This is a genomic window from Facivitalis istanbulensis, assembly GCF_040560405.1.
Classification (GTDB): domain Bacteria; phylum Pseudomonadota; class Alphaproteobacteria; order Sphingomonadales; family Sphingomonadaceae; genus Sphingomonas; species Sphingomonas istanbulensis.
Genome location: NZ_JAVSCQ010000030.1, coordinates 1 through 47,910, shown reverse-complemented (window position 1 = coordinate 47,910; position 47,910 = coordinate 1). Strand labels below are relative to the sequence as shown.

Sequence of the window (47,910 nt, the reverse complement as noted above, 5' to 3'; positions counted from 1 at the left end):
CGCCGCTCATCACCCAGCAGGCCATCCAGGAAAAGACTGGCCGACGCCGCTACCCGGTCCTGCGTGAAAAGGCTGCGCATCCGCGCCTTCACATCGCGCAGCGATGTCGCCCACAGCTCCAGTGTCGCCTCGATCGATGCGCCCGCCATCCACGGCCTCCTTACCATGGAGACCTATTGATTCAGAATTCCGATCAATATGCAACTGTAATGCTAAGCCATACCCTGGTTGGTTTAAGCCGCCATTCTGGTGAACGCCCTATCCGGGGCATGCCCCGGATAGGGCGTCGCGCTGCCCCGCCCATACACCTCGTCCGGCGTTCGGCCGGCCATCTGTCGCCGCCACCTGTAGATCTGGTTCGGCCGAAGATCAGCACACCGGGCAATCGCCACCACGTTCGCGCCAGGCGCCGAAACCGCCGCGACCAACTCACGCTTCTGCTGGTCGGTCCATACCCGCCGCCGTTCTGGACCCGAAATTACTGTGATCTGGCTCATCGCACCGTCCTTAGTATCGGTGCAAACACCAGTGCTTGCACCGGTGCCATGTCAAAATATCAGCCAATTACCGCAATGCGGCCTTCACCGGAGCCATACGAACTCCCGCGCCTGACGCGGATTGACGCGCGAGGAGGGATGCGGCGGGTCGCTAGCGCGGCGATCAGGTCATCGTCGCAGCCGCTGGTGGCTTCGAAGACAAGGCGGATGTCGTGGTCGAGCGCGTCGAGCCAGGTGGTGATGGCATCCGGTGTATTGGCGATCTGCCCGATCCTGCCTGATGGCAGTTCGCAAATGTCGATGAGAGCACGCGAAAGGTCGCAGCCGATAACGGCCTGTGGCATGGGTAAGGCTCCTGTCCATGTCGTGCGGGATCAGCAGTCCCAAGCAACTGTTCAGGGTTGTGACCAACGCGGAAGGGGCCCTTGCTCCCTATCGGGCTCCAGACCCTCGGGGGGAGGGGCTCCCTTCCGCAACCTCTTCATACCAGCATCACATCAGACAAGGGGGAGGGGCGGTGCGCCCCCATCGCTTACCAGACGTGGACGCGCTTTTCGGGCGTCAGGTACAGGGCCTGGCCCGGCTTCACCTCGAAGGGCGCATACCAGGCGTCGAGGTTGCGCACGGTCAGCACGCGCCACGGCGCGGGCGCGTGGACGTCGCTGGCGATCCGGGCGCGCAACGCCCGTTCGCGCATCTTGGTGCGCCAGCTCTGCGCAAAGGCCAGGAAGAAGCGCTGGTCGCCGGTCAGCCCGTCGATGACCGGCGCGGGCTTGCCGCCCAGCGACGCCTGATAGGCTTCGTAGGACGCGGTCAACCCGGCCACGTCGGCGATGTTCTCGCCCAGTTCCTGCTCACCGTTCAGGTGCAGGCCGGGCAGCGCCTCATAGCCATTATATTGCTGGACCAGCGCCTGTCCGGCCGCCTCGAACCGCTTGAGATCGGCCGGGGTCCACCAGTTGTGCAGCCGCCCGGTGGAATCGAAATCGCTGCCCAGATTGTCGAAGCTGTGGCTGATCTCATGCCCGATCACCGATCCGATCGCGCCGTAATTGGCCGCCGCGTCGAACTTCGGGTCGAAATAGGGGCTCTCCAGGATCGCGGCGGGGAAGTTCAGCGCGTTCTGGAGCGGCAGGTTGACCGCATTCACCGTTTGCGGCGTCATCCACCATTCGCCGCGATCGACCGGCTTGCCCAGCTTGGCCAGGTGATAGCGATACAGGGCCAGCCTGGCGCGCCGGGCATTGCCGACCGGATCGTCGGCGCGCACGGCGAACGCCGGATAATTCCACCAGTGATCGGGATAGCCGACCCCGACCTTCAGCACCGCCAGCTTGGCGCGCGCCTCCTTCTTGGTGGCGGGGGCCATCCAGTCGAGCGCGGCGATGCGGCGGTCGAACGCGGCGACGATGTTGCGCACCATCGCCTGGATCTCGGTCTTGGACGAGGCCGGGAAATAACGCTGGGCATAGATCTTGCCCACCGCCTCGCCCAGCGCGCCGTTGACCGCCGCGATGCCGCGCTTGGCGCGCGGTTGCTGCGCGGGCGTGCCGGTCAGGGTGCGGCCGTAAAAGCCGAACGCGGCGTCGTCGATCGCCTTGGGCAGCGATGCCGTCACCTGGTTGATCGTGTGGAAGGCCAGCCAGTCCTGCCAGCTTTGCAGCGGCTCGCTGGCGACCAGCGCCGACAATCGGGTGATCGCCTCGGGCTGCCACGCGATAAAGTCGCGCTGTCCGGCGGGCAGCCCCGCCGCGTTCCAGAAGGCCTTCCAGTCGACGCCCGGCGCGCGGGTTTCGAAATCGGCGCGGGTCCAGGGATTGTCGCCCTTGTGCGCGTCCTGGCTGGCGATGATGTCGGTCTGCGCGGCGGCGATCTTCATCTCCAGCGCAAAGACGCGCTCGGCGCGTCCTTGCGGATCGGACAGCCCGGCGAGCTGCATCAGCTGGGCCAGATAGGCGCGGTACGCGGTGCGGATTTCGGCCATTTCGGGCTTGGCCGACAAGTAATAATCGCGCTCGGGCAGGCCCAGACCGCCCTGCATCAGATAGGGGATGTTGCGCGTCGGGTGGTTCAGATCCTGGCTGACGAACAGGCCGAACAGGTCGTTGGTGCTGGCGTAATTGTTGTTGTTGAACGGATCGGTGTCGGACCGCATCGCCGCGCCGATCGCGCGCGACAGGTCGCTTTTGGTCCTGATCGCGGCGATGGCGGCGAGATCGGCCTGGATCGGCTTCAGCCCGCGCGCCTTGATCCCGGCGGTGTCGACATAGGCGGCGTAGTAATCGGCGATGCGCTGCTGGTCGCTGCCCGGTGCGCCCTTGGCCGCGGCCGCGCCCTGGATGATCGCGGCGTTACGCGCCTCGGCCCGCAGCGACACGTCGAGGCCGACACCGATCGACGACCGGTCGGCGGGAATCTCGGCGGCCTTGCGCCAGATGCCATTGGCGTAATCGTCGAAATTGTCGCCCGGCTTCACCGCCGGATCGATCAGCGCCTTGTCCACGCCCGAGCGCAGCGGCGGGGTGATCGGTGCGGCGGTCTGGGCGATCGCGGCGGAGGAGGCGAGCAGGGCGAGGGTAAGGGCAAGACGGTTCATGATTGTCCCAGGATCGGCAATATATGCGCGAGGCAGGCTCCCAAGTCGCGCATAAGTCAAGCCTCTGCGGAGGTCGGGCCTCGCCTCGGGACTCTCCGCCGGAGGGTGGTGGAGCGCCGCCGCCCGGCCGTTCGTCCTGCCGCAGGGGACTCGCAATATCCGATATGAATGCTATATGGATCACACGATATAGCGAAACTAGGATAGTCCGATGGTTGCCGCCTCGACACTCGATACATCGGTCCGTGCCGCCGCGCCGCGCCGGGTGCGTGGCCGGAAGCGCGTCTTTTATGCATCGCCGCGCATCGCCGCGACGACCGCCGATGATGGCCATGTCGTGGTCGACTTCTCGATGGGCCAGGACCCGGACAATCTTGCGGCGCTGAAGGAAGCGCTCGCCGCCAGCGGGTCCAGGGCGGCGCCTGCGGCCAGCGGGGGCAGGTTGCCGGCGGCGGTGGTCAAGCTGCTTGCCACGGCGTTCGAGAAAGTCGCCGAACGCTATCTCCAGGACCAGTTCTCCACCGAGTTCGAGAAGCTCGTCGCGGAATATCGGCTGATGCTCCGCGAGAATCTGGCGACGGGGGACGATGCCCAGCTCAAGGCCGCGCTCAACCGCGCGCGGCTCCAGGAGCGGATCCTCGCGGCGACCCCGATGGCGGATCAGGCACAGGCTTGTGAGCTGCTGGGCCTGTCGGGCGCCAACCCGTCGGCCACGATGAAGCGCAAGGAGGACAAGAAGGAATTGCTGCGCTTCACGGTCGATGGCCGTGCGGTCTATCCGCTGTTGCAGTTCGATGTCGAAGGGCGGCGGATCCATCCGGCGCTGGGCAAGATCATCGCCAGAAAGCCGGATCACTGGACCAGCTTCCGGCTGCTCCACTGGCTCATCCGGCCGCATCTCGATTTCGAGCATTCGCCCGGCGCGTCGCTTGGCAATGAACCCGAAGCGGTGATCGCCGCCTTCGCGCGGGAGATCGAGCCCGAGGTCCATGGCTGATGCGGATCAGCCTGAAGATCCCCGACCCGGCCACCATGCGGGTCGGGAAGGAAGACTATCATCGGCTCGCCGCCGGGACCGAACTGCATCGGGTGCATCCCGGCGCGTTCGGCCCGACCGCGTTCAACGACACCGACAAGGGGAATGCGCGCTTCTCGCCGATCCGCGATGCCGGCGGCACGATCATCCCGACCATCTATGCGGCGCAGTCCTTCGCCTGCGCGATCTGCGAGATCATCCTGCGCTGCCCGGACACGCCGCCGCCCACGCGCACGACCATCGCCCCGCCCGACATCGTCCACCCCATGGACTACCGATTCCATGCGCACAGCCAGGTGCGCACGAACCACGACCTCAACCTCGTCAGTATCACGGTCGCGGGGCAGCGTCGGATCGGCGTGCATGCCAACGCCCTGCTCGCGGGTCCGCGGAGCAGCTATCCGGTCACGCGGGGCTGGGCGGAGAGGATCCACGCGGCCTGTCCGTCCGCCCAGGGCCTTTATTATACCTCCTATCAATATGGTCCCGACTATGCGGTCCTGCTGTTCGGCGATCGCGTGCCGGATGACATTCTCGATGGCCTGACCACGCGGTCCATCGCCGATCCCGCCTGTCATGATGAGATCCAGACGCTCGCGGCCGGTCTGTCGATCGATTACGAGGATGTCTGAACCCCGGCGGGGATGAGGCCGGCGGCGTTCGTTGCGATGATCCGGCCCTGTCTGGCATGGCCCTGTCTCGCATGACCCTGTCCCGCATGGGCCGGAGCGATTGCGAACATCCGGACATGAGCTGATAAATCGACTGATTCGTCAAGTGTGAATCTATTGAGCGATTGCGTGAATATGTGTGAGCGCCAAAAGGCGTTGGCAATCGCGGTTGGCGAACCACACAACTCCCGTCGAAACCGGGAGAAATCTGATGAAACCATATCATGGCATATTGCTTGCCGCCGTCTCGCTCGTTCCTTTGACCCCTGTATGGGGCCAGGCCGCGACCCAGGTCGAAGATCGCATGACCACCGTTTCGGCGCCGCTCGCCCTAGCCAAGCTGGGCGCGGCTGTCGGTGGCGGATTTGATGCGCGCGCGCGCGCGACCGGCGGCGCGGCGCTGCAAATGACCCGCGACAATGGCGCGCCGATCGGGTCCAACCGCAATTCGCTCGCGGCCGGGGACACCGGCCCGGTGCTGCTCGAGGATACCACGCTGATCGAGAAGCTGGCGCGCTTCGATCGGGAGCGGGTGCCGGAGCGTGTCGTTCATGCGCGCGGAACCGGCGCCCAGGGCGTCTTCCGGGCCACGGCGGACCTGTCGGACATCACCAAGGCGCCGCTGTTCGGCCAGGCGGGGAAGGAAACGCCCGTATTCGTGCGCTTCTCGACGGTCATTCATCCGTCGGGCTCGCCCGAAGGCGCGCGCGACCCGCATGGTTTCGCGGTGAAGTTCTACACCGACCAGGGCAATTGGGACCTGGTGGGCAACAACCTGCCGATCTTCTTCATTCGCGACGCCATGCAGTTTCCGGACATGGTCCATTCGCTCAAGCCCTCGCCGGTGACGAACAAGCAGGATCCGAACCGCTTCTTCGAATTCTTCTCCGGCACGCCCGAAGCGACCAACATGCTCGTCCATGTCTATTCGAACCTCGGGACGCCGGCATCGTATCGGACCATGGACGGCAATGGCGTGCATGCGTTCAAGCTGGTCAACAAGGACGGGAAGGTCACCTTCGCCAAGTTCCGCTGGATCAGCCGCCAGGGCGTCAAGAGCCTGAACGGCGATCTCGCCGCCAAGGCGCCGGCCAATTTCCTGACCGACGATCTGTACGGCGCGATCTCGGCGGGCGACCATCCGACCTGGGATCTCATGGTGCAGACCATGACGGCGGACGAACTCGGCCATCTGCCGTTCAATCCGTTCGACGACACCAAGGAATGGCTGGACGTGCCTTTCCGCAAGATCGGCGAGATGACGCTCAACCAGGTGCCCGAGAATTTCTTCCGCTGGACCGAACAATCCGCGTTCGCGCCGGCCAATCTGGTGCCCGGCATCGAAGCCTCGCCGGACCGCATGTTGCAGGGGCGCCTCTTCGCCTATTCCGACACCCAGCGTTATCGCGTCGGGGCGAATGTCATGGACCTGCCCGTCAATCGCCCGCGCGTGGCGGTGGTGAACAATTATCAGGACGGTCAGCTCGATGCGGCGACGGGCCAGGTCGAGGTGAATTATTTCCCGTCCGCAGCCCGGGGCAGGAGCGTGGATCCGTCGTTCGCGCCGACGCCCTATAAGATCGATGCCATCGTCCGGACCGCACCGATATCGAAGACCGAGCCGTTCGATCAGGCAGGCCGATTCTATCGTGCCCTGAAACCGGCCGACAAGGCGGATCTGGTCAAGAACCTGGCCGGGGATCTTGGGGAGGTGACGTCGCCGCGGACCAGGACGGTCATGGTGAGCTACTTCCTTCAGGCGGACCGCGATCTTGGCGCGCGGCTTGCCAAGGCGGTGAACGTACCGATCAGCGACGTCGATCGCGCGGTGGCCGAGTATCAGGCCACGGCCGATGCGCGGTATGCGGGCGTGCAGTGATGTTTGCCCTGCTTCTTCCGGTGCTGCTGGCCGCCGCGCCGGCGGAACCCGTAAACCTGCCGCCGCCCGAGCGGCGGCAGGCTTTGCTCTTCGAAGCCGCGAAGATGGGACGGACCGACCTGATCCCGTTTCTGGCGAAAAACGGCGCCGACGTTAACGCCTATGAGGAAAGGGGTTTCACGCCCCTGATCCTGGCGGCGTATAATGGCCAGGCGGCGGCGGTGGAGGCGTTGCTAAATGCGGGTGCGGACCCGTGCAAGCCGGATCGCACGCAGGGCAATACCGCCCAGATGGGCGTGGCCTTCAAGGGGGACGATCGGATCGCGGCCCGCTTGTTGAAAGCAGGTTGCGACATCAATGCTCGCAACAAGGCGGGGCAGACCGCATTGATGATGGCCGCGCTGTTCGGACGTACCGCACAGGTCAAAATGCTGATGCAGCACGGCGCCGATCCCCATCTCGTCGATGCATCCGGTCGGTCGGCGGCGTCGGTCGCCGAAGTGCAGGGCCATTCGGATCTGGCCAGCGACCTGGCCAGATCGCCCGGACACTGATCGCGCGAAACCGGTGCCGTTCACGCGGCACCGGTCCGTGCGCGGCCATGGGTCAGCGCATCGGTCCCCGGCCTTTCCTCACAAAGCGGACAACATGTCCATCAGCAGGGGGCGCAGGCGGCGTAGCTCGGCCCGGTGCGCCGTCGTCAGATCCCTGATCTTCTCCATTCCGGCCGGGCTCAGGCCTATCATCATTTTCCGGCGATCGTCTCCACTCGTGCGACAGATCAGGTCGAGCTTCTCAAGCCGGTCGACCAGCCCGGTCGCGCTGTGCGGCCGCAGGCGCAGATGGTCGGCAAGCGCCCCCACGGACAAGGTCATGCCGGGCGCGCCACGGAGCGCGAGCAGCGCCTGATGCTGTTGCGGCGTGATCCCGGCGGCGCTGGCGGCCTGTTCGCTGAACGACAGGAAGGTGCGCAGCTGGCGCCGGAACTCGGCGAGTGCGCGATAGTCATCATCGGTGATCGGGTCGGCCATCGTTCCTCGGCGCAGCTGTTCGGGCGGCATGGACATGATCGGGTGATGCGTCAGGACCGGGCGACCATGGCGGACGATCGCCCGCCGCGATGCCGATATTGCGACCCGGATCGACAGGCAATGCCCGGACCGCCCCAAGTGGCGCTCGATCCTCGGGCAGGATGATGGATCGTGGGGGTTTCGCGGCCTGCCGTCTGCCCGCCTGTCGTCGAGCCCCGCTTCCCTGCCGCATTGATAAATATCGTAATGCGATATATTCGGCCGCCATGGTCCAGAGTCCCAGATCCCATCCCACGTCCGCCCAGCCGGGCATGATGCCGCGTCAGCCGCGCCTCGCCGATCACACCGCCGATGGACGGATGCTGATCCTGGCCGCGCTGGCGCTTGTGATCGGCAGCGGCGGGGCGGCGGCGGCATGGCTGCTGCTGAAGATGATCGCACTGGCCACCAACATCGCCTGGTACGGTCATGTGTCGTTCGATACCGTATCGATCGTTCCGGCGGCGCATGGGCCGCGCGTATTGCTGGTTCCGGTCGCGGGCAGCCTGATCATCGGCCTGATGGCGCGGTTCGGATCGGACAAGATCCGGGGGCATGGCATCCCGGAGGCGATCGAGGCGATCCTGTTCGGACAGAGCCGGTTGTCGCCCAAGGTCGCGGTGCTGAAGCCGATATCGGCCGCCGTGTCGATCGGGTCGGGCGGGCCCTTTGGCGCGGAGGGGCCGATCATCATGACCGGCGGCGCGATCGGTTCGCTGCTGGCGCAATGCTTCCACCTGACGGCCGCCGAGCGCAAGACGTTGCTGGTCGCCGGCGCGGCGGCGGGGATGACCGCGATCTTCGGCACGCCGGTCGCCGCGATGCTGCTGGCGATCGAGGTGATGCTGTTCGAGTGGAAACCGCGCAGCTTCGTGCCGGTCGCCGTGGCGGCGCTGACCGCCATCGCCTGGCGACCGCTGCTGATCGCGAGCGGGCCGATGTTCACGCTGGGCGCGCCGCTCGCCCTTTCCGGCGAGACCCTGGCCTGCGCGGCATTGCTGGGCGGCGGTATCGGCATCGTCGCGTCGTTTCTGTCGACCGCGCTCTACCGGATCGAGGATGGCTTCCACGCCCTGCCGGTGCACTGGATGTGGTGGCCCGCGCTGGGCGCGGTGATCGTCGGGATCGGCGGCATGATCGATCCGCGCGTGCTGGGCGCAGGATATGACAATATCCAGATGCTGCTCGGCGGATCGATGCTGCTGCGCGCGATCCTCCTGCTGTTGGTGGTCAAGGCGGTGGTATGGCTCGTCGCGCTGGGCTCGGGGACGTCGGGGGGCATCCTGGCGCCGCTGCTGATGCTGGGCGGTGCGCTTGGCGCGGTGGCAGGGCATGGATTGCCGGGCGGCGTCGGCCTGTACGCGCTGGCCGGGATGGCGGCGATGATGAGCGCCTCGATGCGCGCGCCGCTGACCGCGGCGGTGTTCGCGGTGGAACTGACCGGGCGGCTCGAGGCGTTGCCAGTGGTCGCGGCGGCGAGTGTCACCGGCTATGCGGTCGCGGTCCTGGTGCTGCGTCGGTCGATCCTGACCGAGAAGATCGCGCGGCGGGGCCGGCATCTCAGCCAGGAATATGCGGTCGATCCGCTCGCCAGGGTGCGCGCGGGCGAGATCATGGTGCCTTCGCCCGATAGCCTGTCGGCGACGATGCCGGTCGGCAGGGCGGTCGCCTTTCTCGCCGATGCGCCGTACCGGTCCTATCCCGTGATCGATGCACGGTCGCGTCCGATCGGCCTCGTTTCGCGCAGCGACGCCGTGCGATGGCGGAAAGACCGGCCCGATCCCGCTACGCCGCTGGGCGATCTGCTAGCGGACTGTCCGGTGGTCAGCGTGCGGCCCGGCTTGCCCGTCGATCTGGTGGCCGAGCGGATGCTGGCGGACAATCTCCGCCGGATGGCGGTCGTCGATGATGACGGCGTCCTGATCGGCCTGATCGCGCGCCAGGATCTGCTCTTCGCACGCAGCGACTGGCGGCACGAAGAACGGGCGCGGGTGCGATTCTCGCACTGATCGCGGGGGGGCGTCACGCCTTGGTCGTCGCGCGCGGCGCTTGCGCGACCAGATCGCCACGCCGGTCACGGACAGCACGGCCACGCCCACGCCCACGCCCATCAACGCGACGCCGATCCGCCAGGGCAGGCCCCAGACATCCGCCATGTGCAGCGCCGATATCCATTCGGTGAACGTATTCGCGCCGGATTGGCCGCGTGGAAGGACGAGCTTCATCAGGCGGCCGGTGTCGCTGTCGAAGATCGCCAGCGAGCGACCGCCACTGTCGCGCATGTCGGCGGAGGTGGTGAAGATGTAGACATAGGCACCTGCATCGGGCCGGTGCAGTAGTGCGGTCTCGCGCAGCGGGGCGATGGTGAGGCCATGCCGACCGGCTTCGCGCAGCGCCAGAGCCCGGCCCCGTCGCTCGGCTGCGCGGAAATCGAGGCGGGGTGTGTGCCGGGCCGCGGGCGGTGCGACGAGTCCGCTCTGTACGGGGCGATAGCCGAACGCCCGCATCACCGGTGTGTAGATGGTCGAGAGGTTGAAGAACACGCCCGACCAGGCGAAGATCAACAGCATCGGCCAGAGCCACAAGCCGGTGGCGCGGTGAAGGTCGAAGGTGCGTTTATAGTGTCCGGCACGCCAGCGCACCGTCCAGGCGGGGCGCCAGCGCGCCCATGATCGTGCGGCGGCGCGCGGACGACCATCGCGGTTGGCCATCGTCTGGCGCACGGGCAGGGTGAGGTAAAAGCCGACGAAACAGTCCAGTGTCCAGACCAGTGCGGCAATGCCGAACGCCAGCAGCCCCCATGGTCCCAGCGCCAGGGAATAATGGACGCGCAAGAGGAACGGCATGAGGTTGATCAGGCCCTCGGTGATGTCGCCGAGGCGTCGGTGCCCGATCACTGCGCCGGTATAGGGATCGACGAAGAGTTCGTCCCATTGCGTCGACCAGGGTACCAGTCCGCCCGTGGCGCGATCGCGCCGTTCGACCTGGAGGATCACGCTGCGCCCCGGCGTGCCGTGCAATGGCAGATAGTCGATCGTTCCACCGGGATATCGCGCCATCACCCGTTCCCGCAGGTCCTGCGGCGACAGCATCGCCGCGCCCGGGGCCGGCGGTGCGATCCGGTGGACCTGTGGTGCCACCAGCAGGTCGATCCTGTCCCGGAACGCCAGCACGCTGCCCGTCAGCCCAGCGACGCAGAGGAACAGGGCGAGGCCCAGCCCCGCCCAGCGATGAATGCGCACCCAGAATGGGCGCAGGCGGATGCCCATCGGACGCGGCCCGATCAGAACCGCGTCGTCATGTTCACCCGCCAGGTGCGCGGCGCGCCGGGCCACACCTCGAACGCGCTGAAGGCATGGGTGAAGTAGCGTTTGTCGGCCAGGTTCTCGACACTGGCGCCCAGCCTGATGTGCGGCGTGACGGCATAGCCCATCTGCGCGTCGAAGCGCCAATATCCCGGCAGGTCGAAGCTCTCGTCGATATCCGCCGCGCGCCGGCCTGTATAGGTTCCCGAGCCGCCCAGCGAGAAACCCGACAGGACGCCGCGTCGCACTTCATAGTCGCCGCGCAGGACGATGCCATGGCGGGGGATGTTGCGGATGTGCTTGCCCACCAGATCGGGATTGGTGTCCTTGGTGGTTTCGGCGTCGATATAGCTATAACCAGCGTAGAGCATCATTCCCTCCAGCGGGCGGGCGGCGGCCGACAGTTCAAACCCCTTTGAGACCTGTTCGCCGATCGGCAGCAGGAAGCCGGGCGTGACGCGGTCGGCGACGGCGACATCGCCGCGCCTGAGATGGACAGCGCGCCGTTCAGCGACAGGCGCCCATCCAGCAGGTCCGCCTTCGCGCCCAGTTCATACTGGCGCCCCGTTTCGGGCTTCAGCGGGCTGCCGCCGGCCGTGATCCCCTGCACCGGGAGGAAGGATGTGGTGCGGTTGGCGAACAGCGACAATGTGGGTGTCGGCATGTAGAGCAGACCGATCTGCGTGGTCCATGCGGTCTGCTGCTGGCGCTGCAAGGCGGGCGCACGGGCACCGCGCGTGCTGACGACGGTCTGGCGATAGTCGGACCAGCGCGCGCCCGCGACCAGCTTCAGCGCGGCGGTGATGCCGATACGGTCCTGCGCGAAGAGGCCCGCGGTGCGGGTGCGCTCGTCGGTGGTGGTGTTCCGGCTGGGGATCCGTACCGTCGCGGGCGCGCTGCTCCGTTCATAAACCGGCGCATACAGATCGAGATCGGTCGTCAGGCTGGTGCTGCCGGTCGTAGCGCGATCGAACCAGGTATAATCGCCGCCCACCACGACCTCATGCGAGATCGGGCCGGTTTGGAAACCATAATTGAGGTCGGTGTGCGCGGTCCAGTTGTCGCCCGAGCCGACGGAGGCGAGCACCGCCCGCATCAGCGAACGCCGGGTGTCGTCGGACCAGCCCAGCAGGCCGAATACCGTCCCTTCGTCGTGATATTCGTGCATCCAGGATATCGCCGTCCGCCAGCGGATGTTCTCGCTGAAGCGGTGTTCGATGCGGCCGGTGATCTCGCTGTCCTTGCGGATCGAAGGGGCGAAGGTCGGGTCGGTCAGGCTCAGCGCGCGGGCGAAGCGGCCATTGGGATTGGGGCGCACCGTGCCGTCCGCCGGCAGGCCATTGAAGAATCCGCGCAGGCGGTTGTAGCTGTACACGCCCTCGATCGTGACGGTGGTCGCATGGTCGACATCCAACGCCACGACCGGCGCCACGAACAGATGTCGGCGGTGCCAATAGTCGACGAAGCTGTCGGCATCGTCATAGGCGGCCGTCACGCGGAAACGCAGGTCGCCGCCTTTGGTCAGGGGGCCGGTCAGGTCCGCCGTGGCACGCCAGTCGTCATAGCGGCCGAAGCTGAGACCCGCGAACGCCTCAGGGTCACGCTTGGGCTGCTTGGTGACGATGTTGACCACCGCACCCGGTTTCAACTGGCCATAGAGTACCGAGGCGGGGCCCTTGAGCACTTCGACCCGCTCGATCCCGATGGTGTCCCGGCCCTGGCGCATGGTGGAGGAGGCGATGCCGTTGATCGTCTGGTTCGCCTCGAACCCGCGGATCAGATAGGTATCGCCGAACGCGTCGAGGCTCGATCCATCGCGCGACGCACCGGGGATGAAACGCAGGGTATCGCCCACCGTCTCGCTTCCGCTGTTGGCGATCAGGCGGCGGTCGATGATCTCGACTGATTGCGGGATGGTCATCACGCTATCCTTGGCCAGGCGGCCGAAGACCATGATCTCCGCGCTTTGCGGCTCGGGCGGACTGACGGTGTGTGCCGTCGGCAAGACGCTGGCGGACCCTGCTGGGCGCGGCGCAGCGGTGGGAGCCTGTATCAGCACGTAGCCGGCCCGCCCGTCCGACTGTGCGCGCAGCCCGGTGCCGCGTAGCAAATGGTCCAGCGCGGCCCGGGAGGCCAGCGTGCCGCGTACCGCCGTGCTGCGCTTGCCCCGCGTCAGGCGCGCGTCGGCCACCACCATGATGCCCGACGCCCGCGTGAACGCGGCCAGCGCCTGGGCCAGCGGCCGGGCCGGCAGGTCGTAGTCGCGTATGCTGTCGGCGGCGGCCTGCGCCTGTGTCGGCGATGGCAGCGCAGCGGCGGCGGCGGCGCATGCCAGCAGGGCACCGGCCAGGCGCGGAAAACTCTTGGTCATTGCTATCCCCCACAAGGTCTGTTCGACCTACGGACGGATCAACGCCCCGTTCGGGCAGTGCCGTGGCGGATTATTTTTCTAGCGCCTGCGCACGACTGTGCCGTCCGGCCCCGTTTCCACCGTCACCGGCAGCGCGGCGCCGATCCCCGCCAGCGCCTGTGCGCTGTCGGTCAGGGGGAAGGTGCCCGACAGGCTGAGACCCTGCAGGTCCGTGGCATCGTAGCGGATCGGCGCGGCGCGATAGCGATTGAGCTGGTCGAGCACGCGCGAGAGGGGAAGGTCGTCCGCCACCAGCAACCCCTCCGGCCAGCCCTGTTCGGCCCGGGCGTCCATCGCGGGCAGCCGGTGCGCCCCGACGGCATCGAGCCGTGCCGCCTGACCGGGCCCGAGCGTCACGCAGGACGGCCGGGCGAGCGCCGCGCAAGCCCGCACCTGCGAGGTGATCACGGCCACGATCGTCGCGTCCTCGACCACCCGTACGCTGAACTGCGTGCCCAGCGCCTGCGCGGTGCCCTGTGGCGTGCGCACCACGAACGGCAAGGGCGCGCCATGATGGACGGTCGCCATGACCGCCCCGCGCCACAGGCGGACTGTCCGCCGATGGTTGTCGATGTCCAGCGCGCTGTCGCTGTCGAGCGTGAGCCGGTCCTGCGTGGCGAGCGTCGCGGATGCCCGCTGGCCATGCGCGGTCCGCTCTGCTGCCATCTGAGTGCGGATCGCGGGATTGTCCGCCAGAATCCATCCACCGCCGGCAAGACCGGCCGCCAGCAGGATGCCCACCATCGCACGTCGGGGGGCCTTGGCGCGGTACATTGCGCGCAGGGCCGTGCGCGTCACCGCATCGGCGGGTGCCATCCTGCCCCCGATCCGCGCCATCCGTTCGAACGCGATACGATGGGCGGGATCGGTCTCCAGCCATGCATCGAGATCCTGGCGGTCGCTTTCGTCCCACGCCGCGTCGCCCAGTTGCGCATGCCACGCCGCGGCCTGCTCCACCGCCTTGCGGCCGGGCTCCGCCGCGTCAGTCCGGGTTGCCATGGGCCGCGACGTAGCAGTGGAGCAAGGCGCGGGCGATATACTGCTTCACCATGCTGGCCGAAACGCCCAGTTCGGTGGCGATCTGCGCGTAGGTCAGCCCGTCTAGGCGGCTCATCAGGAGCGCGGAACGGACCCTCGGGGGCAATTGCCCGAGCAGTTCGCCCACCGCGCACAATTCCTGCACGGCTTCGGCCACGCGGTCCGGTCCTGGCTGTTGGGCATGGCCTGTCAACAGGGTATAGGCATCGAGGAACGCCCGTTCCGAGGCCTTGCGCCGCGCATCGTCGATCAGCAGCCGGCGGGCCACCGTGGCCAGATAGCGACGGGGATGCGAATGCAGCCGCAACCCCGACTGCTCGGCAAGTCGGCAGAAGGTCTCCTGCGCCAGGTCGCTCGCATTGCCATGGGTTCGCGCCCGCGTTGCAAGCCAGTCCAGCAGCCAGCGTCCATGCGCGCGATACAGCGAATCGAGGGAGGGCTGGGCCAAGCTTGTCACCGTCTGCCGGTAGCTTGTAAGATAATAAGTCGCAATATCCTTGGCGTGCAGCACCTTCGTCGTTACTGGCGCGGGATGCGATTGATTCGCATCATTGTAACGGGGGATACAAATGTCGTCATTCAGGATCGCGTTGATCGCATCGGGGGCGATCGTCGCGACGCCCGCCTTTGCGGAGGAGCCACAGGCCGCCTCGGCTGCGGAGGAGATCATCGTCACCGGTCGCGCGCAGCGGCTCTATCGCGTCGAGCAGACGACGGTGGGCAAGGCCGCCGAAGACCCGATGAACATTCCGCAGGCGGTGCAGGTCATCAATTCGGAGCTGTTCGCCGACCAGGGCGCACGCGACGCGACGGATATCTATCGCAACATCTCGGGCGTCAGCTTCTTCAGCTATGCGGGCGTGACCTTTCGTGGCTTCCGGCAGGACCAGTCCTTCTATGACGGCCAGCGGGGCAATCCGTTCATCGGCTTCTCCGTGCCGCAGCTCTTCAATGTCGACCGGGTCGAAGTGTTGAAAGGCCCGGCCGGGCTGTTCTTCGGGCCGGGATCGCCGGGGGGCATCATCAATTATGTGTCCAAGACGCCGAAGGAGGAAACGGCGCTGCGGGCGGTCATCACCGGCGGCACCTATGACCGTGTCGGCCTGTCGGCGGAGGCGACCGGCCGCGTGGATAAGGACGGCGTCCTGACCTATCGGCTGGGCGGCTTCTACGAATCGATGGACCCCTATCGCCGCAATACCCAGAACAAGACGCGGATCGGCGATGCGGGGCTGTCCATCAGAACGAACGAGGGCGGCAAGCTCACGCTGCAGGCGACGCTCTACGACAGCGCGTTCCAGGGCAACCGCCTGCGCGGCGTGCTGGTGGACAATGCCGGGAATTTCCTCACCACCATCCGCTGGAACGCCAATGAGAAGACCGATTTCCTGAACCTGCGCTCCGAGGCCTATCAGGCACGCTATGCGACCACGATCGGCGAGCGGGTCACGTTCGATGCCGGCATGCGCTATTTCAAGGCGACCGAGACCCAGCAATATCACGAGCCGCGCGGCCTCGATCCCAGCAACCCCGATCTGGTCCGCCGCGAATTCCGCGACCAGATCCGGCCCGTCCATGGCCTGTCGTTCATGGCCAACCTGACCGCGCGGGTCGACATCCTCGGCATGGAGCACAAGTTCCAGGCCGGTGCCGACTGGTATGACGAGAAGAGCCTGCTGCATTCGCGGATCCTGCGCGCCGGCGTGACCTCGCTCAGCCTGAGCAATCCCGTCTATGGCCGGGGCGAAGGAGACGCGGCGCGCGCGGCCCTGCTGCCCTTCACCACCACCGACACCCGCACCAAGCGCAAGGGCGCCTATCTCCAGGACCAGATCAGCCTCACCGATGCGCTGCTCCTGGTCGGCGGCGTGCGGTACGACAAGTTCGACGACGGGGTGACGTCCAGCAGGAACGGGGCCGTCTTGTCGCGCTCCTCCTATGCGGACAGCGACGTGACCCTGCGCGGCGGCGCGATCTTCAAGCCGCGGCATGACGTCTCGCTTTATGCCAGCTGGTCGCAGAGCTTCGAGCCGCAATCGGCGGCCAGCCAGAACATCGATGCCGGCGGCCCCTTCGCGCCGGTCACCGGCAACCAGCTCGAAGGCGGCGCGAAGACGCAATTGTTCGATGGCCGTTTGCAGGCCAATGCGGCCGTCTATCGCATCGTGCGCAGGAATATCCTGCAGGTCGATCCCTCGCTGCAGCCGGTCAATGGCGTCGACCGGCTGACCCCGATCGGCCAGGTCACCAGCAAGGGCTTCGAGCTGGACCTGACGACGGACGTCACGCCCAACTGGGTGCTGTTGGTCAATTACGGCTATAACGACACCCGGATCACCGGCACCGCGCCCGGCCAGGCGATCACCAATGCCGTGGGCGACCGGTTCGCCAATGCGCCCAAGCACAAGGTCGGATTCTGGACCCGGTATCAGGTGCCCGCGATCGGCACCGCCTTCGCGGTGGGCGGGGAGCATGTCTCGCGGCGCATCAGCCTGTCGGGGCAGACGGTGAAGCCCTATACGACCTTCGACGCCTCGATCACCAAGGGGCTCGGGCTCGTCGAGCTGTTGCTGCGGGTCGATAACATCTTCGACACGGTCTATGCCGCGTCGGGCTTCTCGGCGCAGAGCGGGCATTTCCCGGGGTCGCCGCGCACCTTCCTCGCCGAGCTTCGGCTGCGATTCTGATCGTGATGCGGCCCGCCACGGGAAAGACCCCCGGCAAGGGGCGCTCGCTCTGGTGGCGGGTCCATAGCTGGGCCGGGCTGAAGCTGGCGGTGTTCATGACGTTCGTGCTGGCCACCGGAACGCTGGCGGTCTTCGCGCATGAGATCGACTGGCTCGTCACCCCCGCGATGCGGGCCACGCCGCAGGACGGCCCCCGCGCGAGCTGGGGCCGGCTTGCGGCCGCGGCGGCGCAGGCGGAACCGCGGGGGCGGCTGGGGACGCTCTACGCGCCGATCGACCCGTGGTTCACGGCCGAAGCCTGGATCGACATGGGAAAGGGGGCGCCGCGCCGCGTCTATGTCGATCCCTGGACTGGCACGGTCACGGGCACGCATGGCTGGGCGAATGTGCACCGTTTCCTGCGGCAGACGCACCGCCACCTGATGTTGCCGACCAGGATCGGGATACCGATCGTCTCGTCGCTCTCATTTCTGCTGCTGGCCTCGCTGGTGACGGGGATCGTGACGTACAAGAAATGGTGGCGCGGTTTCCTCAAGCGGCCAAGGGGGGGCGATGCGCGCAAGCTGAGCGGCGACCTGCACCGGCTTGGCGGGTTGTGGAGCCTGTGGTTCGTGGCGTTGATCGCCCTGACCGGGCTTTGGTATCTGGTCGAGACGCTGGGCGGCAATGCGCGGGTGCCCCAATTGCCGACGATCGCAGCGCAGGGGCCTGTGCCGACCGGTGCCCGGCTCGACCGGCTGGTCGCCGCCGCCCGGCGGGCGCGCCCGTCGCTCGACATCCGGGAAATCCGGTTCACGGCGGCGAACGGCGTGGTCTTCCTTGGCCAGGATGGGGCCTGGCTGGTCCGCGACCGCGCCAATGCCGTGGCGATCGTCCCGGCCGATGGGACGGTGCTCGGCTCGCTCGACGGCCGCGATCTGGATATGCATCAGCGGATATCCGAAATGGCCGACCCCCTCCATTTCGGCACGTTCGGCGGGCTGACGACGAAGATCATCTGGTTCCTCTTCGGCGTGATCCTGACCGGCATGTCGGTGACGGGCACCATCATATACGCCAAGCGGCTGGAAAAGGCCGAGCGGCAGCAAAGAAGCGCCGCCAGGATCGCCTGGTCCGGCATGGGCGCATGGGCCTATATCGGCATCGCGCTGGTGGTCATGGCCCTCATCCTCACGCCCGGCGCGATCGTGGGCGCGGGATGACGCTGGCGCGGGCGGATGCGGCTAGCCCGGCCGCAGGGCGTGCCACTGGCGATCGACCTGGGTCGACCGTGCGATGACCAGTCTGCTCGCGACGCTGGACGGGCCGAAGGTGCGCACCTCGTACAGCGCCTCGAACGCGCCGCCCTTGCCGACCTTGGTCGCCAGCGCGTCGAACTCGCCGCGCCGCGCGACGATCTGCGCGCCTTCCGACAGGGCGGGATCGTTCATCGCCGCGACGACGAGGATGCGGTTGCCATAGGGGCCGGGAAAGCTTGCGACATAGGCATAGTCGCGGCGCAGCATCCGCTCCTGCGACGGATCGGCCCAATCCGACTGGAAACGCTGGCCGCTGCGCCGATCGATCAGGGCATCGCCATCGGGCGCGAGCTGAAAGCCGGACGTCGCGAAGATCGGCTCATGCAGATCGCGCATGTCGCTCAGCAGGCCGACATAGACGATATTATGCGCCTTGAGCATGTCGGTCGTGAAGCGGGAGGACGTCAGCGGGGTCGGCGGTGTTCCCGCCCGCGTGGCATTGCGAACGATCGGCGCCAGCGTGGTCAGGGCGACGGTCGCGGCGGATGGCAGGTCGAACAGGTTCAGGTCGACATAGCGTGCCCGCTGTCCGGGATCCTTCGCCTTGTAGCTGTCCAGCGCCTCGCTCGACGGAATGGCCGGATCGCGCAACTGGCGAAAGACATGCCCCTGATCGTCCAGCTCGCCAAATGTATATCGGTCGCCGCAGACGAGCAATGTGGGGAAGGGGGCTTGCGCCAGCGGCAGCCAGAAGGGGGAAGGGACGCGATCGCGCTGCCCTTCGGCGGGGGTAAGCGGCGACCAGCGCGATGACAGCAGGGCGATCAGGATCAGGCCGAGCGCGAGGGCGCCGACGATCACCAAGGCCTGTCGTCCCACCGCTGCACGCCGACCCGCGGGCGTTGCCATGGTCGGCATGGCCGGATCGGTCTCCCCCTCCGCCGCGCCGTCCTGCGGGGCCGATGGCGGCGGCAGCAATTGCAGGCGATACTCGCCGCGCGGAAGGACCAGCCGCTCGCCGAGCGCGTTCGCCGGAAGGTCCTCCAGCTTCTTGCGCAGCCGGTGGATACTCATGCGGACGGTTGCATCATGCCCGATCTGCTCGCTGGTCGAGAGATCGAACACTTCCTGGGCGACTTCGATCTCCTTGGGCGTCCGACCGGCCAGCGATCGTTCGACCAGAAAATCGAAGAGCTTGCCGATCTGCGCCGATTTGCCCAGCGTGCCGCTGGTGCGCACCATCTCCGCCGCCGCGCGTAACCGTTCCAGCCGGGCGTCCTGATCCGACATGCCGTTCAGCGTTGCCGACAAGGATCGAAACGTCGTGAGGCAGAAACGATCAAGCAAGCCCTCCCATGATAGCGTTATTCTTATGCCAGCTTTTCCCGCCGACAAAGCGCATGCTTCCCGGTCGTTGCCGGCCATGGCTCTGTCGGTCTGTGGACAGCATCGCGAGGCGCGGGAGGGGCGCGCCCTTGCGACCTCCCGCGCCTCGCATTCACCTGACGGATCACTCCATTCGCGCGATCGTCACCTCAAGTCCGTCCAGCCGGGTCGAGAACGGAATCTGGCAGGACAGGCGCGAATATTGGTCCCGGCCGATCGCTTCGTCCAGCACCGCGTCTTCATCCTCGGCCATCGGGGGCAGGCGCGCCAGCCATTCCGACGCGACATGGACATGACAGGTGGCGCATGAACAACTGCCGCCGCATAGCGCGGGCAGCTCGTCCATCCCGGCCTCGCGGATGATCTCCATCACCGACAGGCCCGCATTGCCGTTGAGGACGCGGCTGGCCCCGCTTGGCGTCCTCACGACCAGACGGCCCGTTTCACCCGTCGCCTTCCTGTCGACGCCGTTGTCCTGCTGTTCGTCGATCATGCTCATCATGCCTGTCCTCTCACTATATCGCTCGCATGGGGTCATGGCGGGGTCACGGCGCCGCTCGCGGGCCCGTGGATGGCCCGGCCAGGGTGAAGTGACGGTCGTCCGCGCCATGTTACCGCGCGTTGCGCCGGTGCATCCGAGCCCAGCATCAACGCGCCGTAACGCAGCCTCTCATTCTTATTTTGTGCAGAAAATGCAACTTATAATGTAATTAGTCAATCATATTTTCGATTATGGAACAATAGCCGGCGCGCCCGCGCTCCGGGCGACCGGGGTTATCGGGTCGTGTACCGTTCGCGCCCGGCGCGTACGGTTTGGTACTTACGCACCGCGTTCGCCGCGCGCATGCCAGTCCGGTCGCACCGCCAACGATGCGGCTCGGGTTGCCGCCGGTCGAAAGGATCGCCGCGCGGCGACGCGATGATTGCGGGATCACCCGCCCAAAAAAAAGAAGCGACAATAGGAGAGGCATATGGCTTCCGGTTTCCTCAAGGCGAAGCGGCTTGGCGCCGTCGCCGCGCGTGGCTGCCACGCATCATTCCGAAAACAGGGTCCAACCAACCCGTATCATGCCATTCCGCATCATGGAGGTCGACATGACTGACCTGAACCTGTGGTCCTGGATCGTCGCATTCTACCAGCCGACGCTGGAGATCGTCGAATTGTGGATGTGGGGCCTGCCGTTGTTCGCCGCGGTCGTCGCGATCTCGTTCATGCTGTCCGGCAAGCGAAGCGGTGGACTGACCTGGAAGGGGATGATCGACATGGTCTTCCCCCGCGAATTGCATAGTCACCCCTCGGCGCGGGTCGACCGGTGGAATGCGATCATCCTCTTCGTGATCGGCTTTCCGCTCGTCGGCCTCTTCGCGCTGAACGGCCTGGCGGTCGCGGGCAATGTCGCCGGCGCGCTGGCGTCCCATTTCGGCGGGATCGGCCCCGTCCTCCATGCCACCTGGGCGATCGTGGCGCTGCAATTCGGGGTGTTCTTCCTCGCGACCGACTTTGCCGGCTATTGGGTGCATTACTGGTGCCACACCAACCCGTTCCTGTGGACGCTGCACAAGCCGCATCACACGGCCGAGACGCTGACGCCCTGGACGCTCTATCGCCAGCATCCGATCGAGTTCTTCATCCTCAACGCCATCCCGCCGATCTTTGGCGGCATCGTGACGGGCTTCGTCCTGTACGGGACCGGAACGACCATCCTGCCCGGTACGATGATGTGCGTCGGGATCCTGTCCTATGTGCTGTTCTTCGTGATCGACTTCCTGTCGCATGCCCATGTCCCGGTGTCCTATGGCTGGCTGAACCGGATCGTTCTCGCGCCGGTCATGCATAATGTGCATCACAGCATGGAGCTGGAGCATCGCGACAAGAACAACGCCGTCGTCCTGACGCTCTGGGACTGGATGTTCGGCACGCTGTACCTGCCCAAAAAGGGCGAGACGTGGCGCTGGGGCGTGAACGAGGAGGAATATGGCCCCGCGAATCCGCACAACACGTTGAAGGGATTTTATGCGGAGCCCTTTGTCGAGGCGGGTCGAAGCATCGCCCGGTCGCTGCCGCACCGGACGAAGGGCATGGTCGAAAAGGCCCGGTGACCGGAGCGCCCATCCGCGGCCGAAACATACCAGGCCATCATGTTGTCGAGGTCCGAACCCTGGTTCGGGCCTCGATTTCGTTTCGGCCGCCTCACGCCCGCTTTGCCTTGGCGCCGCGTGTTACGGCTGGGTTACATCGGCGTACCGTTCGGTACTTGCCGCCATGCGGGCCGGTACCCATCCAGCGATGGCAGATGGAAAACCATCGCGATCTGGCGATACTCACCGACACGGGCGACGTGATCGAAATGGCGTGATCCAGCCACAGGACGGATCGCGCATCGACGCTTGTGATGGCGAGGACAGCTTCGAACGTCGGGAGAAACCGCGGGCCGGCCGTGTCGGCACCGTTCGACGATTCAATTGGAGGGGAGAGGCATGCGCGATTTGAACGTATCCGTTGCTGGGCACAGGCATATGAGCCTCCGACGGGATCGACTGATGGGCTCCGTCGCCATCGTCCTGCTGATCGGGCTGGGCGCACAGGCAGAGGCACAGACACAGACACAGACACAGACACAGACACAGACGACCAGGCCCGCTGCATCACCGCCACCGGCCGCGGACGGCGGGAGGGCCAGGCCCGCCGCCAGGAACGCCGATCCCGGCGAGATCGTGGTCACCGCGCGCCGCAAGGAAGAGACGCTGACCAATGTGCCCGCGTCCATCACCGCCTATTCATCGGACTTTCTGAAGAAGCAGAATATCCAGAATTTCGCCGATTATGCGACCAAGATCCCCAACGTCACCTTCCAATATGGCCAGGGCAGCGATGCATCGTCGGTCGGGTTCGTGGGCGGACGGCAGACGACGGTGCGCGGCGTCGCGGGGGCCAACACCACCGGCTATTATATCAACGATACCCCGGTCCCCGCATCGATCAGCCCCCAGACGCTGGCGCTCGACCGGATCGAGGTGCTGAAGGGCCCGCAGGGCACGCTGTTCGGCGCCAGCTCGATGGGCGGCAATCTGCGCTTCATCACCCGCCAGGCGTCATTCACGAAGAACAGCTTCACCGCCCAGGTCCAGGGCGGCGGCACGCAGGATGGCGGGCTGGATTATGACGGCAGCATGCGCGGTGATATCGTGCTCGTGCCCGGCCGGGTGGCTCTGGATGTGGCGGGTGGATACACGCGCGAATCCGGCTTCATCACCCGGCGCTTTCCCGATGCGGCGGGCAATCTGGTGTCCAGGGACGGGCAGGGCCGCAACGACACGTTCGCGGGTGCCGCCACCCTGCGGATCAAGCTGAGCGACCGGCTTGAGGCCAGTATCGGCGGGCTGGGCCAGATTTCCAACCTGCACGGCTTCCCGGCGGCCTATGTGCCCCTGCCGGGCTATCGGCCGGTCTCCTACACGCTCGACCGCGACCGCGATGTGCAGGAATATTCGCGCGACCGCTGGGGCCTCGGCTCCCTCGTCCTCAAATATGCCGGGGAGGGGTTCGACATCACCTCCTCCACAAGCTTCTTCACCCGCCGCACCTCCGAACTGGAGGACAATACGGAGGGGAATAATCGCTACATCAGGACCGTGCGGAACACCGATGCCGGGAACCCGGCGCTGCCGACGCTCAACATCGCGAAGGACCGGCGCTTCACCTCCGAAAACCGGCTGTCCTTTGACGAAGGGGCGCTGCTTCCGCATTTGTCCGGCATCGTCGGCGTCTTCTATCAGCACGGCTATAATAATTTCACCCAGCCGGCGATTCCGATCCCGGCACTCCAGAATGCGGGTCTGGTGCCGGGCTTCGTCACGCGGCAGACCTTCATCACGCATGAGGACAATAGCGCGGTCTTCGGCGAACTTTATTACGAGGTCGTCCCGCGACTGACGCTGACCGTCGGCCTGCGCAAATACTGGATCACGCAGAAGGCGGATGCGACACTCAGCGAGGGGATCTTCAATTCGGCGCAGGGCGATCTGTCACCGGCCCGGCGGGCGCACCAGACCGGCGTCGTGCCCAAGTTCGTCGCTTCCTACAAGCTGCCGGGCGAAGGCACCCTGTATGTTTCGGCCGCCAAGGGCTTTCGGCCCGGCGGCTCGCAGGCGCGTCTGCCCGATTTCTGCCGGGGCGATCTGGCCGCGATCGGTCGCAATCAGGACAATACCCAAAGCTATCGGTCGGACTCGCTCTGGAGCTACGAGGCGGGCATCAAAGGCCGGATCGCCCACCGGCTCAACGTGGCAGCGGCCGCGTTCCAGATCGACTGGTCCGATATCCAGCAGCAGCTCGCACTGCCGGTCTGCACGTTCAGCTTCATCGGCAATGCCGGTCGGGCGCGGATCAGGGGCGGCGAGCTGGAGGTAAGCGGGCGACCGATCGCGGATGTGCCTTTCACCATCCAGCTGGGCCTGGGCTATACCGATGGCCGTCTGATCGATCCCGGCCTGATCGCACAGGCCCCCAATACCCGCCTCGTCCAGACGCCCGAGTGGAGCGGTTCGATCGCCGGCAATTACGAACATCCGCTAAGCGACAGCGCGACATTCATCGTCAGCGCCGACTATAGCTATACCAGCTCGGTCAAGGTGGTGAACAGCGCGGGCGGGTTCCTCCAGCGGCAGGCGCTCAACTTCGTCAACGGCTCGCTCGGCGTCCGCTTCGGCAAGTCGCAGGTCATTCTCTATGGCAAGAACCTGCTCGACAAACGCTTGAACCTTGGCGACCTCTACAGTTCCGGGATCGAGCGCTCCGAATTGCTCGCCGATGGCAGCACGCGACGGTTGCCGCGCGCCGCGATCAGCCGCCCGCGCCAGATCGGCCTGCAATATCGCGTGGATTTCTGAGATGGCCGCGGTCGCGATACGCGCCGTCGCGCTTTCGACATGGATGGCGCTGTACCTCGGCGGTCCGCTTGCGGGACCCGCCCGGGCGCAGACGCTGTCGATGCCGCGGGTCGAGATGGTGCCGGACGACGGGCAACTCCCGCTATCCTCCGCACGCCGGCCGGGGACCGAATATCTCGACCTCGCCCGGCGTGGTTATGAGGAGCAGGAATATTATCTGTCCGGCGTGGCCCCGGCGATCACCGCCGATGGGCGCACGGTGGCGGACGCGCCCTATGTGACGCGCTTCCTGATCCGCAAGCCCAGCGACCCGGCCCGGTTCAACGGCACGGTCATCATCGAGCCGTTCAGCTGGTTCGGGGAACGGGCGGCGGGGTGGATCCTGACCCGCGACTATCTGACGCGGCGGGGCTATGCCTTTGTCGGCTATACGCTCAACATCAACGCGCCGCGGCATGATCCGAAATTCCCGGTCGATGCCGGCGGGACGAGCGAGGATGCGCGCCGGTACGGCAACATCGTCAATTTCGATTTCATGCGCCGGTTCGATTATGCCCGCTATGCGCCGCTGGGCAGCTATTATGACGATCGTCGCTTCCTGCGGGGCGGGTTGCCCGACCCGTTCGTTCCGCAGGCGCAGGGGATCAGCGCCGAACTGGCGATGCTGCTGAAATCCAACCTGCCGGGCGGACCGACGGCCGGCCTGAAGGTAGAGCGCGTCTATGTGAACACCTGGGCGGTGAACGCGCAGATCTGGATGGATTATCTGGATCAGGGCCGTCACCAGCAATGGCGGATGCCGGACGGTCGTCCGCTGATCGATGCCTATATGACCGGCAGACTCGCTTATGGGGAAGTGGCGGGGGATGCGATCCGCGTGCCGCGCCATATGCCGGAGGGCGTGCCGTTCGTGACGGTGTTCAGCCAGTCCGAGACGCTGCACGACGTCACGGAGGGGATCGCGCTGCCGCCCGACAGCGACGCCCCCCGGTTGCGCTATTACGAAGTGATGGGGACGCCGCATCTGCGCAAAGCCGATCTCGGAACCGACGAGGTCGAGCCGATGCCGAATGAAGGCGGCAAGCCCAACGATCCGCGCTGCCAATATCTCTATGACGAACCGGCGGAACTGCCCTTCTCGGCGTTGCTGGACGCGATGGATCGTTGGGTCAGGCTGGGCGTCCCCATGCCCCGCGAACAGCGCGTGGCGCGGCGCGGTCGCGCCGTGGTGCGGGACCAGGCGACCGGGAACATCGTGGGCGGGGTGCGCCCGCCCTGGATCATGGTCCCGACCGCCGAATATTGGACCGATGCCGAAACGGGGTGTGGCGTGGTGTATGATACCAAGCTGCCCTATCCGGCATCGCGGCTGCGGGCGCGTTATGGCAGCTATGCCGCCTATGCACGGCGTTTCGACCAGGCGAAGCGCCGCTCGGTCGCGCAAGGCTATCTCCTGCCCGAAGACGCCGCGATGCTGAAGCCGATCGCCTCGGCGGACGATTTCCGGTCGGACCGCCGGTGATCGGCGGTCCCGGTCGCCGGCGCGTCACTGGGGGCCGCTGCGTCACGGGGGCCCGGCCCGTCATTGGTGATAGTCGGTCACGGTGGCGATCCGGCCATCCACGAAGACCAGGGGGCGGATCGATCCGCCGATCCGCACCGCATCGACCTTGGCGACGACGATGCTGTGGGTGCCGTAGGCGTGAAGCGCATCGACCGTGCAGAACAGATTGGCCTGCGCGGCCTCGAGCACCGGCATGTCCTGATCGCGCAACGTCCAGTCGCCGCTGGCGAAACGCTCCGCCGGGGTCGCACGGCCGCCGAAGACGAAGCACAGCTCGCCATGCTCCGCGCCCAGGATGTGGACGGCGACCGGGCGCCCGATCGTCAGGCTGGCATGCATGCTGGCGGCGCGGTTCACGCACATCAGCAGCGCGGGCGGATCGGCGGTGAGCGACGTGACCGCCGTCGCGCTCATGCCGATCGCGGTGCCATGCGCGTCGCGGGTGGTCAGGATGCAGACGCTGGCCACCAGCCGCCGCATCGCCTGCCGGAACAATTGGGGCAGTTCCGGTGGCGTGGCGCGAGCGGACCGCGGCGTCCGGTCTTCCGGCGGCCGGGCGCCGTCCAGGCCGATGGCGTCCGATTGAGTCATGGACCTCTCCTCGATCATCCGGGCCGTGCGGGCAGGCTGACTGTCAGGGTGTCGCCCCCGCCGGGCCGATTTATTGTTGCATAAAGTAGCCATGATGGCTTGAAATGACCAGAGTGTTTCTTCAATGTGCATGGCGCGCCGGAAATGACCGGCCATCGCCGCGGTCCTTCGGGGCAGCCTGCAAAGACAAAAAGCAGGCGTTCCGAGACCGCAACGGGAGAGGTTTCGTGCCCATGTCTCGCCATGCGCCAGATGACAGGACCGTGGCGGCGGTCGGCCGGCTCCCCTCGACACCATGGAGGATCCGCAGATGACCATCGACATTCAACGTGCAGCGCAGCTCGACCGCGAGTCGCTGTTCCACCCCTTCACCGCCCTCAACGACCTGTATCGCGACGGTCCGAACGTCATGGCATCGGGCAAGGGGCTGCATGTCACCGACATTCACGGCAACACCTATCTCGACGGGATGGCGGGGCTGTGGTGCGTCAACCTGGGCTATGGCCGCCAGGATATTGTGGACGCGATCGCCGAGCAGAGCGCCAGGCTGTCCTTTTTCCATACGTTCAACAGCATGTCGACCGATGTCGCGATCGAATGCGCCGACGCGCTGCTGAAGCGAGCGCCGGTCCCCATGTCCCGCGTGTTCTTCGGCGCCTCGGGCAGTGACGCGAACGAGACGCAGATCAAGCTGATCTGGTATTACAACAACCTGCTCGGCCGTCCGCAGAAGAAGAAGATCATCGCGCGCTGGAACGCCTATCATGGCTCGGCGGTGATGACGGCCGGGCTCACCGGCCTGCCGGGCATGCACGCGCTGTTCGACCTGCCGCTGGGGCCCATCCTGCATGTCACCGCGCCGCACCATTATCGCAAGGCGGCCGAGGGCATGACCGAACGCGAATTCTCGCGGTCGCTGGCGGTCGAACTGGAAGAACTGATCGCGCGGGAGGGCGCGGACACCATCGCGGCCTTCTTCGCCGAGCCGGTGATGGGGGCGGGCGGTCTCATCGCCACGCCGGAAGGCTATTGGGAAGAGATCACCCCGATCCTGAAGCGCCACGACATCCTGCTGGTGATGGATGAGGTGGTGTCGGGCTTCGGGCGGCTCGGCACCTATTGGGGCGCGCAGACCTATGGCCTGGAGCCGGACCTGATCACCGCGGCCAAGGGCGTGACGGGCGGCTATTTCCCGATGTCGGTCTGCTACATCTCGCCGAAATTGTGGGACGTGTTCGAAGGGAATCGCGATGCGGCCGGCCTGTTCGGCCACGGCTATACCTATTCGGCGCATCCCGTCGGCGCGGCGGCGGCGCTGGCGACGCTGCGGGCCATCGACGAGGATAGGGTCGTGGACCATGTCGCCCAGGTCGGGCCATATCTGCATGAGCGGATGCGGGCCGTTCTGGGCGACGATCCGATGGTCGGGGAGATTCGCGGACGCGGCCTGATGATCGGGATCGAGCTGGTCAAGGATCGGGCGACCAAGGAAGCCTTTCCGATGGCGCAGCGCGTCGGCCGGCAGGTGCTGAAGGCGGCGGCGGATCGTGGCCTCATCACCCGCGCGCTGGGCGATACGCTGGTGTTCGCGCCGCCGCTGGTGATCGATCGCGAATCGATCGACGCACTGGTCACGATCTTCAAGGCCGCGATCGACGCGGTGCGCGCGGACGTCGCGTGATGCGTGCCGGGGCGGATGGCACGGTGGCCCCCCCATTGCCGCTCGCCCCGGCCCGTGCCGGTCCGACGATCGGCTATGGCGCGATCGCGTCGGCGATCGCGGTCGGCATCGTCGGGGCGTTGGTGATCCTGGTAACCCCCGGCTTCCTGGCGCTGATCGCGGCGCAGGCCGGGCTGGGCGATCAGCGGCTGGGCTATATCGCGGCCTGGGACATCAACGCCATGGCGGTGGCGATGGGGGGTAGCACCTTCCTGCTGCCGTTATGGGATTGGCGTATCAGTGTCGGGATCGGCCTGGCCCTGCTGGCGATGGGCAATCTCGCCACCGCCTTCAGCCATGACTATGCCGCGATCGCCGCGGCGCGGGTGCTGGCGGGGATGGGCGAGGGGATTGCGGTCGGCTTCGCCTTCGCGGCGTTCGGCCGGGCGGCCAATCCCCACCGGACCTTCGCGGTCTATCTGGTGCTGGGCGCGTTGATCGGGGCGGGCATCCTGTTGGCGCTGCCCATGTTGCAGGCGCAGGTCGGGCCACGCCTCCTGTTCATCGCCAATGCCGGGCTGGTCGTGCTGACGATGCTGGGACTGCGCTGGTTCCCGCATGGGCGGCGGCTGGAACAGGATGCGGCCTTGAGCGGCATCGGCGGGCTCGATCGCCGACTGGCGACGCGGATGCTGATCGCCGTCTTCTTCTACTTCTTCGCGATCAGCGCGGTGTGGAGCTATAGCGAGCGGATCGGCCAGGCCAGCGGCCTGGACGCCCATCGCATCGCGCATGGTCTTTCGCTCGGCACATTCGCGGGGATGGGCGGGGCCGCTCTCGCGGGGTTACTGCCGCGGCGGCTTGGCCGGGCATGGCCGCTGGCGGTGAGCGGGGCGGTGACGATCACCAGCTATCTGTTGCTGCTGGGCAGCGTATCGGCCGGCGCCTTTGCCGTGGCGATGGCCCTGCTCCTGCTCTCCTGGAATTTCGCGCAACCATTGCTGTCGGGCATTTGTTCCGATGCGGATGCCGAGGGCCGGGTGGTCTGCGCCATGGGATCGATCCAGACCTTCGGCATGGGTTTCGGGCCAGCCGTGGTCGGCATGACCCTGCGGACGGGCAGCTATGCCCTGGCCCTGTGGGCCAGTTGCGCGATCATCGCCGGCAGCCTGCTGCTCACCATTGTCGCCATTCGATCGAAGCATCTCGACAGGAGCCTTGCATGACCGCCTTGACGTTGGCCGACCCCGATTTGCTGCGCGAAGCGGCGCTGATCGGCGGGGAATGGGTACAGGCCGATGATGGCGGGACGATCGCGGTCACCAATCCGGCGACGGGGCACGTGATCGGTCATGTCCCCGATCTGGGGCCCGCCGAAACCGAGCGGGCGATCGCGGCGGCGGCCGCCGCATTCCCGGCCTGGAGCCGGTTGACCGCCGCCGAGCGCGCGGTGCCGCTGCGTCGCCTGTTCGAATTGATGCTCGCGCATGGCGACGACCTCGCGGCGATCATGACCGCCGAACAGGGCAAGCCGCTGGCCGAGGCGCGCGGTGAAATCCGCTATGCGGCCGGGTTTGTCGAATGGTTCGCCGAAGAGGGCAAGCGCATCTATGGCGATGTGATCCCGCCCAATGCGGCGGGCCGTCGCATCCTGACCTTCAAGCAGCCTGTCGGGGTGTTCGCGGCGATCACGCCGTGGAACTTCCCCGCCGCGATGATCACCCGCAAGGTCGCCCCCGGCTGGGCCGCCGGATGCACCGGAATCGTGCGTCCGGCTTCGGCCACGCCATTCTCCGCACTGGCGCTGGGCGTGCTGGCCGAGCGGGCCGGACTGCCGGCCGGGCTGTGCAACATCATCACCGGCGCGGCAGGCCCGATGAGCAAGACGATCTGCGACAGCCCGGTGGTGCGCAAATTGTCGTTCACCGGGTCGACCGCGGTCGGCGCGACATTGCTCGCGCAGTGCGCGCCGACGATCAAGAAGACGTCCATGGAACTGGGCGGCAATGCGCCGTTCCTGGTGTTCGACGACGCCGATGTCGAGGCGGCGGTCGATGGTGCGATGATCGCCAAGTTCCGCAACGCCGGACAGACATGCGTGTGCGCCAACCGCTTTCTCGTCCAATCGGGCATTCACGATCGCTTCGTCGCGGCGCTGGCGGCGCGCGTGGCCGCGCTGCGGGTCGGAGAGGGCCGGAGCGAGGGGGTGCAGATCGGGCCGCTGATCGACGGCAACGCCGTCGCCAAGGTAGCCGCGCATGTCGGCGATGCGGTGGCACGCGGCGCGCGTGTCGTCGTGGGGGGCGGGCCGCACGGGCTGGGCCACAATTTCTTTGCGCCGACCGTGCTGGTGGACGTCCCGGCCGAGGCGCTGTGTTTCCGCGAGGAGACCTTCGGGCCACTCGCCGCGATCGTCCGGTTCGACCGCGAGGAGGAGGGGGTCGCCCTGGCCAATGCCAGCGAATTCGGGCTGGCCGCCTATTGCTATACCCGCGATGTCGGGCGCGCCTTCCGTGTCGCCGAGGCGATCGAGGCGGGGATCGTCGGTATCAACGAAGGGCTGATCTCGACCGAGGTCGCGCCGTTCGGCGGGATCAAGCAATCCGGGATGGGCCGCGAAGGATCGAAATACGGGATCGAGGACTATCTCGAGATCAAATATGTCGGGATCGGCGGCATCTAGCAAGCGAAGGGAGCCGCTGGGCGGCTCCCCCTTGGGATTACAGGAATATCGCCCTCGACAGGCCTCCATCGACCGCGATCGATTCGCCGGTGATGCCACTTCCCCGCGCGGAGGCGAGGAAGACGATCGGATCGGCGACCTCCGCCACTTCCAGCATTCGCCGGATCGCGGCAGGCGCGCCCGCCTCGCGCTCGACGACCGCGTCATAGGAAATGCCTTCCTGTCGCGCCATGTCGGCGAACCATTGCTCGATATGCTCGGTCCGCGTGACGCCGGGATGGATGATGTTGACGGTGATGCCGTCGCGGCCGAGTTCGTCGGACAAGGTCTTGGTCAGATGGACCAGCGCGGTGTTGCGCAACCCGCTCAACGCCTCGGTGCTGCGCGCGGTCAATCCGCCGACATTGACGATCCGGCCCCAGCGCGCGCGGCGCATATGCGGGACACAGGCCTTGCACATGCGGAAATAGCCGAGCAGCTTGGTATTCAGGTCGAGCAGCAGGCTGTCCTCATCGGCGTCCTCGATCGCGTTGCGCACCAGTCCGCCGGGCGCCGCGGCGCAATTCACCAGGATCTCTACCCCGCCATACAGCGCCGCCGTCTGGTCGACCACGCTGCGGACCGAGGCCATGTCGGTCGTGTCGACGGGGATCGCGCTGATATTGCCGCCCGTGTCGGCGCGCAGTTCCTCCGCCGCGGCCTCCAGCGTCGATCGGGTGCGGGCGGCGATGGTGACATTGACCCCCGCCCGCGCCAGCTTGCGCGCGGTTTCCTTGCCGATACCGACGCTGCCGCCGGTGACGATCGCGGTCCGGCCCGCGATGTTCAGGTCCAGGCTCATCCTTCTCTCTCCCTTTTTATTGTCGGGGTGCCGATCCGGGCATGGGCCTCCATGCCATGGGCAAAGCGGCTGGTGATCCGGTCGTGGCGGCCGATCTCGGTGATCCCGGTGCAACTGCCCGTCGCGACGAGTTGCCCGCGACGCAGTGCTTCGCCCCGCGTCGCCAGCCAGTTCGCAAGCCATGTCACGGCCGCCAGCGGGTTGCCGAGCACGCTGGCGCTGTTGCCGACCACCGGCGGAGCATTGTCGCGCAGCAAACACGCCTCCATCGTCGCGAAACGATCGTCCCAGCCGTGCGACAATCGCCCGCCGACCACCAGCCATTCCGCATGGCCGTTATCGGCGATCAGCGCGCCGATATCGATATCGTCGACCGCATAGCGCGACGTGCATAGCTCGATCCCGGCATACACGCCGCCGATCGCGGCCGCGACGCGCGCCTCGTCGATCGGCGCGCCGCTATGGGAGAGATCGGTGCCCATCTCCACGACCAGCTCGGCCTCGGCGAAACGCGGCTGCGCTCCGGCGGGGATGGTGGCCATGCCGTGCAGGATGTCGGCGGCGCAAAGCCGTCCGAGGATCGGTTCGGTCGTCCCCATCGATCGCTGCGCGGCCGGATTGGTCAGCCCGATCTTGTAACCCGCGACGGCGGCCTCGCGCAGACGCAGCGACTCGGACTGCACGGCATAGGCCTCATCCATCGTCAGCGCGGCGGGGGGTGGTGGAATCGTCTGATTCGTCGCGCGCGCCTCGGCGATCGCGCGGGCCAGTTCGGACAGCGGGGATGGTGGAAAAGCCATGGCGCGACCATGCATTCATTGTATCGAATACGCAACAGCGGATGATATAAATTGCATATTGTTTCTAAAGTCGACATAACGTAGACCATGGGAAACGACGGGCGGAAACGACGCTCGTAAAGCCTGGGAGAGCAGCATGACGACGCTATCGGCACGGGACACGGCGACTCGACTCGAGGGCGAATTGGCCAGGGCGCCGCGCAAGCTGTTGATCGAGGGCAAGTTCGTCGCTGCGCAGTCCGGCCGCACCTTCGCGACGATCAACCCGGCAACCGGCGAGGAACTGGCCCAGGTCGCCCATGGCGCGGCCGCGGACATCGATCTGGCGGTGGCCGCCGCGCGCCGCGCGCTGGACAATCCGGCGTGGCGCGACATGAGCGCCAATGATCGCTCGCTGCTGCTCTATCGCCTCGCCGATCTGATCGAGCGCGACGCACAGGAACTGGCCGTTCTCGAATGTCTCGACAATGGCAAGCCCGCGACCCAGACGCGGCTGGTCGAGATCGAGGGATCGATCAAGACCTTCCGTTATTTCGCGGGCTGGCCGACCAAGTTCGGGGGCGAGACGCTGCCCGTCTCCCCGCGCGGCGGCCTGCGCATTCTGAACTACACGACGCGGGAGCCGGTCGGCGTCGCCGGGCTGATCGTGCCGTGGAATTATCCGATGTCGATGGCGGCGTGGAAGATCGCCCCGGCGGTTGCGGCGGGATGCGCGGTCGTGCTGAAGCCCGCCGAACAGACTCCGCTGACCGCGCTTCGCCTGGGCGAACTGGCGCTGGAGGCGGGCTTTCCCGCCGGTGTCATCAACGTCGTCACCGGCTTTGGCGATGCGGGCGCGGCGCTGGTCGCGCATCCCGGCGTCGACAAGATCGCCTTCACCGGGTCGACCGAGGTGGGAAAGGCGATCGTCCGGGCCGCCGCGGGCAACCTGAAGAAAGTGTCGCTGGAGCTGGGCGGCAAGTCGCCACAGATCGTGCTGGCCGATGCCGATATCGCGGCGGCGGCGGCGGCGATCGCGGCCGGCATCTTCTTCAACCAGGGGCAGACCTGCACGGCCGGATCGCGCCTCTATGCACATCATTCGATTCACGACGAATTGCTGGAGGCGGTCGCGGGACACGCGGCGCAGCTCAAGATCGGCAATGGTCTCGATCCCGAGACCAGCTTCGGCCCGCTGGTCTCGCAGGAGCAATGGGATCGGGTGAGCGACTATGTGCGGATCGGCACCGAGGAGGGCGCGCGGGTGCATATCGGCGGCGCACGCCCGGCGGGTTTCGACCAGGGATTCTTCTTCCAGCCCACGATCCTGGCCGATGCGACGCGCGACATGCGCGTGGTGCGCGAGGAGATATTCGGCCCCGTGCTGGGCGCCCTGTCCTGGAGCGATCCCGAGGACCTGGTCGCGCAGGCCAATGACTCCGTCTTCGGCTTGTCGGCGGGCATCTGGACCAAGGACATCAAGAGCGCGCACCGCATCGCCGCCGCCGTGAAGGCGGGCACGGTGTGGATCAACTGCTTCAACCTCCTCGATCCCTCGACGCCGTTCGGCGGCTTCAAGCAATCGGGCTGGGGTCGCGAACATGGGCGGCAGGCGATGGAACTCTACAGCGAGACGAAGAGCGTCTGGGTCAATCTGAGCTGACCCGCATGGCGCACGATCACGAACGACAGGATGGAGAGATGGACATGGCGACGGAAAAGACCCTGCTGGTATCCACCGATGGCCAGGCCGTGATGCGCAGCCATGACGAGGGCAAGACGTGGCATCGGATCGGCATCAACCAGGATCTGGAATATGATGACCGGGTCCGCTGCCTGCTGGCCGATCCGCGCGATCCCGAATGGGTGTTCGCGGGGGCCGAGCGTGGCCTGTTCCACAGCGAGGATTGCGGCGTCACCTGGACGCGCATCGATGGCGCGCTGAACGACATGGCGGTGTGGAAGCTGGCCATCGCGCCGAGCGACCCCAACATCATGTATGCCGGGACCGGATCGCCCACGCCGTCGATTTTCCACCGTTCGACCGATGGCGGGCGGACATGGGAGCGGACTTCGCTGGAAATGCCCGCGAAATGCGCCGGGGTCAGCCGCCCGCGCATGCTGGCGCTGGCCGTCGATCCCGACAATGCCCGCGATGTCTGGGCCGGGGTCGAGGAAGGCGGCCTGTTCCATTCGACCGATGGCGGCGACCATTGGGAGCGGCTCGACACGCATTGGCCGCAGGAGCGCGGCAATTCCGACATCCACAATATCATCGTCCTGCCGGGCACACCCAAGGTGGTGTTGGCGCTGGTCGTCAACGCGCTGTATCGTTCGGAGGATGGCGGTCGCACCTGGTCGCGGGCCGGCGCGCAGGACAGCTGGGGCATGCGCTATTCCCGCTTCCTGTTGAAGAAGGCGAACAGCGACGAATTGTTCCTGGGCATAGGCGATGGCACGCCGGGGACGATCGGCGCGTTGCTGCGCTCGACCGACAAGGGCGCGTCCTTCCAGCCGATCGACCTGCCGGTGCGCCCCAATTCCTGCCTGTGGGCGGCGGGCGGCCATGCCGCGGACCCCGACTTCCTGTTGATCGGCACCAAGTTCGGGGATCTCTTCTCCAGCCGGGATGGCGGTCGGACATGGGAGAAGGAATGGCGGGAGTTCAACGAGATCACCGACATCACCTGGCTGCCCAGGGTGCCCGCCGATCAGGGGAGCGTCCATGTCCACGCCTAAGATCAAGCGCATCGCGCATGTCGTTCTCTATGTCCGCGATCCCGAAGCCTCGGCGCGCTGGTACAAGGACATATTGGGAATGGAAGTCAGTTCGCGGGTCGGTGACGGGCCGTACAAGGGCGGGTTGTTCATGACCTTTGGTCATCACGACCATGACATTGCGCTGTTCCCCGGTGTTCCCGACACGCCCAAGGGCAAGGAGATCGAGCATATCGCGCTCGAACTCGATGGCGACAAGGAATTGCAGGAACTGCGCCGCGTCTATGCCACCTTCCTCGACAAGGGGGTGAAGATCGCCGAGGTCCTCGACCACGGCATCGCCCATGGCCTGTATTTCTACGACCCGGACGGCCACATGCTCGAAATCTTCGCGCCGACCGCCGACCCTGGCGAAGCGACGATCGCCGAGTTCCGCGCGGGTGAAGGCAAGGCCGATCCCGTGGCGCTCACACCGCTGAGAGGCTGAGGCCACCACTCGCCCGCGCCTTGCGCGGCCCGTTTCATCATCGCCGACGTGCCGCGCGAAGCCCAGGCGCGTCGGGTATCAGGAGCCTGATCCATGTCCGCAAAACCCGCGAATTTCAATGGCCTGCACATCCGCAAATGGTATGTCTTCGAGGAAGAGACGCTCGCGGTCGAGAGCGGTCCGCTCGCCGATGGGGAGCCGTTGCGCAAGATCGTCGTCGCCGCGGCGATCGCCAATCCGCATGCGGGCGGCTTTACCGAAGATTTCTCGGCGGTGATCGCGGAGTCGGCCGCGCTGGGCGAAGAGTTCGGGCGGCGGTTGGTCGGGGCGCTCGCCGGGCGGCCCGCCGCCAGCTATGGCAAGGCGGCGATCGTCGGCGTCAACGGCGAATATGAACATGGCAACGCCTTCCTGACCACCGAGTTCGCCAATCCGATCCGCAAGGCGCTCGGCGGGGCGGAGTCCTGGGTGCCCTCGACCGGCAAGGCGGGCGGTCCCGGCACCGCGATCGACATTCCGCTGGCGCACAAGGACGCGCTCTATGTCCGCTCGCATTATGACACGGTCTCGGTCAGCTTCGGCGATGCGCCGTTGCCCAATGAGGTGGTGATCGCCATGGCGGTGGCAACGCGCGGGCGGCTATATTCGCGCCTCGGCGGGCTGACCGCCGAGGCGGCGATCGGCGAGGACGGGTTACGGTGATCGATACCGCCATCGCGCCGGACCAGGCCCCCGCCGCGCCCGAGCGGCTGGCGGGGGAGCGTGAAAGCTTCGTCCTATCGGGCGGCCTGAGGCTGCGGGTGCGCGAATGGGGAAACCCGGCTGGCCCGCCGATCGTGCTGCTCCACGGACTGCGCGGCTTTTCGGGGACGTGGCGACGGCTTGCCGCCGCGTTGCCCGACTATCGGCTGGTCGCGATCGACCAGCGCGGGCGGGGCGAGAGCGACTGGGACCCGAGGCGGGATTATTATACCGACGCCTATCTCGCCGATCTGGAGACTGTGGTCGATGCGCTGGCGCTGACGCGCTTCGTGCTGATCGGGCATTCGATGGGCGGTGCGACGGCCTATGTCTATGCCGCGCGCCATCCCGAACGGCTGAGCGCCTTGATCGTCGAGGATATTGCACCCGGATCCTCGGTGCGTGGCGAAGGCGCGGCCCGGATCCGCGCGGAGATGGCGGCGTTGCCGCCCGACTTCGCGACATGGGCCGAGGCGCGCGATTATTGGCGGCGGACCCGACCCAGCATCGATGAGGCGGGGCTGGAACAACGGCTCGCCGAAAGCCTGTGCGAGCGTGGCGGCCGGATCGGGTGGCGCTACGACGCCGCCGGGATCAGCGAGACGCGGTTGAACCCCGATCCGGCAAGGGTGATCGATCTCTGGCCGGTGGTGGATGCGATCACCGTCCCGACCCTGGTCATTCGCGGCGCGAAGTCCGATTTCTGCGCGCTGGAGGCGGTGAACGAGATGCACCAGCGCAACCCCCGGATCGCCGCCGTGACGGTCATGGACGCCAGCCATTACGTCCATGACGACCAGCCGGTCATGTTCGAGCGGATCATACGGGAATTTCTGAGCCGTGCCGCAAAATAGGAGAGACGAGGTGAACGAGACCCGCAACGGTGCCCAGGCCTTGCTGGAAGCGGCGCAGGCCGCCGGTGCGGAGATTTGCTTCGCCAATCCCGGCACGACCGAGTTGACCCTGGTCCATGCCCTTCAGCACGTGCCCGCCATTCGTCCGGTCCTGGGGCTGTTCGAGGGCGTGTGCACGGGGGCGGCGGATGGCTATGCGCGGATTTCCGGGCGTGTCGCGCTGACGCTGCTGCATCTCGGACCCGGCTTTGCGAACGGCATCGCCAATCTGCACAATGCGCGTCGCGCGCATTCGTCGATCGTCAATATCATCGGCGATCACGCGACCTGGCATCTGCCCTATGATGCGCCGCTGACGTCCGATATCGAATCGCTGGCCGGCCCGGTGTCGGCGGCGGTCGTGCGCATGGCGTCGCTGGAGGCGATCGACGCCGATGTCGCGCGGGCGTTCGACGTCGCGCTTGCGGCGCCGGCGGCCGTCGCGACGGTGATCGCGCCGACCGACATCATGGATGCGCCCGCCCCCGTTCCCGTCCCCGTTTCCGCCTCCCGCCCCGGCGCCATGGCCCGGCGCGGGGCGGCCCGGGTCGCGGACGCCAGGATCGACGAAGCGGTCGCGGTGATGCAGGGCAGGGGCGACGTCATCCTGCTGCTCGGCGGCGACGCGCTGACCGAACGGGGCCTGCGCGCGGCGGCGCGGATCGCGGCGGCGACCCGCGTGCGGCTCGTGATGGAGCCCTATCCGGCGGTCGTCTCGCTGGGGGGCGATCTGCCGCGGATCGAGCGTCAGGCCTATTTCCCGGACGACGTGCTGCGCCAGTTCGCCGACGCGCGGGTCGTGCTGGCCGGCGCGCGCGCGCCGATCAGCTATTTTGGCTATGAGGGACAGCCAAGCGAACTGGTCGCGCCCGACCGGCTGACCGTGATGGGCGCGGCGGGCGACGACAATGTCGCGGCGCTGGAGGCGGTGGCGGGCCGGATCGGCGCGGCCCCGGTCTCCCCGCCGCGGATCGCCGACGTGCCCGTCCAGCCCGGCGAGCGGCTGACGCCCGAGGCGATCGTCGAGGAACTGGTGGCGCAACTGCCCCACGATGCGATCATTTCGCTGGAGGGTTCGACCCTGGGCGGTCCATGGTTGCGCACGGCTCATCGCGCGGCGCGACACCGGGTGATGACCAATACGGGCGGTGCGATCGGGCAGGGGCTTCCCTGTGCCGTCGGGGCCGCCCTCGCGGCGCCGGAGGCGCGGATCATCGCGCTGCAATCGGACGGCAGCGGCCATTATACGCTGCAGGCGCTGTGGACGATGGCGCGCGAGCGTCTGCCGGTGACGATCATCATTGCCGCCAACCACCGCTATGGCATTCTGCAAACCGAATTGACCCGGGCCGATGTGCCGCTGGACCAGTCGGCGGTCGAGCGGCTGACGCGGCTCGACCATCCAAGGGCCGACTGGACCGCGCTGGCGGCGGGCTATGGTGTCGCCGCGATCCGGGTCGACACGCCGGAGGCCTTTGCCGATGCGTTGCGGCGCGGCCTGGCCGAACAGGGGCCGCTGCTCATTCAGGCCGAATTGCCATGACCGCGTCGCGCGTCGCGGTGGTCACGGGGGGCAGCGGCGATATCGGGCGTGCGATCGCCACCGCGCTTGCCTTTCGGATGACCGTCGTCATCACCGCGCGTCATGCAGGTCCGCTGGAGCGGGCGGCGCGGGCGATCGGCGCGGCCACCGGGCGCCCGGTCCATGTCTGTCCGTCCGACGCTTTGGAGCAGCGATCCGTCGATACGCTGGTGGCCGACACCATCGCGCGGTTCGGCCGCATCGACGTGCTGGCGAACTGCGCGGCGAGCACGTCGAGCCTCGCCGGCGGGGTCGAGGCGCTGGACGTCGATGCGCTGATGGCGGACATGAATACGAAGGTCGGCGGCTATCTCCGCTATATCCGCGCGGTCGTCCCGGTCATGAAGCGGCAGAAGGCCGGGCAGATCGTCAATATCGGCGGGCTGACCGGCCGCGCGACCGAGACGCTCAGTGGGATGCGCAACGTCGCGGTGAGCCATTTGACCAAAGTGCTTTCCGATCAACTCGGCCCCGACGGCATCACCGTCAACGCCGTCCACCCCGGAATCGTCGCGACCCCGCATCTGGACGATGTCTTTCAGGAGCGGGCCAGGACGCGCGACACCGATGTCGCGACGGTCGCGGCCGAGTTCGTCGCCGACATCCCGATGCGCCGCTTCCTGTCGGTCGACGAGATCGCGGAGGTCGTCGCCATTCTCGCCACACCCTCGATGACCGGGATCACCGGCCAGTCCATCACGGTCGATGCGGGCTATTCGCGCGGTGTGTATCTCTAGCGGTGTGTATCTCTGGGAGCGAATGATGATCGACGAGCAGCCCGACCGGCCCGACCGTTATCCGCTGGCGTTGCGGATCCTGCACTGGCTTCGGGCGGTGCTGGTCCTCGGCATGATCTGGGCGGGGTGGACCATGACGCGGATGGCCGACGCGGTTCCGGCCAAGTTCGAGCGTTTCTATCCGCTGCACAAATCCTTTGGATTGCTGGTATTGATGGTGGTGCTGGTGCAGATCGCGATCCGCCTGGGCAGTCGCCTGCCAAAGCCGCAAGCCGCCTTGCCACGCCATGAAGCCCTGCTGTCCAAGGCGGTGCATCACGCCATGTATGGCCTGCTCGTCCTGGTCCCGCTGATGGGCTATGCCATGTCCACCACCTTCACGCAGAGCGATGGCGTGACGTTCTTCGGCATCCCGGTGCCCGAAATCCTGCCGAAGGACGACCGCTGGTTCGAGATGTTCCAGTGGCTGCACCGCGTGCTCGCCTATACGCTGCTCGGCTTGATCGTCCTGCATGTCGGAGGCGCGCTGAAACATCGTTTCCTCGACCGCGACCGGCGCGCGGATGTCCTGCCGCGCATGTGGTGACACCGCCCGGCGTCCGTCAGGCGAGCCGGTTGGCGACCGGAGACCATCCTGAGGCGGCCGGTGGCGGCCCCGCGATGATGATTGCATTCCGAACGCCGAGGTGACTATTGCGGCAACGACATGTTTCCGCCGCTCTTCGGGCGGTTGATACGTGTGGGCAACAATTGCACGGGCGTTCGATGGAAGACAAAGTCGATATTGGCAACACGATCGCGATGATGTCGTTCGCGGCGGTCGTTGGCAATGGCAGCTTTTCGGCGGCGGCGAAGGCTTTGGGTTATTCCAAGGCGGCGGTCAGCCGGCAGATCGCGAAGCTGGAGGCCAATGTCGGGCTGAAGCTGCTCGACCGCACGACGCGAACGGTCAGCCTGACCCCGGCGGGGCGCGAAATGTATCAGCGTTGCGCGCGGATCATCGACGAGGTGAACGAGGCCAACCAGGCGATGGCGGGCATGTTGTCGCGGCCGCGCGGCGACCTGAAGGTCAATGCGCCGGTGGTCGCGTCGCTGTTCAACATCACCCGGAAGATACCCGACTTCCTTCAGAAATATCCAGACGTCCGCCTGTTCATGAACCTGTCGGACAGCAAGACGGACCTGTTGAAGGGCAGCTTCGACGTCGCCTTCTGGGTGGGTGAGCCCTATGACCTCATTCTCGATACCGTCAAATTGTGCGACTATGAAATGGTCCTGGCCGCGTCGAAGGACTATCTCGACCAGCATGGCCGCCCGTCCACTCCCGCGGACCTGAAGGACCATCTCTGCATCCTGGAGACGCATTTGTCGCGGATCGGCGAATGGCGCCTGTCCTCCGACGTGGTGATCTCGGTCAATCGCGGGCCGCTGACATCGAACAGCGTGCGTCTGACGCGCGAGGCGATGCTGCGCGGCATGGGCATCGGCTATATGCCGCGCTTCCTGCTGGAAGAGGATATCGCCAGCGGCCGGATCGAGGCGGTGCTGCCGCATGTGGTGACCCAGCGCCTGCCGCTCTATCTGCTGTTCTCGCGCGGCAGCTATGCCCTGTCGAAGGTCCGTGCGTTCGTCGATTATCTGGCGGCCGAAATGGGCGAGGGCAACGCCGCGGTCGAGGGCGGCGCCATCCAGTTGGCCAGCGCGATCTGAAACCGGACATGGGCGTGGCACCGGGGCCTGGGACACAGGGCCTGAAACAGGGGTGGACCAGGGCAGGGCGTTCAGACCCCACCCCCGTCCCGCGCTCCATCCCTGCCTTTCAGATGTCGGCGCAGTCCGCATCGAAGCCGAAATACATCGCGCCCAGATTGCGGCCATAAGGATAGGGATTGTTCGCCACATGCGCGCGCGCGCAGTGGATGTCGAGAAAGGCCCGCTGGATCGGGTTGCCGCGATAAATGGCCTTGCCGCCGCTGAACGTCATCAGCTTGTCGATCTCGGCGACGCAGCGGCTGACCGTCGCGGTGGTGGAAAAGCCCAGTTCGGCGCGACGCAGCATCGGCCATTCGCCGCTGGCGGCGCGCGCGCCGAGTTCGGCGACGTCGCGGTCGAGGACCAGCGTCATTTCGTCGAGCGTGCGTTCCACCTCCGCGACCACGTGCTGGATCGTCGTGTCGCGGGCCAGTCGCTCGCCGGTATAGGTGGCGCGCTTCTCCCGCATGGCCCCGACGAACGTCGTCGCCGCGCGCCGAAGCGCGCCAAGCGAGGTCGTGGAGACCGTACGGTTGAAGATCTGGGCGAAGGGCATCCGGTACAGGCTGCCGCGATTGACCGCGTGCCCCGGACATTCCAGCGCGAACATGTCGTCCTCGCGGATCGTGCGATAGTCGGGCACGAACGCGTCATCGACCACCACGTCATTGCTGCCGGTCGCCCGCAGCCCCATGACGTCCCAAACATCGACCAACGCGTAATCGGACCGGGGAACCAGGAAGTTGCGCGGTTCGCGCGGGGCATCGGGCCCGGCGCCGGGCACCACCGCGCCCAGGATGACCCAGTCGCAATGCGCCGAGCCACTGGAAAAGGCCCAGCGCCCGCTCAGGCGATAGCCGCCTTCGACCGGCGTGACCTTGCCCACGGGCATATAGGATGAACTGATCCGCACATCGGAATTCTCGCCCCAGACGTCCTGCGCGGCGCGATCGTCGAACAGCGCCAGTTGCCAGTTATGGACGGCGATGACGCCATAGACCCAGGCGCTGCTCATGCAGCCTTCCGCCAGCGTCCTGGCCACGTCGCAATACACGCTCAGCGGCAGCTCATAGCCGCCATGGCGTTTGGGCTGGAGAATGCGGAAAAAGCCGGCATCGGCAAAGTCCTGGATCGTCTCGACCGGCACCTGGCGCGCGGCATCCGCCGCCGCCTCCCGCTCCTGCAGGACGGGGACCAGCCGTCGGGCGCGTTCGACCAGGGTGGCGGAGACGTCTTTGGGCGGATAGGGCTTCAGGTGGTCGACAACGCTGCTCATGCTACTCTCCTGATCGACGGTGTTTTTTCACCGCCTGTATTGGCTGGGTCACGGTATCGGCCGGCCTTCGCGGGCGCGCTGTCGGGCGCCCTCTTCCGCCGCGGCGGCCTCGGCCGCCCGCACGCTGGGGCGGGCGCCGATCCGGGCCAGATAGGCCATGAGATGCGGCCAGCCCGCCGTGTCGATGCCGTGCACCGCCGTCCACATCGCGATGGTGTAGCAATGCGCGTCGGCGATGCTGAAATCCGCGCCGGTCAGATAGGTCCGGTCTGCGAGCTGGTCGTCCAGCCAGGCCAGCTTCGATGCCACATAGCCGGCCGCGATCGCGCGATATTCGGGTGGGGTCGTCTGCTTGAAAAGCGGCATGAAGCCGCCCTTGTGCAAATCGGCGGCGATGAAGCTCATCCACTCCAGGACGCGATAGCGCGCCATCGTTCCCGGCGGGGGAAGGATGGGATGCCCCGGATGCTGGTCGGCCAGCCATTGCGAGATGACCATGCCCTCGCTCAGCCGGTTGCCGTCGGGCAGCAGCAGCAGGGGCACCGTGCCCTTGGAATTGACCCGGTGATAATCGGAACCGTCGCTCAGCGTCTTGCGGCGCATATCGACCCATTCGATCGCAAGGGCCTCGCCCAGCTCCCGCGCGACGATGTCGACCGCCAGCGAGCATCCTCTGACTTCATGATACAGCTTCACCGGGCATCGCCTTGTGATCGGGGGAGGCATGGGATGCGATCGGGAGCGGGGTCCGATCTGATCGAAGCGTATCAGGCCCGGTCCGTTTCGGACTGGCAAGTAGGTTACGGTTGCGAACGGTAACGTGGGCGTATCGCGCCTATCGCGCCCGGGGTCGGACCGGCATCGGGCGGCGGCGCGTTCGGGGCCGATGCCGGTGTCAAAGGCGGCGTGGAGCGGTCAGAGCAGGCAGTCATTGTGCCGGTCGAGGACCCGGCGGGAATAATAGTCGAACGCGGCGCTGTGCCGTTTCGGCTTGGAAATCCAGTCATGGGCTTCCCGTGCCAGCGCCTCGGGGATCGGCTTGATCGTCCCGGCGGCCATGGCGAGCAACTGCATCCTGGCGGCGCGCTCGATCAGCATGGCGAGAACGCACGCCTCCTCGATGCTGGCGCCCGCGATCAGTTGACCATGATGCGACAGCAGAATGGCCTTCTTGTCGCCGATCGCCCCGGCGATGATCGCTCCCTCCTCGTTGCCGACCGGGACGCCCGGCCATTTTTCGAGGAATGCGACATCGCCATAGAGCGGGCAGAGGTCCATGTGGCTGATCTCGAGCGGCACCTCTAGGGTGGAGAGCGCCGCCACGTGCAGCGGGTGGGTGTGGATGATGCAGGTCACGTCCGGCCGCGCGCGATATAGCCAGCTGTGGAAACGATTGGCCGGATTGGCCATGCCCGGCCCGTCGAGAACGTTCAGATCCTCATCGACGAGCAGCAGGTTCGTCGCGCTGATCTCGTCGAAGCCGAGGCCGAGCCGCTGGGTGAAATAGGTGCCGGGTTGCTCGGCGCGACATGTGATCTGCCCGGCCAGACCGGAATCATGGCCGCCCTCGAACAGGATTCGGCAGGTGAGTGCCAGCTTCTGGCGGTCGGTCCAGCGCGCCGCGGTGATGGCGGTCTGCATCCGGGTTTCGGCGAGCCGGACAAGCTCGGTCTTGGAGGCGGTCATCGTGCTCATGGTCGGAACTCCTGAATGAACGGACAATCGGGCGGTTCGGCGTTGCGCGCGACCGCGCCGGCCTCGCCCGGGCAGGGGCGAGGCCGGGCCCTGTCACTGCGTCGCCAGCAAATGGCGAAGGGTCTCCAGACGCTCACCGGCCAGCGGGCGCAGCGGGCGACGCGGGTCGCCGGCCTCCAGGCCCTGGAGCCGAAGACCCGCCTTGACGGTGGTCGGCAGACCGCCCTGGACGATGAAGCGGAGTACGGGGAGGAGCGTGTAGAAGAGCGCGCGCGCCTGCTCCATCTCACCGGCATCGATATGCGCGACCAGTCTGGCGGGCTGCGATCCGAGCAGATTGGGCGCTGCGGTGCACCATCCCTGCGCGCCGGCCGCGAGCGCTTCGAGCGCCAGATGGTTCGCGCCGTTGTAGAAGGGGATGGTCCCGTCCGACAGTTCGTGGATGGCGTGCATGCGATGGATGTCGCCGCTGCTTTCCTTGATGAGGTCGATGCCGGGGATCTCACGGACCATCCGCACCAGGAGCGCGGGCGGCATGTCGACGCCGCTGGTCGCCGGATTGTTGTAGACCATGATCGGCAGGTCGGTCGCGGCGGCGACCGCTTCGAAATGGGCGAAGATCTCGGTCTCGTCCAGTTTCCAGTAGGAGACGGGAATGACCATCAGGCGGTCGGCACCCGCTCGCTCGGCGAACCGCGCCTTGGCGACCGCGGCGGCGGTGGTCAACTCGCCGATCCCGACGATCAGCGGCACCTTGCCGCCCACCGCTTCGACGCCCAGTTCGACGCCACGCTGCCATTCCGCCTCGCGCAGATAGGCGCTTTCCCCGGCACTGCCCAGGATGGCGATCGCGGCGGGGTCCGTCGCCAGCAGGGCGTCGAGGACGCGGCGGAATGCCGCCTCGTCGATCCCCGCATCGTCCGCCAGGAATGGGGTTACGGGATAGGCGATGATGCCGCGAATGGGCGTGTGCTGCATAGGAACCTCCATGGACTGACGGCCGGGGAAAGCCTCACCGTCCTTGGGAGCCACTATCCTTCTGCCTGCGTAATAAGGCCAATATCTTGATCCTCTAATGATAATAAGATAGGCTTATCATCATGGAGTTGCGGACCTTGCGCTATCTGGTCGCCGTCGCGGACAGGCTCAGCTTCACCGCCGCCGCGCGCGACCTGAACGTGTCGCAGCCCGCGCTGTCGCAGCAGATCAAGCAGCTCGAAGCCGATCTCGGCATGCAGCTCTTCGCGCGAACGCCGCACCGCGTGGTGGTGACGCAAGGCGGCCGGCTTGTCGTCGATCATGCGCGCCGGATCCTGGACGGTGCGGGCCGTCTGCATGAGGCGGTCGCCGCCTTTCGCGGCCTGGAGCGCGGCAGGTTGCGCCTGGCGGTCACGCAGAGTTTCAACGCGCTCCATGTGACGGCCGTGCTCTCGGCTTTTGTCCGCCAATATCCCGCGATCGACGTCACGGTGCTGGAATGGGCGAACGGCGCGATCATCGCGGGCGTGGCGGAGGGGGCGCTCGATCTCGGCGTGGCATTCGGCCCGGTCGAAGCGTCGGTCGCGGCGCAGCAACTCTATCAGGATCGGCTGATGCTCGCCTGTTCGCGGGCTCATCCCTTTGCGTCTCGGGAGACGATCCCGCTCGGCGCACTGGCGGGCGAGGCGCTCGCCCTGCTGACCGCTGATTACGGCACCCGGCGCGCGCTGGACCGGTTTTTCGAGATGCATGCCTTCACGCCGCAACGGATCATCGAACTCGATACGTTCGGCTCCATCCTGAAGATGGTGGAGACGGGACTGTGCGTTTCGGTGATGCCGGCATCCCCGCGCGAGGCGGGGGCTGCACCGGACGGGGTCCTGTTCCGCCCGCTCGACCCGGCCCCGCCGGTGCGCAGCATCCAGCTCCTTCAGCAACCCACAGCGGCGCGATCCCCGGCGGCGATGGCCTTCGCCGCGCTGCTGCAGGCCCGGTTCGGCCGTGCCCTTGGCGACGGTGACGCCTTCGCGCCAGAGCTTGCGCGACCCGTATAAGCCAGAACCCGCCTCCCCGCGCTGGGGCTTATCGCCCATCGTCGGACGGTCGGCCGGTCCGCCCGGGCAATCCGAGCGGACCGGCCCGGATCAGGCGGCGATCGCCGGGGCCGTCGCCTGGGGCTTGATCGCGCGGCTCTCGGTACCGTCGATCCCGCGCGGCACGTCACCCGCGATGGTGGCGCGGCGCAGGTGGCGGCGTTGTATCCCGAAATCGGCGACCGCGCGGTGTTGCGTCGCCCGGTTGTCCCAGATCGCCACGTCACCGGCCTGCCAATGCCAGCGAACGACGTTTTCCGGCTTGGTGATATGATCTTGCAGGATCGCGAATAGCCGCTGCGAATCCGCGACATTCAGATCGACGAAGCGCTTGACGAAATGCCCGAGCAGCAACGATCGTTCGCCAGTTTCGGGATGGACGCGCACCACCGGATGCTCGGTTTCGTAGATCGTCGAGGTGAACACCTTGCGATGCTCCTCCAGCACCTCCGCCGAGCGGCCAAGCACCGCGGCATAGTCATAGTCGTTGCTATGGATCGCCTTGAGCCCGTCGACGAGGGTGCGCAGCGGTGCCGGTAATTCCTCATAGGCGGTCACGCCATTGGCCCAGACGGTGTCGCCGCCCGCCTCCGGCACGATCAGCGCGCGCAGGATCGACGCCTTGGGATAGGCCGGGACGAAGGTGACGTCAGTATGCCAGCTCGATGCGGCATGGCCTTCCCTGGAATTGAGTTCGAGCAGGTAGCGTGAGCCCTCCGCCACCGGCACCGTGGGATGCGCGATCGGCTTGCCAAGCAGCGCGGCAAAGGCCTCATGCTCGGCGTCGCTCAAATGCTGGGCGCGGAAGAAGATCACCTTGTGCCGGTTCAGCGCCGCCTCGATGGCGGCGATCGTCACCGCGTCGAGATCGCCGCCCAGCCGGATGCCCCGGATTTCGGCACCGATGCGGCCGGCAATCGGACGAATGTCGAGCGGGCTTTCGGCGTCGGTGGCATTGACGAACTGGTGTATAAGAGCAGTCATGAGCGGTCTCCTTCTTCGTCGTTGAGGGCAACTGTGATGCTCATGCGAGAGCGATAGGCTGTCGCTTTCGGATCATGGCGTTGAGGATGACGAGGAGTTGCCGTGCGACGGCGATGAGGATCGTCTTGGGCGCCTTGCCCTTGGCGCGCATC

General features: G+C 66.6%; 41 protein-coding genes and 2 pseudogenes. 23 read left to right on the top strand and 20 right to left on the bottom strand.

Going from position 1 to position 47,910, the window contains the following annotated elements; all coding sequences use genetic code 11:
* The 4 genes and pseudogenes from RN629_RS15005 to RN629_RS14990 all read right to left on the bottom strand — a co-directional run.
* A pseudogene (locus RN629_RS15005) lies at positions 1–167 on the bottom strand (IS701 family transposase); the annotation flags it as partial.
* A 66-nt stretch (positions 168–233) separates the two neighbouring features.
* Positions 234–497: a transposase gene (locus tag RN629_RS15000; protein WP_407035948.1), complete on the bottom strand. Its 264-nt coding sequence runs from the start codon at positions 495–497 to the stop codon at positions 234–236.
* A 59-nt stretch (positions 498–556) separates the two neighbouring features.
* On the bottom strand, positions 557–841 hold the full coding sequence (locus RN629_RS14995; RefSeq protein ID WP_407035947.1) for a hypothetical protein: 285 nt from the start codon (positions 839–841) through the stop codon (positions 557–559).
* A gap of 188 nt (positions 842–1,029) precedes the next feature.
* Positions 1,030–3,093: a M13 family metallopeptidase gene (locus tag RN629_RS14990; protein WP_407035946.1), complete on the bottom strand. Its 2,064-nt coding sequence runs from the start codon at positions 3,091–3,093 to the stop codon at positions 1,030–1,032.
* 211 nt (positions 3,094–3,304) lie between these two features.
* On the opposite strand from RN629_RS14990, the gene RN629_RS14985 reads away from it, so the two are divergent.
* The 4 genes from RN629_RS14985 to RN629_RS14970 all read left to right on the top strand — a co-directional run bounded on the left by RN629_RS14985 (position 3,305) and on the right by RN629_RS14970 (position 7,233).
* Complete coding sequence (locus RN629_RS14985; RefSeq protein ID WP_407035945.1) at positions 3,305–4,090, top strand: hypothetical protein; 786 nt, start codon at positions 3,305–3,307, stop codon at positions 4,088–4,090.
* Complete coding sequence (locus RN629_RS14980; protein ID WP_407035944.1) at positions 4,090–4,761, top strand: RES family NAD+ phosphorylase; 672 nt, start codon at positions 4,090–4,092, stop codon at positions 4,759–4,761. The genes RN629_RS14985 and RN629_RS14980 overlap by 1 nt, the downstream gene beginning before the upstream one ends.
* Before the next feature lie 250 nt (positions 4,762–5,011).
* Entirely contained in the window at positions 5,012–6,679 is a 1,668-nt protein-coding gene (locus tag RN629_RS14975; RefSeq protein WP_407035943.1) for a catalase, read from the top strand.
* Entirely contained in the window at positions 6,679–7,233 is a 555-nt protein-coding gene (locus RN629_RS14970) for an ankyrin repeat domain-containing protein (protein WP_407035942.1), read from the top strand. Before RN629_RS14975 ends, RN629_RS14970 begins: the two co-directional genes overlap by 1 nt.
* Before the next feature lie 78 nt (positions 7,234–7,311).
* Here the strand turns inward: RN629_RS14970 and RN629_RS14965 are convergent, their stop codons facing one another.
* Positions 7,312–7,710, bottom strand: a complete 399-nt coding sequence (locus tag RN629_RS14965; protein WP_407035941.1) for a MarR family winged helix-turn-helix transcriptional regulator — start codon at positions 7,708–7,710, stop codon at positions 7,312–7,314.
* Positions 7,711–8,021: 311 nt separating this feature from the next.
* On the opposite strand from RN629_RS14965, the gene RN629_RS14960 reads away from it, so the two are divergent.
* Positions 8,022–9,758: a chloride channel protein gene (locus RN629_RS14960; RefSeq protein ID WP_407035940.1), complete on the top strand. Its 1,737-nt coding sequence runs from the start codon at positions 8,022–8,024 to the stop codon at positions 9,756–9,758.
* Between the two features lie 51 nt (positions 9,759–9,809).
* Here the strand turns inward: RN629_RS14960 and RN629_RS14955 are convergent.
* The 5 genes and pseudogenes from RN629_RS14955 to RN629_RS14935 all read right to left on the bottom strand — a co-directional run.
* Positions 9,810–11,018, bottom strand: a pseudogene (locus RN629_RS14955) (PepSY-associated TM helix domain-containing protein); the annotation flags it as partial.
* A 14-nt stretch (positions 11,019–11,032) separates the two neighbouring features.
* Positions 11,033–11,488 (bottom strand): TonB-dependent receptor domain-containing protein, encoded by a 456-nt coding sequence (locus RN629_RS14950; RefSeq protein WP_407035951.1) that lies wholly within the window; start codon positions 11,486–11,488, stop codon positions 11,033–11,035.
* Complete coding sequence (locus tag RN629_RS14945) at positions 11,425–13,425, bottom strand: TonB-dependent siderophore receptor (RefSeq protein ID WP_407035939.1); 2,001 nt, start codon at positions 13,423–13,425, stop codon at positions 11,425–11,427. The genes RN629_RS14950 and RN629_RS14945 overlap by 64 nt, the downstream gene beginning before the upstream one ends.
* 78 nt (positions 13,426–13,503) lie before the next feature.
* Entirely contained in the window at positions 13,504–14,463 is a 960-nt protein-coding gene (locus tag RN629_RS14940; protein ID WP_407035938.1) for a FecR family protein, read from the bottom strand.
* Positions 14,447–14,950, bottom strand: coding sequence for a sigma-70 family RNA polymerase sigma factor (locus tag RN629_RS14935; protein WP_407035937.1), 504 nt, complete (start codon positions 14,948–14,950; stop codon positions 14,447–14,449). Before RN629_RS14935 ends, RN629_RS14940 begins: the two co-directional genes overlap by 17 nt.
* Positions 14,951–15,071: 121 nt before the next feature.
* On the opposite strand from RN629_RS14935, the gene RN629_RS14930 reads away from it, so the two are divergent.
* Entirely contained in the window at positions 15,072–17,189 is a 2,118-nt protein-coding gene (locus tag RN629_RS14930) for a TonB-dependent siderophore receptor (protein ID WP_407035936.1), read from the top strand.
* A 5-nt stretch (positions 17,190–17,194) separates the two neighbouring features.
* The gene (locus RN629_RS14925; RefSeq protein ID WP_407035950.1) at positions 17,195–18,391 is read left to right on the top strand and encodes a PepSY-associated TM helix domain-containing protein; all 1,197 of its coding nucleotides are present in this window, start codon (positions 17,195–17,197) and stop codon (positions 18,389–18,391) included.
* A 21-nt stretch (positions 18,392–18,412) separates the two neighbouring features.
* Here RN629_RS14925 and RN629_RS14920 read toward each other — a convergent pair whose 3' ends face one another.
* Entirely contained in the window at positions 18,413–19,717 is a 1,305-nt protein-coding gene (locus RN629_RS14920; protein WP_407035935.1) for a hypothetical protein, read from the bottom strand.
* 220 nt (positions 19,718–19,937) lie between these two features.
* Complete coding sequence (locus RN629_RS14915; RefSeq protein WP_407035949.1) at positions 19,938–20,306, bottom strand: 2Fe-2S iron-sulfur cluster-binding protein; 369 nt, start codon at positions 20,304–20,306, stop codon at positions 19,938–19,940.
* Positions 20,307–20,908: 602 nt separating this feature from the next.
* Here RN629_RS14915 and RN629_RS14910 point away from each other — a divergent pair.
* From RN629_RS14910 to RN629_RS14900, 3 genes are all read left to right on the top strand, one after another.
* Positions 20,909–21,913, top strand: coding sequence for a sterol desaturase family protein (locus RN629_RS14910; RefSeq protein ID WP_407035934.1), 1,005 nt, complete (start codon positions 20,909–20,911; stop codon positions 21,911–21,913).
* A 441-nt stretch (positions 21,914–22,354) separates the two neighbouring features.
* Positions 22,355–24,703 (top strand): TonB-dependent receptor, encoded by a 2,349-nt coding sequence (locus RN629_RS14905; RefSeq protein WP_407035933.1) that lies wholly within the window; start codon positions 22,355–22,357, stop codon positions 24,701–24,703.
* 1 nt (position 24,704) lies between these two features.
* Positions 24,705–26,225, top strand: a complete 1,521-nt coding sequence (locus tag RN629_RS14900; RefSeq protein WP_407035932.1) for an alpha/beta hydrolase domain-containing protein — start codon at positions 24,705–24,707, stop codon at positions 26,223–26,225.
* 60 nt (positions 26,226–26,285) lie between these two features.
* Here the strand turns inward: RN629_RS14900 and RN629_RS14895 are convergent, their stop codons facing one another.
* Complete coding sequence (locus tag RN629_RS14895; protein WP_407035931.1) at positions 26,286–26,858, bottom strand: flavin reductase family protein; 573 nt, start codon at positions 26,856–26,858, stop codon at positions 26,286–26,288.
* A 310-nt stretch (positions 26,859–27,168) separates the two neighbouring features.
* On the opposite strand from RN629_RS14895, the gene RN629_RS14890 reads away from it, so the two are divergent.
* The 3 genes from RN629_RS14890 to RN629_RS14880 are packed head-to-tail and all read left to right on the top strand — an operon-like array spanning position 27,169 to position 31,201.
* Complete coding sequence (locus tag RN629_RS14890; protein WP_407035930.1) at positions 27,169–28,539, top strand: aminotransferase; 1,371 nt, start codon at positions 27,169–27,171, stop codon at positions 28,537–28,539.
* 23 nt (positions 28,540–28,562) lie between these two features.
* Complete coding sequence (locus RN629_RS14885) at positions 28,563–29,744, top strand: MFS transporter (RefSeq protein ID WP_407035929.1); 1,182 nt, start codon at positions 28,563–28,565, stop codon at positions 29,742–29,744.
* Complete coding sequence (locus RN629_RS14880; RefSeq protein WP_407035928.1) at positions 29,741–31,201, top strand: NAD-dependent succinate-semialdehyde dehydrogenase; 1,461 nt, start codon at positions 29,741–29,743, stop codon at positions 31,199–31,201. The genes RN629_RS14885 and RN629_RS14880 overlap by 4 nt, the downstream gene beginning before the upstream one ends.
* A gap of 37 nt (positions 31,202–31,238) precedes the next feature.
* Here RN629_RS14880 and RN629_RS14875 read toward each other — a convergent pair whose 3' ends face one another.
* Together RN629_RS14875 and RN629_RS14870 are read right to left on the bottom strand one after the other, a co-directional pair.
* A complete protein-coding gene (locus tag RN629_RS14875; RefSeq protein ID WP_407035927.1) occupies positions 31,239–32,042 on the bottom strand; it encodes an SDR family NAD(P)-dependent oxidoreductase in 804 nt (267 codons plus the stop codon).
* Entirely contained in the window at positions 32,039–32,842 is an 804-nt protein-coding gene (locus RN629_RS14870) for a 2-keto-4-pentenoate hydratase (protein ID WP_407035926.1), read from the bottom strand. Before RN629_RS14870 ends, RN629_RS14875 begins: the two co-directional genes overlap by 4 nt.
* Before the next feature lie 136 nt (positions 32,843–32,978).
* Between RN629_RS14870 and RN629_RS14865 the strand changes: the two genes are divergently transcribed.
* From RN629_RS14865 to RN629_RS14825, 9 genes are all read left to right on the top strand, one after another.
* A complete protein-coding gene (locus RN629_RS14865) occupies positions 32,979–34,484 on the top strand; it encodes an aldehyde dehydrogenase family protein (RefSeq protein ID WP_407035925.1) in 1,506 nt (501 codons plus the stop codon).
* Positions 34,485–34,528: 44 nt separating this feature from the next.
* Positions 34,529–35,560 (top strand): WD40/YVTN/BNR-like repeat-containing protein, encoded by a 1,032-nt coding sequence (locus RN629_RS14860; RefSeq protein ID WP_407035924.1) that lies wholly within the window; start codon positions 34,529–34,531, stop codon positions 35,558–35,560.
* A complete protein-coding gene (locus RN629_RS14855; RefSeq protein ID WP_407035923.1) occupies positions 35,547–36,026 on the top strand; it encodes a VOC family protein in 480 nt (159 codons plus the stop codon). Before RN629_RS14860 ends, RN629_RS14855 begins: the two co-directional genes overlap by 14 nt.
* 93 nt (positions 36,027–36,119) lie before the next feature.
* A complete protein-coding gene (locus RN629_RS14850; protein ID WP_407035922.1) occupies positions 36,120–36,728 on the top strand; it encodes an amino acid synthesis family protein in 609 nt (202 codons plus the stop codon).
* A complete protein-coding gene (locus tag RN629_RS14845; RefSeq protein WP_407035921.1) occupies positions 36,725–37,621 on the top strand; it encodes an alpha/beta fold hydrolase in 897 nt (298 codons plus the stop codon). Before RN629_RS14850 ends, RN629_RS14845 begins: the two co-directional genes overlap by 4 nt.
* A 10-nt stretch (positions 37,622–37,631) precedes the next feature.
* A complete protein-coding gene (locus RN629_RS14840) occupies positions 37,632–39,203 on the top strand; it encodes an acetolactate synthase large subunit (RefSeq protein ID WP_407035920.1) in 1,572 nt (523 codons plus the stop codon).
* Complete coding sequence (locus RN629_RS14835; RefSeq protein ID WP_407035919.1) at positions 39,200–39,979, top strand: SDR family NAD(P)-dependent oxidoreductase; 780 nt, start codon at positions 39,200–39,202, stop codon at positions 39,977–39,979. Before RN629_RS14840 ends, RN629_RS14835 begins: the two co-directional genes overlap by 4 nt.
* A gap of 25 nt (positions 39,980–40,004) precedes the next feature.
* The gene (locus RN629_RS14830) at positions 40,005–40,565 is read left to right on the top strand and encodes a cytochrome b (RefSeq protein WP_407035918.1); all 561 of its coding nucleotides are present in this window, start codon (positions 40,005–40,007) and stop codon (positions 40,563–40,565) included.
* A gap of 179 nt (positions 40,566–40,744) precedes the next feature.
* Positions 40,745–41,689 (top strand): LysR family transcriptional regulator, encoded by a 945-nt coding sequence (locus RN629_RS14825; RefSeq protein WP_407035917.1) that lies wholly within the window; start codon positions 40,745–40,747, stop codon positions 41,687–41,689.
* Between the two features lie 109 nt (positions 41,690–41,798).
* Here the strand turns inward: RN629_RS14825 and RN629_RS14820 are convergent, their stop codons facing one another.
* From RN629_RS14820 to RN629_RS14805, 4 genes are all read right to left on the bottom strand, one after another.
* The gene (locus RN629_RS14820) at positions 41,799–43,007 is read right to left on the bottom strand and encodes an acyl-CoA dehydrogenase family protein (protein WP_407035916.1); all 1,209 of its coding nucleotides are present in this window, start codon (positions 43,005–43,007) and stop codon (positions 41,799–41,801) included.
* A gap of 48 nt (positions 43,008–43,055) precedes the next feature.
* Positions 43,056–43,703 carry a glutathione binding-like protein gene (locus RN629_RS14815; protein WP_407035915.1) on the bottom strand — a complete coding sequence of 216 codons (648 nt, stop codon included), beginning with the start codon at positions 43,701–43,703 and terminating at the stop codon, positions 43,056–43,058.
* A 219-nt stretch (positions 43,704–43,922) separates the two neighbouring features.
* Complete coding sequence (locus tag RN629_RS14810; RefSeq protein WP_407035914.1) at positions 43,923–44,702, bottom strand: aldolase; 780 nt, start codon at positions 44,700–44,702, stop codon at positions 43,923–43,925.
* Positions 44,703–44,795: 93 nt separating this feature from the next.
* Positions 44,796–45,680, bottom strand: coding sequence for a dihydrodipicolinate synthase family protein (locus RN629_RS14805; protein ID WP_407035913.1), 885 nt, complete (start codon positions 45,678–45,680; stop codon positions 44,796–44,798).
* Positions 45,681–45,802: 122 nt separating this feature from the next.
* On the opposite strand from RN629_RS14805, the gene RN629_RS14800 reads away from it, so the two are divergent.
* Positions 45,803–46,735, top strand: coding sequence for a LysR substrate-binding domain-containing protein (locus tag RN629_RS14800; protein ID WP_407035912.1), 933 nt, complete (start codon positions 45,803–45,805; stop codon positions 46,733–46,735).
* A 90-nt stretch (positions 46,736–46,825) separates the two neighbouring features.
* On the opposite strand, the gene RN629_RS14795 is transcribed toward RN629_RS14800, so the two are convergent.
* Positions 46,826–47,758, bottom strand: coding sequence for a TauD/TfdA dioxygenase family protein (locus RN629_RS14795; protein WP_407035911.1), 933 nt, complete (start codon positions 47,756–47,758; stop codon positions 46,826–46,828).
* Between the last annotated feature and the right edge of the window lie 152 nt (positions 47,759–47,910).

Bases quoted from the DNA above. Each gene is read 5' to 3' on its own strand.
- RN629_RS15000 (WP_407035948.1), bottom strand. From the start codon at position 497: ATGAGCCAGATCACAGTAATTTCGGGTCCAGAACGGCGGCGGGTATGG.
- RN629_RS14995 (WP_407035947.1), bottom strand. From the start codon at position 841: ATGCCACAGGCCGTTATCGGCTGCGACCTTTCGCGTGCTCTCATCGAC.
- RN629_RS14990 (WP_407035946.1), bottom strand. From the start codon at position 3,093: ATGAACCGTCTTGCCCTTACCCTCGCCCTGCTCGCCTCCTCCGCCGCG.
- RN629_RS14985 (WP_407035945.1), top strand. From the start codon at position 3,305: ATGGTTGCCGCCTCGACACTCGATACATCGGTCCGTGCCGCCGCGCCG.
- RN629_RS14980 (WP_407035944.1), top strand. From the start codon at position 4,090: ATGCGGATCAGCCTGAAGATCCCCGACCCGGCCACCATGCGGGTCGGG.
- RN629_RS14975 (WP_407035943.1), top strand. From the start codon at position 5,012: ATGAAACCATATCATGGCATATTGCTTGCCGCCGTCTCGCTCGTTCCT.
- RN629_RS14970 (WP_407035942.1), top strand. From the start codon at position 6,679: ATGTTTGCCCTGCTTCTTCCGGTGCTGCTGGCCGCCGCGCCGGCGGAA.
- RN629_RS14965 (WP_407035941.1), bottom strand. From the start codon at position 7,710: ATGGCCGACCCGATCACCGATGATGACTATCGCGCACTCGCCGAGTTC.
- RN629_RS14960 (WP_407035940.1), top strand. From the start codon at position 8,022: ATGATGCCGCGTCAGCCGCGCCTCGCCGATCACACCGCCGATGGACGG.
- RN629_RS14945 (WP_407035939.1), bottom strand. From the start codon at position 13,425: ATGACCAAGAGTTTTCCGCGCCTGGCCGGTGCCCTGCTGGCATGCGCC.
- RN629_RS14940 (WP_407035938.1), bottom strand. From the start codon at position 14,463: ATGGCAACCCGGACTGACGCGGCGGAGCCCGGCCGCAAGGCGGTGGAG.
- RN629_RS14930 (WP_407035936.1), top strand. From the start codon at position 15,072: ATGTCGTCATTCAGGATCGCGTTGATCGCATCGGGGGCGATCGTCGCG.
- RN629_RS14925 (WP_407035950.1), top strand. From the start codon at position 17,195: ATGCGGCCCGCCACGGGAAAGACCCCCGGCAAGGGGCGCTCGCTCTGG.
- RN629_RS14920 (WP_407035935.1), bottom strand. From the start codon at position 19,717: ATGTCGGATCAGGACGCCCGGCTGGAACGGTTACGCGCGGCGGCGGAG.
- RN629_RS14915 (WP_407035949.1), bottom strand. From the start codon at position 20,306: ATGATCGACGAACAGCAGGACAACGGCGTCGACAGGAAGGCGACGGGT.
- RN629_RS14910 (WP_407035934.1), top strand. From the start codon at position 20,909: ATGACTGACCTGAACCTGTGGTCCTGGATCGTCGCATTCTACCAGCCG.
- RN629_RS14905 (WP_407035933.1), top strand. From the start codon at position 22,355: ATGGGCTCCGTCGCCATCGTCCTGCTGATCGGGCTGGGCGCACAGGCA.
- RN629_RS14900 (WP_407035932.1), top strand. From the start codon at position 24,705: ATGGCCGCGGTCGCGATACGCGCCGTCGCGCTTTCGACATGGATGGCG.
- RN629_RS14895 (WP_407035931.1), bottom strand. From the start codon at position 26,858: ATGACTCAATCGGACGCCATCGGCCTGGACGGCGCCCGGCCGCCGGAA.
- RN629_RS14890 (WP_407035930.1), top strand. From the start codon at position 27,169: ATGACCATCGACATTCAACGTGCAGCGCAGCTCGACCGCGAGTCGCTG.
- RN629_RS14880 (WP_407035928.1), top strand. From the start codon at position 29,741: ATGACCGCCTTGACGTTGGCCGACCCCGATTTGCTGCGCGAAGCGGCG.
- RN629_RS14875 (WP_407035927.1), bottom strand. From the start codon at position 32,042: ATGAGCCTGGACCTGAACATCGCGGGCCGGACCGCGATCGTCACCGGC.
- RN629_RS14870 (WP_407035926.1), bottom strand. From the start codon at position 32,842: ATGGCTTTTCCACCATCCCCGCTGTCCGAACTGGCCCGCGCGATCGCC.
- RN629_RS14865 (WP_407035925.1), top strand. From the start codon at position 32,979: ATGACGACGCTATCGGCACGGGACACGGCGACTCGACTCGAGGGCGAA.
- RN629_RS14860 (WP_407035924.1), top strand. From the start codon at position 34,529: ATGGCGACGGAAAAGACCCTGCTGGTATCCACCGATGGCCAGGCCGTG.
- RN629_RS14855 (WP_407035923.1), top strand. From the start codon at position 35,547: ATGTCCACGCCTAAGATCAAGCGCATCGCGCATGTCGTTCTCTATGTC.
- RN629_RS14850 (WP_407035922.1), top strand. From the start codon at position 36,120: ATGTCCGCAAAACCCGCGAATTTCAATGGCCTGCACATCCGCAAATGG.
- RN629_RS14835 (WP_407035919.1), top strand. From the start codon at position 39,200: ATGACCGCGTCGCGCGTCGCGGTGGTCACGGGGGGCAGCGGCGATATC.
- RN629_RS14830 (WP_407035918.1), top strand. From the start codon at position 40,005: ATGATCGACGAGCAGCCCGACCGGCCCGACCGTTATCCGCTGGCGTTG.
- RN629_RS14825 (WP_407035917.1), top strand. From the start codon at position 40,745: ATGGAAGACAAAGTCGATATTGGCAACACGATCGCGATGATGTCGTTC.
- RN629_RS14820 (WP_407035916.1), bottom strand. From the start codon at position 43,007: ATGAGCAGCGTTGTCGACCACCTGAAGCCCTATCCGCCCAAAGACGTC.
- RN629_RS14810 (WP_407035914.1), bottom strand. From the start codon at position 44,702: ATGAGCACGATGACCGCCTCCAAGACCGAGCTTGTCCGGCTCGCCGAA.
- RN629_RS14805 (WP_407035913.1), bottom strand. From the start codon at position 45,680: ATGCAGCACACGCCCATTCGCGGCATCATCGCCTATCCCGTAACCCCA.
- RN629_RS14800 (WP_407035912.1), top strand. From the start codon at position 45,803: ATGGAGTTGCGGACCTTGCGCTATCTGGTCGCCGTCGCGGACAGGCTC.
- RN629_RS14795 (WP_407035911.1), bottom strand. From the start codon at position 47,758: ATGACTGCTCTTATACACCAGTTCGTCAATGCCACCGACGCCGAAAGC.